This window comes from Streptomyces sp. NPDC021100 (assembly GCF_044333095.1).
Taxonomy (GTDB): domain Bacteria; phylum Actinomycetota; class Actinomycetes; order Streptomycetales; family Streptomycetaceae; genus Streptomyces.
The window spans coordinates 1-56,632 of record NZ_JBIRQH010000010.1; the positions used below are offsets into that span (position 1 = coordinate 1).

Here is a 56,632-nt window from a genome sequence, read left to right on the forward strand (position 1 = left end):
GGGGGGGGGGGCGGGGGGCCCTGGGCCCCGGGGCCCCCCCCCCGGGGGGGGGGGGGGGGGGCCCCCCGGGGGGGGCGGGGGCCGGGGGGGGGGGCCCGGGGGGGGGGGGCCCCCCCCCCCCCCGACCCGGGTATCGGCGCTCCTCCGGACGGGCGCACTCGGTCCTCCTCCGCGTCGTCGGTCCACGGCCCATGCCTCAGACCCTCGGACCGGAGCGGGCCCCAACTGGCCCGAGGAGCACGGCTTTCGCCCCAATTCGCGTCCGGAACACCAGCCGTGACCGCGGCGGGCCGGGGCCGACCTTACGCGCCACCGCGCTTTTCCGCACGTCACCCCGTGCCGGTGCGAGGTGTGGCCGCCCGGTCCTCCGGCCGGGACCGCCGAATTCCGTGGACCGTCGCGCCGCGATCGTGTTCCACTGCGCTCATGAGTTTGTCGGTGGATGTCTTCCTCGTCGGGGAGGACGGCAGGATACGCGTACTGGAGGTGCCGGACGGATGCTCCGACCTGGCCGGATTCGAACGATGGCGGACCACGGTGTGGGGTTCGCAGGCGGTCCGTTCGTCGGGAGCCCGGTTCTTTCCGGTCCTCGCCGACGGTGACCTGCGGGTCGACGCCGACCAGGTGCGGGCCTTCAGACGAGAGTGCGCCGTGCTGCGCGAAAACCTGGAGGAGATCGTCGCCGGTGTGGAGCCAGGGATGGCGGCCGACAGACTCCGGGGCCAACTCCCCGCCCGGTTGGCGAACATCGAGGACGCCGCCCGGCGGGCGGAAGAGGTGGGCGGCGGCGTTCTGGTCTGGTGACGCGCGCCCGCTGCCGCCGGCCCACGAGCCCCGGGCGCCTCGCCCCTACCTCTCCTCTCCCGCCGACGGCAGTTCGTCCGCCGTCGGGTACGACGGCTGGGCCCCCGGCTTCGTCACCGCCGCCGCGCCGACCCGTACGGCGAACCGGGCCGCGTCCGTCAGGGACGCACCGCTCGCCAGCCGGGCGGCCAGGGCGCCGGTGAAGGCGTCGCCGGCGCCCGTGGTGTCCACGGGCCGGACGGGGACGCCGGGGACGGTCACCGGCTCGGTGGCGTCGGCGTCCAAGGCCAGGGCGCCGGCGCCGCCCAGGGTGACGACGACGGAACGGGCGCCCCGGTCGCGCAGGGCGCGGGCCCAGGCGGCCGGGTCGTCGGTGTCGTCCGGCGCTCCGGAGAGGTGCCGGGCCTCGTGCTCGTTGACGACCAAGGGGTCGGCCGCCGCGAGCAGGTCGCGGCCGAGCTCCGGCGGTACGGGGGAGGGGTTGAGCACGACCCGCGTCCCGGTCTCCGCCGCGAGGACGGCGGCGGCCCGGACGGTCTCGGCGGGGATCTCCCACTGGAGCGAGACCACCGACGCGGCGGCGACGAGCGGCCGGGCCGCCGCCACGTCGTCCGGTGCGAGGCGGGAGTTGGCGCCGGGGGAGACGATGATGGTGTTGTCGCCGTCCGCACCGACGACGATCATCGCCGTGCCCGTCCTGGTCTCCGGGAGGACGCGCACGTGCGCGGTGTCGGCGCCGGCCGCCCGCTGCGCGTCCAGCAGCAGCTCGCCGTACGCGTCGTCACCGACCGCCGCCAGCAGGGCCGTCCGGGCGCCGAGGCGGGCGGCCGCCGCGGCCTGGTTGGCGCCCTTGCCGCCGGCCGACTCCACCAGGTCCGTGCCGAGCACGGTCTCGCCGGGGCCGGGACGGCGGTCCACCCTGACCGTCAGGTCGGCGTTGGCCGAACCGATCACCAGGACGTCGTACGCCCGGTCGTCACCGTTGCCGTTGCCTTCGCTGTCGTTCCTCATCACGTCTCCGGTTTCCGATCCTTCGTGTTCTCTCGCGCCGTCACGCTCCGGGCGCCGCCGCACGCGTCCATGATCACCCGCTTCCTCGGCGGGCCGGCCGCTGCCCCGGCCCCTTCCCGCCGCGCGCGACCTCAGCCGCCGAACTCCGCCGCGTTCTTCCGCGTCACCGGCACCACCGGCACCTTCACCAGGTCCGGCAGCCGCTCGCCCCGCGCCGCGCGCAGCGCCCGGTCCACCGCCTGCCGGCCCAGCAGCTCGGGCTGCTGGGCGATGGTCGCCGTCAGGACGCCGTCGCGCACCGCCGCGATCCCGTCCGGGGTGCCGTCGAACCCGACGACCTTCACCTTCCCGCCCGCCGAGGCGCCCAGCGCCTTGGCCGCGCCGAGCGCCATCTCGTCGTTGGCGGCGAAGACGCCGGTCACGTCCCGGTGCGCCTGGAGGAGGTTGGCCATCACGTCCATGCCCTTCGCGCGGTCGAAGTCGGCGGGCTGCCGGGCGACGACCTCGATGCCCGGGAACGCCCGGACGCCCTCCTCGAACCCCTTCCCGCGCTCGCGGGCGGCGGAGGTGCCGGGCTGCCCCTCCAGGACGACGACCCGGCCCCGGCCGCCCAGGGCCGCGGCCAGTGACCGCGCCGCCTGCCGGCCGCCCTCGACGTTGTCGGAGGCGATCGTGGTGGCCAGGCGGCCGCCGTTCACCCCGCGGTCGATGGAGACGACCGGGACGTCCGCCCGGTTGGCGACGCCCACGGCGGGCACGGCCGCGTCGGAGTCCACCGGGTTGATGATGGCGGCCTTGACGTTCTGGCTGGTGAACGTCTCGATCTGGTTGATCTGCTGGGTCGGGTCGTTCTGCGCGTCCGTGATGTTGATCTTCAGTCCGCGGGCCTTCGCTTCCGCCTGGGCGCCCTTCTTGATGCCGACGAAGAACGGGTTGTTCAAGGTCGACAGGGCCAGGCCGAGGTCGGTGTTCCCGCCCCGGTCGCAGCCGGTGGTCCCCAGCCCCAGGCCCAGGACCAGCAGGACGGCCGCCGACGCCGCGCCCCGCCGCCTCACCGGGCGCTCCGCCGGCGCAGCGTGTCCAGCAGTACGGCCACCGCGATGACCAGGCCCGTGGCCACCTGCTGCCAGAAGGCCGACACGCTCAGCAGGTTGAGGCCGTTCCGCAGCACCGCCAGGATCAGGGCGCCGATCAGCGTCCCGGACGCCTTGCCCGAACCGCCCGACAGGCTCGCACCGCCGATCACGACCGCGGCGATGGCGTCGAGCTCGTACCCCGTCGCCGCCTGCGGCTGCGCGGACGTCAGCCGGGCGGCCAGCACGATCCCGGAGACCGCGGCGAACAGCCCGGACAGCGCGTACACGACGAGCTTGCGCCGCTTGACGTCGATGCCCGACAGCCGCGCCGCCTCCTCGTTGCCGCCGATCGCGAACATCGCCCGGCCCGTGTACGTCCGCGCCAGCACCAGCGCCGCCAGCAGCCCCATCGCCCCCATCACCAGCACCGGGACCGGCAGCCAACCGGCGAGCGTGTCCCCGAGGTGGTTCACCGCCGACGGGAAGGCGATCGGCGAACCGCCCGATATGACCAGCGACAGCCCTCGGGTCACCGACAGCATCGCCAGCGTCGCGATGAACGCCGGCAGCCGCCCGTACGCCACCAGCGCGCCCGACACCAGGCCCGCCGCCACCCCGACGGCCAGGCCCAGCAGCAGCGCCACCGGCACGGGGAGCCCCTTCGACGTGGCCGCCCAGGCGGTCACCGTCGCGGACAGCGCCGCCACCGAGCCGACCGACAGGTCGATGCCCGCCGAGACGATCACGAACGTCACCCCGAAGGCGAGGATCGCCGTCACCGACGCCTGCACGCCCACGTTGAGCAGGTTGCGTCCGTGCAGGAAGTCCCGGGACAGCACCGCCATCACCGTCACCAGGGCGACCAGCCCGCCCAGCGGGCCGTTGCGCAGCACCGCCCTGGTGAACCACTCCGCCGGGGCCGCCCCCGGCGCCCGTACCGCCTCAGCCGACATCGGAGCCCTCCATCGCGCTCTCGTTCCCTGTTCCCACGCCGGTTTCCGGGCGGGTCTCCGTGCCCGTGCCGGGTCCCGTGCCGTCCGCGTGCCGGACGGCCAGCTCCATCACCGCGTCCTGCGCGGCCGGCCCCTGGTCGCCGCCCGGCACCTCGCCGGCCACCCGGCCCCGCGCCATCACCAGCACCCGGTCGCTCATCCCGAGCACCTCGGGCAGGTCGCTGGAGACCATCAGCACCCCGCAGCCCGCCGCCGTCAGCTCGTTGACGAGCCGGTAGATCTCCACCTTGGCGCCGACGTCGACGCCGCGCGTCGGCTCGTCCAGGATCAGCAGCCGCACGCCGGCCAGCAGCCACTTGCCGATGACGACCTTCTGCTGGTTGCCGCCCGACAGCGTCCGCGCCGGCTGCTCCAGCCCGCTCATCCGCACCTTGAGCCGGCCGGCCACGGCCGCCGCCTCCCGGCGCTGCGCCCGCCGGTCCACGAACCCCGCCCGGGTGTCCCGGTCCAGCCGGGCCAGCGTCAGGTTGTCGTGCAGCGGCGCGTCCAGCAGCAGGCCCTGTGCCTTGCGGTCCTCGGGGACGAGGCCGACGCCCGCCCGCATCGCGGCCCGTACGTCGCCCGGGCGCAGCACCCGGCCGTCCACCTCCACGGACCCGGCCGTGTACCGGTCGACGCCGAACACCGCCCGCGCCACCTCGGTGCGGCCCGCGCCCACCAGCCCGGCCAGGCCGACGACCTCCCCGGCGCGCACCTCGAGGTCCACGTCCTCGAAGCCGGGCGCTCCGTCCGCGCCCCGCCGGGTGAGTCCGCGGACGCGCAGCAGGGGCGCGCCGGGCGGGGTGCGGCGGCGCGGGTACTGCTCGGTGATGTCCCGGCCGACCATCAGCCGGATCAGCTCGTCCTCCGGCGTCGACGCCGGCACCTCCGCGACGCTCCGGCCGTCCCGGAGAACGGTCACCCGGTCGCCGAGTGCCGCGATCTCCTCCAGGTGGTGGGTGATGAACACGATGCCGACGCCGCTGTCGCGGAGTTCGCGGACGATGCCGAAGAGGGTCGCCACCTCCTCGGAGGTGAGGACCGCGGTCGGCTCGTCCATGATCAGCACCCGGGCGTCCAGGCTCAGCGCCTTGGCGATCTCCACCATCTGCAGCGCGGCGATGCCCAGGCCGGCGACCGGCGCGGTCGGCGGGACGCGCAGCCGCACCCGGTCGAGGAGGCGGGCGGCGCGCTCGTTCATCGTCCGCCGGTCCACCAGGCCGAGGCGGGTGCGCGGCTGCCGGCCCAGGAAGACGTTCTCGGCCACGGTCAGGCCGGGCACCAGGTTGAACTCCTGGTGGATGGTGGCGATCCCGAGCCGCTCGGCGTCCTGCGCCGAACGGATCGCCACCTCGTGGCCGTCGACGAGGACCCGGCCGGTGTCGGGGCGGTGGGCGCCGGCGAGCATCTTGATCAGCGTGCTCTTGCCGGCCCCGTTCTCCCCGAGCAGGACGTGCACCTCGCCGGCGAGCAGCCGCAGGTCCACGCCGTCCAGCGCCTTCACACCGGGGAATGCCTTGGTCACCCCCTCCACGCGGAGCAACTCCGTGCGTCCGGGCGGTGCTTCGCGGCCGTCCCGCGCGTCGTCATTGACGCCGGTCATACGCCTCTCCTCGTCGTTGGGTGGGGGTGTGTCGTGCTGTCGCCGGAGTGCTGCCTCCGGAGCACGCGCCGCCGGTCACGCCGGTTCGCCGCAGGAGCGGCGCACCACCAGCCGGGCCGGCAGCAGCACCGAGCCGGCCGGGCGGCCCTCGACGCGCTCCAGCAGGGTGTGCACCGCCGCCCGCCCCAACTCCCGCGTCGGCTGGGCGACGGCCGTCAGCGGCGGATCGGTGTGCGCGAACCAGGCCACGTCGTCGAACGACACCAGCGCCACGTCGTCCGGGATCCGCAGGCCGCGCGCCCGGATCTCGTCCAGCGCGCCCAGCGCCATCAGGTTGTCGGCGGCGAGCACGGCGTCCGGCGGTTCCGGCAGGTCGAGCAGGTCCCGCATGACGCGGCGGCCCCCGGCCGGCGTCATGTCCGGCGACCCGACGGCGCGCTCCGGCGGCAGCGCGACGCCGTGCGCGGCGAGAGCCGACCGGAAGCACTCCAGCCGCTCGTCCCCGACGGGCGTACCGGCCGGCGCGACGATCACGGCCGGGCGGTGGCGCCCCAACGCGGCGAGATGCGCGGCCAGTTCGGTGAGCGCGGCCCGCCCCTCGGCGCGGACGCAGGGCGCCGCCACGCCGGGCACCGACCGGTCCAGCAGGACGAGCGGGGTGTCGGAGGCGACGATCTCGCGCAGCACCTCCGAACCGGTGCCGGCGGAGCTGACCATCAGCCCGTCGATACGGCGGTCGAGGAGGGTGCGGAGCTGGTCGTCCTGCTGCTCCGGGCTCTCCCCGGCGTTGCCGATGATCAGGCTGTAGCCGAGCCGGCGGGCCTCCTGCTCGACGGCGTCGGCCAGCTCGGTGAAGAAGGGGTTCCGCAGATCGCTGATGACCAGCCCCAACGTCCTCGTCCGCGCCGTCCGCAGCGCCCGCGCCACCACATTGGGCCGGTACCCGAGCTCGGCGACGGCGGCGAGGACACGGTCCCGGGTCGCGGCCACGGGGGACCGGCCGTTGAGCACCCGCGACACGGTGGCGACGGAGACACCGGCCCGGTCGGCCACGTCCTTGATGGTCGCCATGGCGGGGCCTCCGTCGTGTAATCGATTTCGTGCGCGTTGACGGGGTCAGGTAATCGATTACACGACGGTGGCGTCAAGATACCTCGAGAGTGGCGCACGTCACATGACCTGCGAGGGGGGAGGGGTTGGAGTGATGCAAGTGACCTGTGGGAGCCGCAAAGGTCGGCACCGGCCGGGGAACGGACCCGAGAAATCCGAGGAGCCGGAGGAATCCGGGGGCCCGGACGACTCCGAGGACCCGGCGTCCGCGTCCGGCGGCGCCGACCGCGTGCCCGGCGGGAGCCGTACGGAGTCCGGGGAGGGCGGAGGGAGGACGGGCACGACGTACTACCGGAACTGCGCGGCGGCCCGCGCCGCCGGCGCCGCCCCCGTACACCGGGGCGAGCCCGGCTACGGTGCGCACCTCGACCGCGACGGCGACGGGATCGGGTGCGAGGGTCGCCACCGCTGACCGGGGCGGGCGCCGCTGATCCGGGGGGCGTGCGCCCCGCGTGCCCGCCTCCGCCCGGCCGCCGCCCGGTCGTCAGGGCGGCGGCGGGGGCGGCCGGCCCGGGACGTCGTCCCGCGCGCCGAGCGCGTCGCGCAGCATGGCGCGCGAGGTGATGCCCAGCTTCGGATAGATCCGGTACAGATGCGCGCCGACGGTGCGGTGCGAGAGGAAGAGGCGCTCGGCGATCTGCTTGTTGGGCAGGCCCGACGCGGCCAGGCGGGCGACCTCCCACTCCTGGGCGCTCAGTTCGGGGGCGTGCGCGGCGTCGGGTCTTCGCCTGCTCCAGCCCGCCGCGCGCAGCTCCTTCTCCGCCCGTTCGGCCCACGGCCGGGCGCCCAGGTCCTCGAAGGTCGCCAGGGCGGCGCGCAGAACCACCCTGGACTCCGCCGTGGCCCGGGCCCTGCGCAGCCGCTCGCCGTAGGCGAGCCGGACCCGGGCCCGGTCGAAGCGCCACCGGTCGCTCCCGGGAATGGCCAGCGCCAGGGCGAAGAGGCGGCGCGCCTCCTCGTCGTCCTCCGTGCACAGGGCGGCCGACGCCTCCACCAGCATGGCGTGCCGGGAGGACAACGCGGCGACGTCGGCGTCCCGCAGGGCGCGGACGTGGGCGGCGGCCTCCGCGCGCCGCCCGCTCCGGACGGCGGCCTCCACGAGGTGCGCGGCCACCCACAGCGCGTGGGGGACGTGCGATGCCAGCGTGCCGGCCGGGCTGACCGCCGCCGCGTGGTCGTAGGCGAGCGCGAAGTCCCCGCGGCCCAGGGACGCCACGGCCGCGGCGTGGTGAGCGTAGTGCGCGGCGCAGGGCGCGCCGTGGCGCGCGGCCCAGCCGATCACGGCCTCGGCCGTCGCGAGACTCTCGTCCGCCTGCCCGCGGGCGCCGAGGACGATGGCCGTGACGTACCGGAAGTACCAGGCGAAGGCGCGGTACCCGTGCTCCTCGCACGCCCGGAGCCCCTCCCGGGCGAGCTCCAGCGCCTCGTCCCAGCCGCCGGTGAGGTAGTCGTCCAGGCACAGGTGGATGAGCGCGGAGATGTATCGCCGGGCGGGGCCGCCGTCCCGCCCCTTCCGTACCACCTGCCACGCCGCTTCGCGGACCTCGCCGAGGCGGTCGAGGTAGAGGGCTCCCGTGCCCACGCGGGTGATCCGCACAGGGTCGGCCTCGCCGCCCAGGGAGTCCATCAGGACGTCGAGTTGCGCGTGCGCCGCCGCCCCGGTGCGCGCGGGATCGGAGAACGTCCGTCCCAGGACGGCCAGGATGGCCGGGGGTTCGGGGGTGAGGCGCTCCACGACCCGGTGGTAGGAGCGCCACAGGCCGGGCCGGGCACCGAAGAAGCAGATCACGGCCAGTACGTGCAGCGCGTCGACGAGCGCCTTGTCCTCCGCCCGGTACCCGTGCGCGGCGGCCGCGGACTCGACGGCGGAGTGCAGCAGACGGTGGGCCGTGGTCACGTCGCCGTCCCCGTTGAGGACGAGCAGGGCCGACGCCGTGGCGGAGTGCAGCGAGTCCTCGGCCTGCGGCGCGGCCCGGCGCGCGTCGTCCAGGAGCCGGCGGGCACTGGACAGGGCCCCGGTGGACTCGGCCCCCAGGTACGCCGCTTCCGCGAGGCGGCGCCCGCGGTGCGGTCCTTCGGGAGTGAGGGCCGCCGACCGGATCAGCGTCCGCATCGCCCCGGCGGCGTCCCCCCGGCGAAGGGCGAGACCCGCGGCCTGCTCCAGCAGCGCGGCGACCTCCTCGTCCGGCTCCAGGGTGGCCTCGCCCAGGTGCCACGCGCGGCGCTCGGGCCGGTCGGTCAGCACCCGGGCCAGCGCCGCGTGCACCGCGCGCCGTTCACCGCTGGGGGCCTGCCCCACCACGGCCGAGCGGATGAGGGGATGGCGGAACGTCAGCTTCCGGGTGCCCTCCTCGATGTGCACCAGCCGGGCGCGCTCGACCGGAGCGAGGTCCTCCAGGCCGTACCCGCGCCCGTCCCGGTCCGCTGCCGCCCGCAGGACGCCCAGGTCGCCGGTACCCTCCAGGGCCGCGATCAGGAGCACATGCCGGGTGGCGGCGGGCAGTTCGGCGACACGCGAACCGAACAGCGTCTCCAGCCGGCTGCTCAGGGGCAGGACGGCGGGGGAGTCCTCGGCGTCGGGCCGCAGGGCGGCCGGCAGCTCCAGCAGAGCCAACGGGTTGCCGCCCGCCTCGGCCAGCAGGCGGCGGCGCGCGCCGCGGGCGAGCCCGGGGAACCTGCTGCCGAGCAGCCGGGTCGCCGACTCCTCGTCGAGGGGCGGGAGTTCGTACGGGACCAGGGCGGCGCTGTACCCGCCGGGGCACGGCTCGCCGGAGCGCGCCGCCGCGACGAAGCTCATGCCCAGTCCGGTCACCCGGCGGGCGACGAAGGCGAGCACCCGGGCGCTGGCGCGGTCGACCCAGTGCAGGTCGTCGACGACGATCAGCAGCGGATCCCCGCCGGCGGCCGTCTGGAGGAGCCGCAGGACGGCGTTGGAGACGAGGAGCGGCTCCGGCGGCCGTCCGCCGTCGAAACCGAGCGCCGTGCGCAGGGCGTCGCGTAACGTGGCGTCGAGGACGTCGAGACCGCCGAGCAACGGGAAGAGGACCTGGTTCAGGCACGAGTAGCCGCAGCCGGCCTCGAACTCCACGCCGGCGGCCTTGAGTACCCGGGCACCGTCCGCGAGCGCCACCCCGGCGAGCTCGTCCAGTACGGCACTCTTCCCGACGCCCGCCTCCCCGGACAGCAGCAGCGCACCCCCACCGGTCCCGACGCGCAGCCGCGCGCGGAGCAGGCGCAGATCGGCTTCCCGGCCGATCAGCGCGTCCGCGACGGCGCCGGATGCACCCCTGTCCGCCACCACCGTTCCCCTCCCCGAGACCGCCCCCGCCACGCGCCGCCGGAGCCGCCCTTCGGCGAGGAGAGACCCTCCGCGCCGCCGCGAACGCTCCTGGCCGCGCCCAGTATGCCGGACGCGCGGGGTGGCGACGGCGGGGAGGAGTCCGGTTCCGGCGGGCACGGCGCGGCGCCCCCACTCTCCCGGAGGTGAGTGGGGGCGCGGCCGTTCGGCGACCGGGCGCGGCTACCGCGGGTTACGCACCCGGCGGTGCGTCCGCCCGGGAACCTCCCGGGATCAGAACTGCCGGGACTGCTTCCACAGGACGTATCCGCCCCAGGCCGTCGCCACCAGGTACGCCCGGTAGGCGTCCATCACGATCCGCGGGCCCCAGGGAGAGGTCTGACTCTGGGACTCGCGCACCCAGTTGAAGTGCGCGCCGCTGTCCGAGACGGTCTGCATGTGCAGCACGCCCGTTCCCTGCTGCCGGATGGCGACCTGGCCGAAACCGTTGGCCGAGATGCCGATGGCCGGGTGCGAGTCGGTGAGGACGCCGCCGAGGATCTCCCGGCCGTACCAGTTGCCCGATCCGTAGGGCAGGCGGATGACGTTCACCTGGTTGTCCGTGCCCCGGTAGGCCAGCAGGATGTGGTTGTTGTTGGTGCTGTAGGCCAGCGCCGGGGAGGAGTCGCTGGTCGCGCCGAAGGTGCGGGTCGGAAGGTCCCACTGGCCGTTCTGGGAGTTGTAGTACATCCCCCAGATCTCGTTGCTGTTGTAACCGCGGAAGGCCAGGTAGGCGCCGTTGTTGGGGGTGGCGGTGACGGCCACGGCGAGGCCGTCGAGCGTGCGGGCGCCGTTCGGGACCTGCCTCCAGTCGCCGCCGAACCGCGCGTACCGCTGGCCGTTGCCGCCCACCGCGACCGAGAGGGTGTTGTAGAAGACGAATCCGTTCGTGCCGGTGTGGAACAGCAGGAATTGGGCCTGCCCGCCCACGTAGACGATCTGGGGGCTCGCGTTGGTCTGGCCGGGCAGGGTCAGCGGTTGGCTGTGGTTGAGCGACAGGTACATGTTGCCGTTGCCGGCGCCGTGCCACACCTGGAAGAGGTCCCCGTTGGCGGCCCGGGCCTCGCCCAGGATGCCGTTCGCCGTGATGGGGGTGTTGCCCTCGATCTCGTTGGCCCACCGGGTGCTCTCACCGGGCTCCAGGGCGGACGCGGGGGAGTTGGAGACCAGGAGGACGGCGAACGCGGTCGTCACCGTGACCGCGAACAGCCGCCATTTGGCCAGGATGGAATGCATGGGTTTCCTCGGGGAGAGTCGTCACGGGGGTGGACGGCAGGGGCGACCGGGGAATGAGGGGGGCCGAGGCCGGGCGGTCCGCCGTGGGTCGTGAGCGGGCCGCCGGCGACGATTCCCCGGTCGCACGGGTGTTCCTGCCGGCGGGTGCCACTGTTCCCGACCGGTGGCTGTGTGGCATCAGTCATTTGACTGTCGGACGCAGCGCGTCCGACGGGCGGTCACCGTCTCGGCGGCGGTCGGAGGCCGGGGCCCGGCCGCGGCGCGCACTCGCGCGCGGCGCGGCCGGGCGCTCCGGCCCTTCCCGGGACCGTTCCGGCCACGCGGGCGGATCACTTCCCCCCGTCCCCCCACCCCCCGCGCGACCCGGAGCCCGTCCGGACGGCGCGCCGGGCGAGCGTGCCCGAGCGCCGGGCGCGCCGCCGCCCCGCCCGCGCGCCGGAATCCGCCCCTGTGCTCCGCACACCCGGAAGCGCCGGCGCCGCCCGCGTCTGACCGGACGTCCGGCGGGTAGCGGATCCGTGCCCCCTCCCTGTGTGTAAGCACCTTCGCGGCAGGGACCGGGGGCCCGTGAACGGCACGACGAACGACGGCGCGCTCTCCGGCCCGGGCCGGCCCGGATGCCGGACCCCTCGACGGACGCCACCGTGGACGGACGCCCTGTCGACGGGCGCCCCTCGACGGAAGCACGCGGATCGCCAGGGCTGCACGGCGGCGGGCCGGGACAGCGCCGGACACCGGTGAGGCGGGGCTCCCGCCGGGGAAGAGGAGAACCATGATCCGCGCATCCGCACTGGCCACCGTCGTTCTCACGGCGGTGTCCGCCGTCGGCGCCGGCCCCCGGCACGACGGGGTCACCGTCGACGACACCTTCCGTACACGATCGGGCGCCGCCGCCGTCACCTACGTGCCCGACGCCGTGCCCGAGGGCGCGCGGGTCCGGGTGGAAGAGCGTCCGGGGCACGGCGGGGGCACCCGGTTCGTCCTGCGCCTCCAGGGACTCCCCGCCGGGCGGACGTTCGGGGCGCATGCCCACCGCCGGGCGTGCGGGCCGAAGCCCGACGACGCGGGACCGCACTACCAGAACGTCAAGGATCCGGTGCAGCCGTCCGTCGACCCCGCCTACGCCAACCCCCGCAACGAGGTCTGGCTCGATCTCACCACCGACGCCCACGGCGCCGCCCGCGCCGAGACGACGGTCTCCTGGCGCGTCCGCCCGGGCGAGGCCCGTTCGGTGGTCCTCCACGAACACGCCACCGACACCCGCGCCGGCCACGCCGGCACGGCGGGGGCGCGGCTGGCCTGCGTCACGGTGCCGTTCGGAGCGAAGGGCTGAGCTTCGTCGCCGACGGTTCCCGAGCGCCGAGCGCGGCGCGGTCCGGAGCCGGCCCGGCCGGACGGCGGAAATGCCGGACGGGCCCCGGACCGCGTGTCACGCCGCGTGCCGGCGACGCCGGCCGACGCGCTCCCCGGGGGCGCCGGACGAGCCGGGCGCCTCGGAGGGGAGATCCCGCACGACGCTGAGGTGACGTTTCGCGGGCGCGAGACGGGGCGTGCCCGCGTCGGGCGTACCCGCGTCGGGTGTTCGCGCCTCACCCAGCATCCGGTCCTCGTATCCCGACAGGACGAAGATGAGGCCGAGGAGCAGGGGAGGGATGAGCAGGGCGGTGAAAACCACGGGGGACTCCTTCCCGGAAGGCCGTCCCTGCCCGTGTTGCCTTCCTCGGCGAGCGGAAACCCCACACCGCCCGTCCCGCGCACACGCCGATTCCCCTGAATGAGGTAGCGCGGGACATAGGCGATGACCGGTATCGCCCGAATGGCTGAACCACTTCCGGTCAGCCACTCCGACGACGACACCCGGTTGCTCCACGGCCGCCGCCGCGCCGCCGCGCCGCCCGCCCGGATCAGCCGCGTATCCGGTGAGTAGGGACAACCCCCCTCCCCGCACACCGGCCGACCCGATGGCACCCCTCCCATCCGCCTCCCTAGGGTCGTTGCTCATCTCCCTCCCCCTCACCACCTGGAGCACCATGCGCGGCCTACCCCTGCTCGCCGCCGGCCTCGGCCTGACCGGACTCCTAGGCGGCGCCCCGCCCGCCGGCGCCGCCGCACCCGCCGCGGCGGCCCGGCCCGCCCCGGCCCCGCCCCCACTCACCTGGCACCCCTGCCCGGCCGAGCGGAAAGACCTGGTCGCCGCCGGAGCGGAGTGCGCTTCGCTGCCCGTTCCCCTCGACCACGCCGACCCGGGCGGCCGGACGATCCGGATCGCGCTCTCCCGGGTGAGGGCCAAGGACCCGGCGCACCGGCGGGGCATCCTGCTCTCCAACCCCGGCGGCCCCGGCGGAACGGGCCTGACCACCACCCTGGAGCTGCGGAAGACCCTCAAGGGCGTGGCCGACCGCTACGACCTGATCGGCTTCGACCCCCGGTTCCTCGGCGGCAGCACCCCCCTCCACTGCGCCCCGGCCGGTCCCGCCGCCCCGCCCCGGCCCGTCACCTCGCCCCGCGCCGACTTCGAGGACGGCGTGCGGCGCTCCCGGTCGACCGCCGAGCGCTGTGCCCGCCCCGCCGGCAACACCGCGCTGCTCCCGTACGCCACCACCCGCGACGTCGCCCGCGACATGGACGCGATCCGCGCCGCGCTCGGCGCGCCGAAACTCTCGTACTACGGGGTCTCCTACGGCGCCGACCTGGGCGCCGTCTACACCCAGCTGTTCCCGCGCCGGGTGGACCGCCTCGTCATCGACTCCTCCACCGACCCCGACGCCACCCAGTACGAGCTGTTCCGCCGCTCGGGCGCGCCGCTGGAACGCGGGCTCGACGCGTGGGCGGCCTGGACCGCCCGGCACGCGGACATCTACCGGCTCGGCCGCACCGGCCCCGAGGTGCGCGCCACCGTGGAGCGGCTGCTCGCCGGAGCCGAGCGGCGGCCCGTGCCCGTCGGCCGCGCCCGGCTCGGCGCGCCGCTGCTGCGGCTGGTCCTGCGGCAGTTCGTCCAGCACCAGGAGGACGACCCGGCCCTCGCCCGTACCGTCCGCACCCTCGTCGACGCGGCGGCCGGCCGGCCGGTCGAGCCCGGCGCGGAACTCGCCGGACTGCTCGCCTTCCTCGAAACGCCGGAAGCGCAGGACGGGTTGAACGGCGGCGCCCTCTTCATGTGCGGCGACGGCGGCTGGCCCGCGGGCGGCTGGCCCGCCGACCCGGAGGCGTACTGGCGGAACATCGTCCGCGGCCGGGCCGCCCAGCCGGTCTTCGGCCCGCTCGTCAACGACATGACGGCCCCCTGCGCGTTCTGGAAGACCCGCCCCCGGGAGCCCGCCACCCGGATCGCCAACGACGTGCCCGTCCTGATGCTCCAGGCCCGCCGGGACGGCAACGTCCCCTACGACGGCGCCCTCGCCCTGCACCGCAAGCTCGCCGGCTCACGTCTGGTGACGGCGGACATCCGGTCCCACGGCGTCTACGGCCGCGGCGCCGAGGGCCGAACGGCCGTCCCCTGCGCCGACCGGCTCGTCAACGCCTATCTGGACGGAGGGCGGCTCCCCGCGGCGGACGTCACCTGTCCCGTGCCCCCGCCTGCCCGGTGACGGGCCGGATCACGACGCCGACAGCGACCCCGCCACCTCGCCCAGCGCCTCCAGCACCGGACGGATCAGCGGATGCCGCTCCGCGCCCCGGCGGACGGCGGCGAAGACGCGGCGGGTGGGTGTGACGCCCTCGACGGGACGCACCACGACGTCTTTGAGGTTCATGCCCGACAGCGCCGAGCGCGGCACGAGAGCCACCCCCGCGCCCGCCCCGGCGAGCGCCGCGACCGCCCGGAAGTCGTCCGAGGAGTGCGCCAACCGGGGCTGGAATCCGGCCAGTTCACAGGCCAGGACCGTCATGTCGTGGCACGGGTTGCCGGGGTAGGGGGCGATCCAGTCGCTGTCGGCGAGCTCGTCGAGGCGCACGTGCGGCTCGCCGGCCAGCGGATGGGAGGTGTGCAGCACCGCGTCGAACGGCTCGGCGTAGAGCGGGACGCGGACCAGCCGCAGGTCGTCCTCGTGCGGCGCGCCCCGGTACTCGACGGCCAGGGCGACGTCCGCGACCCCGTCCATGACCAGCGGCAGGCTCTCGTCGCCCTCCGCGTCGCGGACCCGGAGCCGGATGCCGGGGTGGCGCCCGGCGAGGAGCGCGATCACCGGCGCCAGCACCTCCGCGATGCCGGTGGCGAAGGCCGCGACGGTGAGCTCGCCCGCGGTGCCGTCCGCGTAGGCGGCGAGCTCGGCCTCGGCCCGCTCCAGCTGGGCCACCACCCGGTGGGCGTGGCCGAGCAGGATCTCCCCGGCCGGGGTGAGCCGCACGCCCCGGCCGCTGCGGGTCAGCAGCACATGGCCGGTCTCCTGCTCCAGGGCGGCGAGCTGCTGGGAGACGGCGGACGGGGTGAGGTACAGCGCGGCGGCCGCGGCGGTCACCGTACGGTGGTCCGCCACGGCCCGCAGGACGCGCAGTCGCCGGGGGTCGATCACCCGGCCAATTTTGCCAGGGTCCGGCCGGACCCCGAGCCCGGCCGGGTCAGCCCTTGAGCGCCGCCCGCGCGTCGACGAACGCGGCGACGGCCCGCTCGACGTCGGCGGTCGAGTGCGCGGCCGAGAGCTGCACGCGGATCCGGGCGGCGCCCATCGGGACCACCGGGTACGAGAAGCCGATCACGTACACGCCGCGCTCCAGCAGCAGTTCGGCCATCCGGCCGGCCTGGGCCGCGTCGCCGATCATGACGGGGGCGATCGGGTGGTCGCCGGGCAGGATCTCGAAGCCCTCCTCGGTCATCCGGCGGCGGAACAGCGCCGTGTTGGCGTTCAGCCGCTCCCGCAGGTCGCCGGCGGACTCCAGCAGGTCGAGGACCTTGAGGGAGGCGGCGGCGATGACCGGGGCGAGGGAGTTCGAGAACAGGTACGGGCGCGAGCGCTGCCGCAGCAGGGCCACGATCTCGGCGCGGGCCGCGACGTAGCCGCCGGACGCGCCGCCGAGGGCCTTGCCGAGGGTGCCGGTGATGATGTCCACCCGGTCCATGACGCCGTGCAGCTCGGGCGTGCCGCGGCCGCCGGGGCCGACGAAGCCGACGGCGTGCGAGTCGTCCACCATGACCATGGCGTCGTAGCGGTCGGCCAGGTCGCAGATCTCGCGGAGCGGGGCGACGTAGCCGTCCATGGAGAACACGCCGTCGGTGACGATCAGACGGCGGCGGGCGTCCTGCGTGTCCTGGAGCTGCTTCTCCAGGTCGGCCAGGTCGCGGTTGGCGTAGCGGTGGCGGCGGGCCTTGGAGAGGCGGATGCCGTCGATGATGCTGGCGTGGTTGAGGGCGTCGGAGATGACGGCGTCCTCGGGGCCGAGCAGCGTCTCGAAGACACCGCCGTTGGCGTCGAAGCAGGAGGAGTAGAGGATCGTGTCCTCCTGGCCGAGGAACGCCGACAGCCGCGCCTCCAGCTCCTTGTGGACGTCCTGCGTGCCGCAGATGAACCGCACCGACGCCATGCCGTAGCCCCAGCGGTCGAGGGCGTCCTTGGCGGCGGCGACGACCTCGGGGTGGTCGGCGAGGCCGAGGTAGTTGTTGGCGCAGAAGTTGAGGACGTCGCCCGGGGCGCCGCCGGCGGTGACGCTGACGGAGGCGCTCTGCGGCGTGCCGATCACGCGCTCCGGCTTGAAGAGGCCGGCTTCGCGGATCTCTTCGAGCGTGGCGCGGAGGTCGTCGCGGACGGAGTCGAACATCGGGGACAGGCTCCTTGAGGGGGTCGGGGCGAGGCGGGGGTGCCGGAGGGGTCAGGCGGTCCAGTCGAGGATGATCTTGCCACTGCGCGCGGTGGCGGCCTCGTCGAAGGCCGCGTCGAAGTCCCGGTACCCGTACCGGCCGGTGATCACCGGGCTGAGGTCGAGGCCGGCCTCCAGCAGCACGGTCATCGCGTACCACGTCTCGAACATCTCACGGCCGTAGATGCCCTTGATGGTGATCATCGACGTGACGAGCTTCGCCCAGTCGACGGGGAACTCCTGCGCGGGCAGGCCCAGCATGGCGATCCGGCCGCCGTGCGTCATGTTGGCGATCATGTCCTGGAGCGCCTCGGGCCGGCCGGACATCTCCAGGCCGACGTCGAAGCCCTCGCGCAGGCCCAGCGTGCGCTGCGCGTCGGCGATCGAGGATTCGGCCACGTTGCAGGCCAAGGTGGCACCCGCCTTGCGGGCCAGGTCCAGGCGCGGCTCGCTGACGTCGGTGATCACCACGTTGCGGGCGCCGGCGTGCTTCGCCACGGCCGCGGCCATGATGCCGATCGGGCCCGCGCCCGTGATCAGGACGTCCTCGCCGACCAGCGGGAAGGACAGCGCGGTGTGCACGGCGTTGCCGAACGGGTCGAAGATCGCGGCGACGTCCAGGTCGACCTCGGTCCGGTGCACCCAGACGTTGGAGGCCGGCAGCGCGACGTACTCGGCGAAGGCGCCGTCCCGGCCGACGCCGAGGCCGACCGTGCTCCGGCACAGGTGGCGGCGGCCGGCCAGGCAGTTGCGGCACTTGCCGCAGACCAGGTGGCCCTCGCCGCTCACCCGGTCGCCGACCGCGATGTCCCGGACGTCCGCGCCGACCTCGGCCACCTCGCCGACGAACTCGTGCCCGAGCACCAGCGGCGTCTTGACGGCTCCCTGGGCCCACCCGTCCCAGGAGCGGATGTGCAGGTCCGTCCCGCAGATGCCGGTGCGCAGCACCCGGATCAGCACGTCACCGGCGCCGATCTCCGGCTCGGGGACGTCCATGAGCCACAGACCCGGCTCGGCCTTGTGCTTGACGAGTGCCTTCATGGACGGTGGCTCCTAGGGGGTGGGGGGGTCGGCATCGGGCCGGCGGTGACCGCGGTGGTTCCGTGCGCACCGATGGGTTCGCGCGCACCAATGTGCCGAGTGATGCCCCCGGCGTCCATCGAGGTTTTCTTAAGCGGGTCAACAGCAGAACTTCACACCCCTTCGGGGAGGGCGGGACCCCGCCGTACCGTGGACGCCCGAGTCCCTCCCGCCAGGCGTGCGGCCCCGGCGGGAGGAGCGCGAGCCGAGCCCGGTCAGGTCGCAACGCGCCGTCGAACTCGTCCCCGCCGGTCCAGCCGCCGCCGGCGTAGGGCTGCCGGCGGTGCCACACACCGCCGGTGCGGGCGACGCCGAACAGCTCCAGCCGGCCGTCCGCGTTGCGAGCCGCCGTACCCCACCGGCGCCGAGGCGGGCCGCCCCCGCCCGTTCCGCTTCCGGAAGGCTCCGCTCACCTGACGGTCGCCCGGACGTCACCCGCGAGCGCTTCGCTGTGCCGCGACGCACCCCACGCCCCACACCGCTCGCCCACCCCACCCGTTCAGGAGACCCCGTGCAGCTCCCCGGCCCCACCCGTGCCGCGACCACCCTCGCCGCCGCCCTGCTGACCGCCGCCGCCCTGGCGCACCCGGCGGGCGCCGCCGGTGCGGCCGCGTCCGACCCCGCCGTGCCGGGGCTGAAGGTGCTCACCTACAACACCTTCCTCATGAGCACGAACCTGTACCCGAATTGGGGACAGCGGCACCGGGCCGAGGCGATCCCCGCCGCGGGCTTCTTCCAGGGGCAGGACGTCGTCGTCCTCCAGGAGGCGTTCGACAACGACGCCTCCGACGCGCTCAAGGCCCGCGCCGCCGACCGGTACCCGTACCAGACGCCCGTCGTCGGCCGTTCCAAGGACGGCTGGGACGCCACCGGCGGGGCCTACTCGGCCCTCACCCCCGAGGACGGTGGGGTGACCGTGCTCAGCAAGTGGCCCATCGTCCGCAAGGAACAGGTCGTCTTCAAGGACGCCTGCGGCTCCGACAAGTGGTCCAACAAGGGCTTCGCGTACGTCGTCCTGAACGTCGGCGGCGCCCGGGTGCACGTCGTCGGCACCCACACGCAGTCCACGGACGGCGGCTGTGCGGCGGGGGAGGCCGCGGCGGACCGCGCCCGGCAGTTCCGGCAGATCGACGCGTTCCTCGACGCCCGGCGCATCCCGGCGAGCGAGCAGGTCATCGTCGCCGGAGACCTCAACGTCGACTCCCGGAGCGCCGAGTTCGCCTCCCTGCTCGCCGACGCGGACCTCGACCCGGCGGAGGCGCGCACCGGCCACCCGTACTCCTTCGACACGAAGGAGAACTCCATCGCCGCCTACCGGTACCCGAACGACGCCCGGGAGGACCTGGACCACGTCCTGCACCGCAAGGGCCACGTCCGGCCCGCCGGGTGGACGAACACGGTGGTCCAGGAGCGGTCCGCGCCCTGGACCGTGTCGAGCTGGGGCAAGGAGTACACCTACACCGACCTCTCCGACCACTACCCGGTCGTCGCCGGCGGGCGCTGACCTCTGCACGCGGGCGGACAGGCGCTGTTGACGGCGGAGCGGCGGCTCTGTGAGGGTTGCGGATCACATGCGGGCGGCGAGCGGCCCCGGTGATCCGGCCCGGCGCGGGAGGTGCCATGAACAGTGCCGAGAGCAGTCCCGTGAACACTGCCGTGAGCAGGCAGGACGGCCCCCGGCGGCCCTACGACGTCGTCCTCTTCGGAGCGACCGGCTTCGTCGGCGAACTGACCGCCGCGTACCTCCTGGCCCACGCGCCGCAGGGCTGCCGGCTGGCCCTCGCCGGGCGGAACCGGGCCAAGCTGGAACGGCTGCGGGAGCGGCTGGCCGACGGGGCCGGTCCCGCGCCCGCCCTGCTCACCGCGGCCGCCGACGACCCGGCCGCGCTGCGCGGCCTCGCCGAGTCCGCCCACGTCGTCGCCACCACCGTGGGCCCGTACGTCCACCACGGCGAGGCGCTGGTCGCCGCGTGCGCGGCGGCCGGCACCGACTACCTGGACCTCACCGGCGAGGCGGAGTTCGTCGACTCCGTGTACGTGCGGCACGACGCGCGGGCCCGCGAGACCGGCGCGCGGATCGTGCACAGCTGCGGCTTCGACTCGGTCCCGTACGACCTCGGCGTGTACTACACCGTCCGGCACCTGCCCGAGGACGTGCCGCTGCGCGTCGACGGCTTCGTCCGGGCCCGGGGCGCGTTCTCCGGCGGCACGCTGGCCTCCGCCCTGACGGTCGCGGGACGCGGCCGTCAGACGCTGGCCGCCGCGCGGGAACGGCGGCGGTACGAGCCACGGCCCGCCGCCGGCCGCCGGGTCAGAGTGCCGCTGGGCGGGCCGCGGTTCAGCCCGGAGACGGGCGCCTGGGCGCTGCCCCTGCCGACCATCGACCCCCAGGTCGTACGGCGCTCGGCCGCCGCGCTGGAGCGGTACGGGCCCGACTTCCGCTACCGGCACTACGCGGCGGTGCGCACGCTGCCGGTGGCGCTGGCCGCCCCGGTGGGAGCCGCCGGCCTCGTCGTCGCCGCCCAACTCCCGGCGCTGCGCCGCTGGTTGGCGGACCGCTACCCCGCCGGGCGGGGGCCGGACGCCGAGCGGCGGGCCCGGAGCTGGTTCCGGGTCCGGTTCGTCGGCGAGGGCGGCGGGCGGCGGGTGCTGACCGAGGTCGCGGGCGGGGACCCGGGGTACGGGGAGACCGCCGTGATGTTCGGCGAGGCGGCCCTGTGCCTCGCGCACGACCGACTCCCCGCCACCGCGGGGCAGGTGACGACCGCCGTGGCGATGGGCGACGCCCTGACGGAGCGGCTCACCGCGGCGGGGATCCGCTTCCGCGTCGCGGCGGCCGACTGAACCGCCACGGCCGGGGCCCGGTACGGCTGCCCGCCACGGCCGGGGCCCGGCACGACTGCCGGCGGCGCCCGCGTACGTGACCCGGCCCGCGCGCCGTCGCCCTCTCCCGGCCGGCGGCGGTGCCCGGCCCCGCACCCGTCCGGCACCCGGCGGAGACGTCCGTCCCCCGGCGACGCCCGGCCGGCGGGAGACGGCCGCGCCGCCGCCGCGTCCCGGCCCTGTCCCCGCCGCACCCGCGAACACCCACGCGACCGAAGGAGAAGACGGCATGCGTATGCGCTCGACCATGGTGGTGGCCGGCCTGCTGGCCGCGCTGACGACCGGAGGGACGGGGGCGGCCACGGCCGCGCCCGGCACGCTCGTCGGCACGGCCTCGCCGTCCTGCGGGCAGCGGGCCCGTGTGGAGGTGTTCCACGAGGGCGGCGTCCCACTGCTGGACTGGCGGGAGAACCTCGAGTTCGACGGCCGGGGGACCCTCTGGGTCTCGCACCTGACCAAGCACCGTGTCGAGGGGTACGCCCCCGACGGCACCTCGCGCGGCGGCTTCCGGCTGGCCGGGCCGGGCGGCATCCGGCGCGGCCCGGACGGCATGATGTACGTCGACTACGGGGTGAACCCGCTGACTCCGCGCGGCGGCGTCGTCCGCTTCGACCCGGCCGCCGCCGAGCCGAGACCGCAGCGGGTCGTGGACGGGATCTCCGGCATCAACGGCCTCGCCGTCGACTCCGCCGGCAACCTCTACCTCAGCCGCGAACTGTCCACCGGAATCCTCAAGATACGTCCGGACGGCACCCGCGACGAGGCGTGGACCAAGGCCGCGTCCCTTTTCGGCGGCAACGGCCTGGACATCGTCGGGGACCAGCTCTACGTCAGCGTCCTCACCGACCCGACGTCCAGGATCGTACGCGTCCCGCTCGACGACCCCGGGCGCTACACCACGGTCGCCCGGCTCACCCCCCATCCCCTGCACGACAAGGTCCTGGACGATCTGACGCACTTCCGCGGAGACCTGGTGGTGGCCGGCTTCCGCAGCGGTGAGCTGATCCGCGTCGACCCGGCCACCGGCCGGTCCTGCGTCCTGGCGACCGGTCTGCGCATGCCCACCAGCGTCCGCGCCGCCCAGGGCTTCGGCGGCCTCGACCCCGAGCACCACCTCTTCGTCGTCGAGGCGTCCGGCCGCATCGTCAAGGTGACCGTGGACTGACGCGGACCGACGCGCGTGGGCCGGACGCCCGGGGTACGGGCCGGGGGCCGGCCGGGACACCGGGCGGCCCCCGTCGCCGTCAGGCCCCGGCCACCAGCTCCTCCAGCCTGCCCACCACCTCCGCCGGGGCAGGCATCGACCGGATCTCCTCGCGGACCTCGGCCGCGGCCGCCCGCAGCCCCTCGTCCGCCAGCACCGACTCCAGCAGCTCCGGCCCGATCTCCTCCGGCCGTACGGCCCGGCCCACCCCGCGGCCGGCGACCAGGTCGGCGGTGGCCGGCCGGCCCAGGCCCTTGAAGACCGGCATGATCTGCGGCAGACCGTGCGCCATCGCGCCCAGCGCGGTGCCCGGCCCCGCGTGGTGGACGACCGCCGAACAGCGGGCCAGCAGCGCGCTGTACGGCACCCAGTCGAAGGCGTGCACATTGTCCGGGAGCTCGCCGAACGGCTCCAGGTCGACGCGCGGCAGGACCACCACGAACTCGGCGTCCGTCTTGGGCGCCGTCGCCAGGATCCGCTCCATGACCCGCGCCGCCTCCCCGGGCACCGGCCCGCTGCCCAGCGAGACGGCGATCCGGGGCGTCTCCGGCACCCGGTTGAGGAGGTCGAACAGCGGCTTCGGCAGCGGACCGCTCCCGTTGTAGGGCACGTACCGCAGCGGCCACGCGCCCGGCTCGGTGGGCACCACGCTCGGCGGGGTGATGTCGACGACCGCCCGGGCCTCGGGCAGGTCCACCCCGTGCTCCTCGAACAGGTCGGCGTGCAGCTCGCGCATCAGCTCGGCGGACGGGTTGAGGAAGCCGAAGCCGTGCTGCACCGCGGGCACCCCCAGCTTGGCCGCCGCCACCATCCCGGGCGTCAGCAGCGGGGAGTGCACCACGACGTCCGGCCGCCACTCCTCGGCCGTCCGGATCACCGCCGCGACCATCTCCGGCTGGAGCCGCAGCGCCGCCGCGACCGCGCCGCCGATCACCTCCAGATAGTCGGCGCCGTCCACCTCCTGGAGCAGCTTGCCGGCCACCTCGGGGTGGCGCTGGGCGAGCAGGCCCACCATCTTCTCCAGGGACAGGCCGGGCGCGACGTCCACGGTGCGCGCGCCCGCCTCGCCCAGGGCCAGCCCTGGGCCGCAGGAGGCGACCAGGACCTCGTGACCGGCCGTCTGGAGCGCCCAGTTCAGGGCCACCAGGGGATAGGTGTGGCCGGTGCCGGGGGTGGTCGTGATCAGTACGCGCATTGCCGTGGGTTCTCCGTTCGCGAGGGGGTGTCGGGGCGGATGGGACGGGTGGCGCCGCTCAGCGCAGCGCCGCGGCCGGATGTTCGGGGCGCAGCCCGATCGCCATCGCCCGGGCCGGGCCGCCCTGGAGCGGGGGCAGCCGCCGCAGGACGCGCAGCACCCGGGGGGTGGTGGACTTGCCCTGGCCGTTGATCCATGGCTCCAGGAAGCCGGTCTGCAGGGCCCGTTGGATGCGCTGGGTGACCACCGTGGGCGGCATGCGGCGGCGCTGGACCCGTTCCAGGTGCGCGGTCTCCAGCGTCCCGTCGCGCAGCGGCCGCGCCAGGATGTTCGCGGCGGCGACGGCGTCCTGGACGGCGAGGTTGATGCCGACGCCCATGATGGGCGACATGGTGTGCGCCGCGTCCCCGATGCACAGCAGCCCCGGCCGCCACCACCGGTGCAGCCGGTCGATCTGTACGTCGAGCACTTTGACGTCGTCCCAGGTGCGGACCTCGTGCACCCGGTCGGCGAGGAACGGCTTGAGCGTGGCCAGCGACTCCCGGAAGGCCTCCAGGCCCTCGGCGCGGAGCTGCTCGTAGCCGCCCTTGCGGACGGCGAGGGCGGCCTGCCAGTGGCCCTGCCGCTCGATGCGGACCAGCAGCTTGCCGTCGGCGGAGAGCCGGCCGACCATGCCGCCCGGGTCCTCGTCGCGCTTGGACAGCCGGAACCACAGGATGTCCATGCCCGAGCCGAACGCCCGGTGCCGCAGCCCGGACGCGGCGCGGACCGCCGAGCGGCGGCCGTCGGCGGCGACCGTGAGGTCCGCGTGGAGCTCGTGCTCCCGCCCCTCGGCGTCGCGGTAGCGGACGCCGGTGACATGGTTCCCGGACCGGAGGATCCCGGTGACCTCGCTCTCGCGCAGCAGCCGGAAGTTGGGGAACCGGTCGGCCTCCTCCACGAGGAAGTCGAGGAAGTCCCACTGCGGCAGAAAGGTGATGTACGGGAACTCGCCCGGCAGCCTGCGGAAGTCGGCCAGCGTGAAGGGCCCGTCGTCGGTGACGACCTGGAGGCGGTGGATCCGGTGGTGGGGGAGCTTGCGGAAGCGTTCCCCCAGGCCGAGTTCGCCCATGAGGCGGTGGGTGGAGGCGTGCACCGTGTCGCCCCGGAAGTCACGCAGGAAGTCGGCGTGCTTCTCCAGTACCACGGTCTCCACGCCGGCCCTGGCGAGCAGCATGCCGAGCATCATTCCGGCGGGTCCCGCACCGGCGATGGCACACGTCGTACGACTCATCCCCTGCCCTTCCTCGGTCGGTTGTGTCATGCCGTCGCGCCCGGGCCGCCGGGTGACGGCCGGCTCACCATGTGACGGGCAGCGCCTCCGGCGCCCGTGCGATCAGCCCCGGTTTCCACGGGACCTCCTCCGGCGGCACGGCCAGCCGGAGGGTGGGGAACCGGCTGGTGATCCCCTCCAGCGCCACCTTGAGCTCGGCCCGGGCCAGGCTCGCGCCGAGGCAGTAGTGCTGCCCGTGGCCGAATCCCAGGTGCGGGTTGTGCTCCCGGTCGAAGCGGATGGTGTCCGGGTCCTCGAAGACCCGCTCGTCCCGGTCGCCGGCGGCCCGCTGGAAGATCACGGTGTCGCCCTTGCGGATCGGCACCCCGCCGATCTCCACGTCCTCGGCGGCGCGGCGCGGGAAACTGCCCACCGAGCGCAGCGGGATGACGCGCAGCATCTCCTCGATCGCGGGGTCCAGCAGCGACCGGTCCGCGCAGAGCCGCTCGTAGAGCTCGTGCTGGGCGAGCAGCAGGAAGGAGACGTTGGAGATCATGCTGAGGGACGTCTCGTGGCCGGCCATGAGGATGCCGATGCCCGTCCGCACCGCCTCGACCTCGGACAGCCGGCCGTCGTCCAGCGCTTCTATGAGCACGGATATGAGGTCGTCGGAGCGGTTGTCCCGGCGCTGCTTGATCAGCCGGCGCAGGAACGCCTCCAGGCCGTCGCGGGCCTCGTCGATCTCCTCCTTGGTGTGCGCGGAGGTGGCCACGAAGACGTCGGAGAACCTGCGGAACTGCGCCCGGTCCTCGTACGGGACGCCGAAGAGCTCGACGATCATCCGGACGGGGAGCGGGATCGCCAGCCGCTGGACGAGGTCGCCGGGCGGGCCGGCCGCCTCCATGGCGTCCAACTCGCTGGTGACGAGGTCGCGCATGCGGTCGGCGAGCTGCGACACGATGCGCGGCCGGAAGGCGTGTGCGACGACCTTGCGGATCCTGCCGTGGTCCGGCGGGTCCATGCTGAGCAGGTTGCCCGGGCGCAGCGGCAGCGGCGTCACCCGCGCGGTGTCGGGGGCCGTCGCCGCGAACGAGCTGAAGCGGGTGTCGGCGAGGAACTGTTTGATCTCGTGATAGCCCGTGACGAGCCAGGCGTCACCGCCGTAGGGCAACCGCACCCTGGCGACCGGCTCGTTGCGGCACAGTTCCAGGTAGCGGGGGTGCAGGTCGAGACGGACCACCGGGCCGAAGGGGTAGGCCGGTGGCCCGGACGTGTCTGTGGCAGACATGGGTGCCACCTTCTGCGAGTCGTCCGGCGCACGGAGGATCCGTCGCACGGTGATGGAGAACCGGGCGGCCCTCGCTCGGCCGCTGGCGGCCCGCGAGGTCCGACGTCGCCCTGTGGAGGTTCCGGCGACCGGTGTCGAGAGGACGGAAGAGAGCTGAGCTGAAAGCCGAGAGCACTGAAGAAGACCGGACGGGACGGTGAACGGCACTCTCGAGGGCGGAACCGGTCGTGACGGCGGTGGCGCCTGGCGCCCGCCGGCCCGATCCGGCGTGGGAATCCTCCCACAACGGCCCCCGGGGGAAGGCGTGTTCGACACCGCTCACGGGCCCGGCCCGCCGGCCTCTGTGACGCACGGGGCCGGACGGACGCGAGGGGCCGGCGGAGACCGGTGGGGAGCGGGGCCGCGCCGGGGGCTTCGGTGCCGGACATGCCGAACGCCCGCGCGACCGGACGGCGTCGGGGCCGTACGGTCACGCGGGCGCGTGGTGTCCCGGGACGGGCGCCGGGCGGCGCCCTCGGCGGGCGGAGAGGAGCGGCGCCCGGCCGGTGGGCGGGGTGAGAGGTGTCCGCCGGTGGCCCGGTCAGGCCCTCGGCCGGGACCGCCCGCCGGCCGGCTCGGCCTGCCCCGCCTCCCCGGCCTGCGCCTCCCGCTCCACCTGCTCGGCGAAGCGGGTCCACACGTCGGCGCACTCGCGGGCCAGTTGGGTGATCCCGTCCGCGCAGTGCGGCGGGATGGTGGCGGCGAGCTTCGCCCACACGGTGGCGTCCAGGTCGTGCACGGCGAAACCGCGCAGCAGGAAACGGCCGGACTGGGAGAGCCGCAGCGCCGGGTCCTTGCGGAGCCGGTCCAGCCGCTCCCGCGCGTCCCGCAGGGACGGCACCTCGGCGATACGGGTCTCCGGACGCGGCTCGGACCGCGGCTCCCGGGCGCGCTCGGCGGCGGCACCGGAGCCCTGCGGCACCGGGTCCATGCCGAGGAGCAGGCGCTTCTTCACGTCGTGCGCGGTGCCGAGCGAGATCCCGGCGAGCCGGGCGATCTCGCGCAGACTCGCCTCGGGGCGCTGCCGGATCACCTCGACGGCGCGCAGCCGTCCGCTGGCGACGCTCGCCACGTCCGCGCGGCGCCGCTTGCCGTCCAGACCGATCCGGGTGTTCAAGTGGGCAACGTCGACGCTTGAACGCCGTACCCGGGAGACGGTCCGGGGCGACAGGGCGGTGACGGACGCGACGTACCGGTCCGAGAGCGCCGGGCTCTCCCGGAGGATCCGGGCGGCGGCGGCCAGCCGGTCGTCGTGGGAGAGCGGTTTGCCGTGGGTGATGTTCAGACTCACCGCGGTGGCGAACACGTTCCGCTCCGGCATGTCCAACAGGTAGGCGCTGATGGTGCGGTCGCCCCGGACGCGGGCGGCGGCGAGCCGGTGCATCCCGTCGATCACCCGCCCGGTGGGCCGGTGCACGACGATCGGCGGAAGCTCGTCCTCGAGCGCGACGAGCGTGTCGATGTACGCCCGGTCCAGGCCGTTGGTGCGTGGTGAGTCCGCGGACAGTAAGGAGTCGACCGGTACGTCGGCGCGCGTCGTCGCGCTCAGGACCGGTGTCAGAAAAGGCATGGAGCCGCCATCGTCACTCATCAGATCCCCCGCGTTCCCCCGCATGACTGATGGTGCTGCGCCTTTACGCTAACCATGCGCTTCCGATCCAGGCAAGAGGTTAACGGAGGGTATAACCGGACGCTGTGCGGAAGATCGAACTCCCTTACGTCACGGCAGACTTGGAAGAGGAACCGGTATAAGGGGATCCGGTCTCCTGCCGCGGTTTTCCGCCGGTGAACGCGCGGGGACGAAGGTACGCTTGCGGCGCACCGCCGGCCGGAAGCGGAAGCACCCCACCGGACCCGCACGGCGTCCCGCCACTCCGACGGCCGGCACCCGGCCGTCGCCCGCGGACCCCAACCCTCCACCGGGGGCCGCCCGTTCAGGGTCCCGCACACGCATGGACGGCGCCGCCGACGCCGCGTACCGTCAGGGCGTCGATCCCGAGCCAGGCGCGGAACGACGGGGCGGTGCGCGGCCCGTTCGGCGATCGGCGGCCTCATGGCCCCGGCCCGGCGTGCGCCCAGCCGCGCGGCCACCGGGCGGACGGCCCGTGCCGGGCCCCGAGCCACCTTCCTCCACCCTCCGGTCCCTCGAACATTCGGCACCCACCTGTTCAGCGAACGAACCCACCTGTTCAGCGAACGAAAGGTCAGCACCGTGCGGGAGTACTACGACGTCGTGATCATGGGTGGCGGGCCGGCCGGCTCCACCCTCGGTGCCCTGCTCGCCCAGCGCAGCGACCTGCGGACGGCCATCTTCGACAAGGAAGTGTTCCCCCGCGAGCACATCGGCGAGTCGTTCGCCCACCCCGTGGTCCCCGCGCTCCAGGAGAGCGGCGCCCTCGCCAAGGTCCTCGCCAGCCCGTGCTGGGTGAAGAAGTACGGCGGCGTCTACGCCTGGGACCCGGACCGGCCGAGCGTCGCCCTCTTCGACCGGGCCCTGTTCGAGCAGGACGGCGTGCTGCGCTGGACGATGCACGTCAACCGGGCCGAGTTCGACCACATCCTGCTGGACCACGCCGCCGACGTGGGCGTCGACGTCTTCCAGGGCACCGCCGTCACCGCCTATGAACCCGACGCGAACGGCGGGGTGGTCCGCCTCGCCGACGGGACGTCGGTCCGCGCCGGGTACTTCGTCGACGCCTCGGGACGCCAGAGCAGCGTCTCCGCCGCCCGCAACAAGCGCGGCTGGCTCTCGAACTTCAAGAACATCGCCATCTGGCAGCACTTCACCGGCGGCGGGCACACCCAGAACCTGCCCGCCGACTGGAACGTCTTCACCTCGGACAACTTCTCGCCCATCGGCTGTTTCGCCTTCCGGGACGGCTGGTGCTGGTACATACCGGTGCCGAAGGTCATCGACGGCCGGCGCGTCCTCACCCACTCCGTCGGCATCGTCACCAACCCGGCCGTCCTCAAGGAGCCGGGACGCGACTACACCGACCAGGCGACGTTCCTCGCCGCCGTGCGCGAGGTCCCGTACCTCAAGGACCTCATCACGGACGTGGTGCCGGTCGCGGATCACATGATCACTGCCACCAACTACTCCCGCGTGGCCGAGGAGTTCGGCGACTACGACGAGCGGCACCTGCTCGTCGGCGACGCGGCCTTCTTCGTCGACCCCCTCTTCTCCTCCGGCGTCGCGGTCGCCCTCACCCAGGCGCAGGCCGCCGCGCTGCTGCTGCTGAAGACCACCGACGGCAGCCTGGAGGAGGCCGACCGGCGGCAGCTCTGGCGGGACTACAACGACAAGTGGCACGGCACCGCCGAGACGTTCGCCCTGATGATCGACCAGTGGTACCACGCCATCGCCAAGAACAACCCGGACAGCGTCTACTGGAACACCCGCGGCACCGGCGCCGACCTCGGCATCCGCGAGCAGACCTTCGACGCCCTGCTCAACACGGCGTTCCAGCCCGCCCTGCTGGACGTCATGACGCACAACAGCCGCCGGGTCGAGGACCTGGACGCGGCGGGCCCCTACCTGTCCGCCACCGCCCTCGCCGAACCGGCCGGCCTCACCCCCGACGCCGTCCTCACGCTGGCCCCCACCACCGCCGTCCGCGACGGCGTCACCATGCTGGTGCCGGGCTTCAAGGCCACCAACCCGCCCGCCAACGTCCAGCTCCCGCCCGCCGTCCTGGCCGGCATGGCGGAGTACTGGAAGAACCCCCTGACCCACCCCACCGCGGTACCGGCGCCGCTGCGCGACACCGTCCCCTGCAAACGGATCCACTCCACCGAGGACCCGCACGGCCCGTCCATCGACGCGGACGCCCGCCGGGACGGCGTGGACGAACTGTGGGAGCTGCTGAGCGCCGGCCCGGTGAAGTACGGCGAGATCGCCGGGCGCCTCACACCCGCGCAGATCCGGCTGGTGAAGCGGATGTGCGTGGGCGGCTTCCTGCACATCGCCCCCGCCGCCTGACGGCGGGACGCCCGCACCGGCTCAACCGGCCCTGGCCCGCGCCACCGTGACCATCGGCAGCCGGTGCGGGCGCAGGACGAGGCGCGGGGCCGGGCGGACCCGGCGGCCGTCCGCCGGGCGCAGGTCCCAGTCCGCGACGACGGTCGCCAGCGCCAGGGCCGCCTCGGTGAGGGCGAAGACGTCGCCGATGCACTTGCGCGGCCCGCTGCCGAACGGCAGGAACGCCGTGCGCGGGGGAGTGGGGGCACCGGGCGCGGCGATCCAGCGGTCCGGGTCGAAGCGCTCGGGCTCGGGGAACAGGTCCGGCCGCCGGTGGAGGAGGTAGGCGCTGTAGACCACGGTCGTACCGACGGGGAGGGAGTGCCCGCCGAGGCTGGTGTCGCCGGTGGTGGTCCGGGTGAGCAGCCAGGCCGGCGGATACAGCCGCAGCGCCTCGTTGACCACCGCCGCGGTCAGCCGCAGGTCCGGCAGGTGGGCGAGGGTCGCGGCGGGCGCGGTGCCCAGCACCGCGTCCACCTCCGCGCGCAGCCGGCGGGCCACCTCGGGGTGGCCGCCCAGCAGGTGCAGGGCCCAGGCCAGGGCACTGCCGCTGGTCTCGGTGCCGGCGGCGAAGAAGGTGACGAACTGGTCGGTGACCTCGGATTCGGACAGCGCCCGGCCGTCCGGCCCGTCCCGGCCGGCGGCCAGCAGCAGGGACAGCAGATCGTCGGGGTCGTCCGTGCCGGTACGGCCGTCGGAGGCGCCGCGGTGGTCGGCGATGAGCCGGCCGATCGCCGCACGCATCCGGGAACGCGCCCGGTCGTAGCGGCGGTTGCCCGGCGCCGGCAGCCGGTCGGCCGTCGGGACGAGGGCGCGCCGCGGGATCCCCGCCACGACGGTGGTGAAGTCTTCCCGGAGCGGCGCGAGCCGCGCGTCGTCCGCCTCCGCGCCGAACATCGCCGAGACGGTGATCCGCGCGCTGAGCGCGAGCATCTCGTCGGCGGCGTCGACCGTCCCGCCGTCGTGCCACGCCCCGGTCGTCACCCGTGCCTGCCGGGACATCACCTCGGCGTACGCCGCCATCCGGGCGGAGTGGAACGCCGGCTGCAGCAGCCGCCGCTGCTCCCGGTGGTCGCGGTACGGGCAGCTCGCCAGCCCGTTCCCGGTCACCTCCCGGATCCGTTCGTAGAGGGGGCCGCCCTTGTCGAAGGTCCGGTCGTCCCGCAGCACCCGGCGGGTCAGCTCGGGATCGCAGACCACCACCGCCCGGACCGGACCGACCCGGACCTGGACCAGGTCGCCGCGGCCGGGCAGCGCGTCGAGGAAGGCGAGGGGGTCGCGGACGAGGGGCAGGGCGTGGCCGAGGAGCGGCAGCGCCCCCGGGGCGACACCGTAAGTGCAGCGAGCGTTCACGAGCGCTCCGAGGGTTCGTGCCGACGGGGTGGCGGCGGACCGGCGCGGTGACCCGACCGCCGGGGCGGCCGTCGGGCACGGGCTGAACCCCGCGTTCCGGGCCGCCGAGGTTCCCCGTGCCCGTGGCTGGGCACCACCATCCCCGGCGATCGGGGAGCACGGGGGTGAAAGGCGGGCGAAGGCCCGCGAAAAGCTCCCTGCCGCGCGCCCTGGCACGGACGGCGGCCGGCGCCGGCGCACAGGGAGCGGCGCGCGGCCGCCCCTCCGCGCCGTGCGAGCGGTGTGCTGTCGCTCCCGGTGCCCCGGTGCTACCGCGCCCAGTGCCCCGGCCGGTCCAGCCCCTCGGGCAGCCGGGTCCGCGCGTCGCCCTTGGCCGCGTTCACCTGGAGCTGGGTGAGGAAGAAGGCGCCCGTCAGATCCGCCCCCGCGAGGTTCGCGTCGCGCAGGTCGGCGCCGATCAGGTCGGCCGAGCGGAGGTCGGCCCCCGAGAGGTCGGCGGCGATCAGACAGGCGCCGCGCAGGTTCGCCGCCCGCAGGTCCGCGCCCCGGAGACCGGCCCCCATCAGATCGGCACCGCGCCGGTTCTTCCCCTTGCCCTTGCCGTCCCGGCCGCGCACCAGTTCGCTCGCGCGCAGCAGCAGGACGTTCACCTCCTGCCGGAGCGCGGGCACGTCCAGCCCGAGGAGCGCATCGGCGTCCGACCGCGTCAGCGCCTCGACCTTCCCGAGCACCAGGCGGACGTCACGGTGGACCGGCCGGGCCTTCGGCAGCGTCAGCGCCTCCGCCAGATACCGCAGCAACTCGTGCAGCTGTCGCATCACCGGGAACACGTCGAACATCGGCTTGGCCGTCTCCGGCGCCTCCCGCCAGCTGGTCCCGCCGAAGGTGACCTGCGAGACCTTCTGCCCGGCCCCGAAGCAGTCGTACACCGTGCACCCCGAGAAACCTTTCTCCCGCAGCGTGGTGTGCGTGCCGCAGCGGAAGTCCTCCCGCAGGTTCGGACACGGCTTCCCCGCCTCCTTGTTCATCGCGAAGTCGGCCGACGCCGCGAACGGCAGGGCCACGCAGCAGAGCGCGAAACAGCTGCCGCAGTCGGCCCGCAGGCCGAGGGAGTCGATGTCCGGGACGTCGCGTATGTCGGGCACGGTGCGCGCGGTTCCTCTGAGCGTGGCCGCGGCGGAGCGGGAACTCCGGCCGGGCGGGGGCGGGCGGGATTCCGGGCCGGACCGGCGGGCACGGCGCGGGATGACCCATTCAGTCTAGGACGCCCCGGCCCTGGTCAGCCGCGCCGCCGCCCCTCGTCCAGGAAGCGCCTGAGCTTCGGCAGCGGCCAGGTGTTGACGACGTCGTCCGCGGTGAGCCAGCCGCGCCGGGCCGTTCCCACCCCGAACCGCAGGTACGGCAGGTGCGTCACCGAGTGCGCGTCCGTGTTCACCACGAACTTCACGCCGTGCCGGCGCGCCCGCAGGATGTCCTCGTCGCAGAGGTCCAGCCGCTCAGGGTGGGAGTTGATCTCCAGGGCGGTGCCGGTGCGGGCACAGGCCCTGAAGACCTCGTCGAAGTCCGCGTCGATGCCCGGCCGCTTGCCGATCCGCCGGGTGGTGGGGTGGCCGATGACGGAGACGTGGGGGTTCTCGCAGGCCCGGACCAGCCGGCGGGTCAGTTCCTCGCGGGTCTGGTGGAAGTGGGAGTGCACGGACGCCACGCACAGGTCGAAGCCGGCGAGGAAGTCGTCCGGCCAGTCCAGGTCGCCGTCCGGGCCGATGTTCAGCTCGGTGCCGTGCAGGAGCCGCATCTTCCGGTGCCTGCCGTCGAGGGCCCGCACCCGTTCCCGCTGGGCCAGGACCTTCTCGTCCGTCATCCGCTGCATGTACAGGTTCGGGGCGTGGTCGGTGACGGCGTAGTACGCGTAACCGCGCGCCGCCGCCGCGGCCACCATCTCCTCCAGCGAGGACACCCCGTCCGTGAGGTCGGTGTGGGTGTGCAGGTCGCCGCGGACGTCGTCCTCGCCGATCAGGTCCGGGAGGTCGCCCCGCAGCGCGGCGGCGATCTCGCCGCGGTCCTCGCGGAGGGCCGGCGGGATCCAGGGCAGCCCGAGCCGGGCGTACACCTCCTCCTCCGTGCGCGAGGCGACCTTCCGGCCGGTCCTGACGCGGAAGAGGCCGTATTCGGAGAGCTTCAGCTCCTTGCGCACGGCGATCTCGCGGATCCGGATGTTGTGCGCCCTTGAACCGGTGAAGTACAGCAGGCCCGCGCCCCACGCGTCCGGCGGCAGGACGCGGAGGTCGACCTGAAGCCCGGTCGACGTGCGGATGGAGGTCTTCTTCCGGCCACCCGCGATGACCTCCGCCGTGTCCGGGAGGGCGCGGAACGCCTCCATGAACGGCTCCGGGTCGTCGGCCGCGACCAGGACGTCGATGTCGCCGATGGTCTCCCGCATCCGCCGCAGCGACCCCGCGTACGCGCAGTCCGCGCAGCCGGGGACGCGCGACAGCTCGGCGACGATCCTCTCCGCCGCCTCCAGGGCCGCCGAGAGCAGGATCCGCCCGCCGGCCTTCTGCATGAGCTCGATGCCGTGCAGGATGTTGTGCTCGGTCTTCTCGCCGAACCCCTTGAGGTCGCGCAGCCGTTCCGCGCGGACGGCGTCGAGCAGCTCCTCGACGGAGGAGACGCGGAGCTCCTCGTACAGGGCGAGCGCCTTCTTCGGGCCCAGGGTGGGGATGGTGAGCAGCTCCCGCACCCCGGCCGGGACGGACGCGCGGGTCTCCTCGAAGGCCGCGACCCGGCCGGTCCGCAGGTACTCCACGACCTTCTCGGCGATCGACTTCCCGACGTTGGGGATCTCGCGCAGCGCCTTGACGTCCATGGCCGAGACGTCGTCCGGGAACCCGCCGACCGCGCGGGCCGCCTTCTCGTAGGCGCGCGCCTTGAACGCGTCGCCCCCGGTGATGGCGACGAGGTCGGCGTACTCCTGGAGCAGCGCCTCGACCTCTTCGTTGGGCCGGGCCATGGGTTCAGCGTGCCACCGGGGTGCCGCCCGCACATCTCGGCGGCGCGGCCCGGCCGGGGCCCGTTGTCAGACCCCGGTGCGACACTGCGGACGTGAGATGGGCACTGGTAGGCGCCGCGGGCGCGGGGGACGAGAGCGTGCGGCTGTGCCCGGTCGACGTCGACGGACGGGCGGCCGGGCCCGCCGTCGTGGAGCGGAGCCTGGCCGACGCGGTCCGGGCCCGGCCCGGGGCGGCGCGGTGGATCTGGCGGTCGACGGCGGAGCTGTACGGGCGGGCGGCGGCGGCCGGGGTGCGCGTCGAGCGCTGTTACGACGTGGAGGCGGCGGAGGCGCTGCTCATGGGGTACGCGGAGGGGCAGTCCGGGCAGCCGCGGTCGCTGGCCGCCGCGTGGGCGCGGCTGCGCGGCCTGCCCGTCCCCGCCGACCCGCCCGCCCGCGCGCCCGACGGGCAGCCGTCGCTGTTCGAGCCGGGCCCGGTCCCGCTGCCGCCGGGCACCGATCCGCTGGACGCCCTCCTCGACGTCTACGCGGACCAGCAGGCCCGGGTGAAGGACACCGAGCACCCCGGGCGGACGCGGCTGCTGATCGCGGCGGAGTCGGCGGGCACCCTCGTCGCCGCCGAGATGTCCCGCGCGGGCGTGCCCTGGCGCGCCGACGTCCACCGGGCGCTGCTGACGGAGCTGCTGGGGGAGCGGTATCCCGGCGGGCAGGAGACCCGGCGGCTGGCCGAGCTCGCGGACGAGGTGTCGCGCGCGTTCGGCGGCGTCCGGGTCCGCCCCGACCTGCCCGCCGACATCGTCCGCGCCTTCGCCCGCGAGGGCGTCGCCCTCTCCTCGACCCGGGCCTGGGAGCTGCGCGGCGTCGACCACCCGGCCGTCGCCCCGCTGCTGGAGTACAAGAAGCTCTACCGGGTGCACACCGCGCACGGCTGGCAGTGGCTCCAGACATGGGTCCGCGACGGCCGGTTCCGCCCCGAGTACGTGCCGGGCGGCACGGTGACCGGCCGGTGGACGACCAACGGGGGCGGTGCCCTGCAGATCCCCAAGGTGATCCGGCGGGCCGTGGTCGCCGACCCCGGCTGGCGGCTGGTCGTCGCCGACGCCGACCAGATCGAGCCCCGGGTGCTGGCCGCCGTGGCCCGCGACCCCGGGCTGATGGAGGTCGCGGGAACCGGCCGGGACCTCTACGCCGACCTGGCCGAGCGGGCGTTCTCCGGCGACCGGGACCGGGCCAAGCTGGCCATGCTGGGCGCCATCTACGGGCAGACCTCGGGGGACGGGCTCAAACACCTGGCGGACCTGCGCCGGCGCTTCCCCCGGGCCGTGGCCCACGTCGACGACGCGGCCCGGGCGGGAGAGGACGGCCGGCTGGTGCGGACGTGGCTCGGGCGCACCTGCCCGCCCGCCTCGACCGCCGTGCCCGACGAGGCGGGCCTGCCGCAGGACGAGCCGGCCGGGTCCTCCGGCGCGGCGCGCGCCCGCGGCCGGTTCACGCGGAACTTCGTCGTCCAGGGCAGCGCGGCCGACTGGGCCCTGATCGTGCTCGCCCTGGTCCGGCAGTCCCTCGCCGGGCTCCGCGCCGAGCTGGTCTTCTTCCAGCACGACGAGCTGATCGTGCACTGCCCGGAGGAGGAGGCCGCCGGGGTGGCGGAGGTCATCCGGTGGGCCGGCGACGAGGCGGGGCGCCTCGCGTTCGGTGAGACGCCCACCCGCTTCCCGTTCACGGTCGCCGTGGCGGAGTGCTACGCGGACGCCAAGGACTGACGGGGGTGACGGGCGGGCGCCGGCCCGGGGGGCTGCGGCCCGGGCGCGGGCGGCTCACCGCCCCGGGCGGTTCTCCACCTCCCGGGCGGTTCCCGCCCTCCGAGGGGCGGTCAGCGCCCCCTGCGGCGGTATTCGCGCAGCAGCACGGCCAGCGCGCCCGGCAGCGGCGGGCGGACGGGGCGGCGTAGCACCGCCGGGCCCGCGGCCAGGGCGGCGCCGGCGGTGAGGGTCTCCAGGGCGATCACCGCCCGGGTGAAGGCGCGGTGCCCGGGCGGGGCGAACGCCACCAGCCGCCGGGCCGCGAGCAGGTCGCGGCGGGCCTGGAGGAGCTGGTCGCGCAGCAGGTCGCGGACGCCGGGCGCGTCCCGGCCGCGTTCCAGTGCGGCCCGGGTGACGCCGTACCGCGCCAGAGCCTCCTCGGAGAGGCCGAGCCGGCCGTCCCGCAGGTCCTCGGACAGGTCGTTGACGAAGTCGAGCCGTTGGCTGCCGTCGATGTAGGCGCGGCAGACCTCGCGGGAGGCGTCCGCGTCGGCCTCCGGCGCGAGCAGCAGCCCGGCGATCGTCATGAACGCGGGCAGCGCGTAGACGTCGACGTACTTCTGGTAGTCGGCCTCGGTGGCGAAGCCGGTGGTGTCCCGTTCCAGGGGTGCGCCGGCGAGGAAGTCCTCGACGTGGCCGCGCAGTCGGGGACGCGCGGCGACCGTGCGCAGCAGTGGCGCGAGGACGGGGTGGCCGTCCGCGGCCTCCTCCCCGGCCAGCCCGGCCCGGACCCGCGCCTCCCAGGCGGGCCAGGCGCCGGCCGCGCCGGGCCCCCGGTCGAGGAGGTTGTCGGTGTGGTGCATGAACGCCGTGGTGGCGATGGCGTGGGGGACGAGCGCGGGCGGCAGCAGCAGTCGTACGGCGAGGTAGGCGTGCCGGCGGTAGCCGGCGACCACGGCGCGCTGCCGGGTGTAGGCGGCGCGCAGCCGGGGGTCGTCGATGTCGGCGGCGGTCAGCGCCCGCTCCCATGAGCGGCCGCCGGGGGTCCACGCCTGCATGCCGGTCCGTCTCCCTGTGCGCGGTGATCACCCGGTTGGACGCGGTGATCGTCCGGCCGAGCCTACCGGCCCGGCCGGGGCCGCCTCACCGGTAGCAGGCGATCAGCCGGGCCAGGTGGCGGCCGGCCGTGTGCAGCGGTTCCTCGCTGCGCGACACCTGGGCGGCCAGCTCCGCGCCCTCCAGGGTGCTGATCACCGTGTGCGCGAGGTCGCGGGCGTCGTCGTCGGCGAAGCCCGCGGTGGTCAGCTTGGCGTGGACGAGCCCGCGCCAGCGGGCGAACGCCTCCGCCGCGGCCTGCTGGATGTCGGGGGCGCGGCCCGCCGTGCCCAGCGCGGTGGCGGTGACCGGGCAGCCGTCCGTCCAGTCGGACGCGCGCAGGATCTCCGCGAGCGTGGTGGTGCAGGCGACGAGCGCGTCGCCCGGGTCCTCCGCGCTGTCCAGCGCGCCGCGCAGGATGTCGGCGAACTCCTCGTCGCCGTGGCGGATCGCCGCGACCGCCAACTCCTGCTTGCCGCCCGGGAAGAAGTGGTAGAGGGAGCCGAGCGTGGCCTCCGCCTCCTGGGAGATCTGTTTGATCCCGGTGCCGTCGTAGCCCTGGCGCTGCATCAGCCGGGAGGCCGCGCGGACGATCCGTTCGCGGGTGTCGAGGACGGCGTCCGTCCCGGCGCCCTTCCCTGTGGTCGTCTTCATCCTCGCAGCTTACCTGGGTAGAGCGTTCGCCCTAATGAGTAGAGCGCTCTTTCTAGGGCTGTGCTACGGTGATCACCAAGTAGAGCGTTCATTCCAGAAGGGTCTTCTGTGAGCAGCCAGCCCGTGAGCAACGAGTCCGTGAGCAAGCAGCCCGTCACCGTCATCGGCCTCGGCCCGATGGGCAAGGCGATGGTCCATGCCTTCCTGAAGCAGGGCCACGCGGTCACCGTGTGGAACCGCACCGCGTCCAAGGCCGACGAACTCGTCACCGCGGGCGCCGTCCTCGCCTCGTCCGTCGAGCAGGCACTGTCCGTCAACGAGCTGGTCGTGCTGAGCATGACGGACTACGACGCCGTGTACGCGGTGCTGGAGCAGGCCCCGCACGCCGTCCGCGGCCGGGTGATCGTCAACCTCAGCTCGGACACCCCCGAGCGGGCCCGCGAGGCGGCCGAGTGGGCCGCCCGGCACGGCGCCGTGCACCTCACCGGCGGGGTGATGAGCCCGCCCTCCGGCATCGGCAATCCGGAGTCGTCCATCTTCTACAGCGGCCACCAGGCCGCCTTCGAGGCTCACCGGGAAACCCTCGCGGTCCTCGCGGGCACCGACTTCCGCGGCACGGACCCGGGCCTGGCGCAGCTGTACTACCAGATCCTCATGGACCTCTTCTGGACCGGCCTGATCAGCTACGTGCACGCCCAGACCGTGGCCGACGCGTACGGCATCCCGGCCGCCGAGTTCCTGCCCTACGCGCAGTCCACGGCGAACCAGCTCCCCGGTTTCTTCTCCTTCTACGCCCCGCGGCTCGACGCGGGCGACCACACCGGCGACGTCGACCGGGTGGCCATGGGCGTCGCGAGCCTCGACCACATCGTTCACACCGTCCGTGCCGCGGGCGTCGACTCCGCCCTGCCCGGCGTCGTCCTGGACGCCTTCCGCCGCGCCGCCGCGGCCGGACACGAGGACTCCAGCCTCACCAGCCTTGTCGAGGTCTTCAAGAAGGGGGCCGCGTAACAAGGGTGCCGGCTGGTAGCGCCGTCGGACCGGGCCCCCGTCCCGGTCCGCCGGCCGCCCCGCCCCTACGCGGTCCCCACGGTCAGGTGGTGCTCCACGCTCACCACGCCGTCCACACTGCCGCACAGCCGCACCAGCACCGGAACCAGACCCTCGTCCCGCACCGAACCGCTCAGCCGCACCTGCCCGTTGGTCACCTCGACGCCGATGCCGGACGGCGGCTCGTGCAGGGTCCGCACCAGCACGTCCTCGATGATCTCCTGCCGGATGGCGCGGTCGTCGCGCAGGAAGACCCGCAGCAGGTCGCTCCGGCTCACCAGGCCCACCAGCCGGCCCTCGGCGTTCACCACCGGCAGCCGCTTGACGTGCCGCTCCTCCATCGTCCTGGCCGCCTCCACGACGCTCCAGTCCGGCCGGGCGCACACCGCCGGACTGGTCATCAGGCCCTCGGCCGTCGTCGCCTCGTGCTTGGCGCGCACCGCCGCCGGGAGCGACGGATCCACCCGCCGGGCCGCCTTCGCCAGCAGGTCCGCCTCGGAGACCACCCCCACCGGGCGGTCGTCCGCGTCCACCACCGGAACCGCCGTGATGTCGTGCTCGTGCAGCACATGCACGATCTCCGTGAACAGGGTGCCGCGCTGCACCCGTACCACCGAGTGCGTCATCAGATCGCCGACGGTTCTGTGCTGCAACATGTCCCAGTCCCTTCCGGTGCGCACCCGGCGGCCGGGCGCGCGGCCAGGTCGACCACCGGGAATGCCCCCAGCCTCGCACACGCGCCGGAACGCCGGAGCGGCACCTCCCGCCGTCACACCGGCGGGTGAGCGCGGGGTCCGGCGGTGACCCGCCACCGGGCCGGTCGTGGGTGCGGGCGGGGAGGGGGCTTACCCCAGCCCCGCCCTCTCTCCCCCGGCTACCGCTGGGAGGTGCCCCCAGTTTCCCGGGGCTCCGCCCCAGGCCCCGAAACCGCGCTTCGCGCGGTTGGCCTCAAACGCCGGACGGGCTCTCTCGCGTCGCGTACATGAGGATGCTCTCCGCCTCGGCCCGCCGCGTCCGCGCGACCTCCTCCGACGCGTCGCCGTACTCCGCGAGCACCGCCCGCGCCCGGTCCGCGGCGGCCGCGTTCCGGCCCAGGTCGATCTCCAGCCAGGCGGCCGCCAGTTCGGCGCCCGCCCGCGAGTCGCGCAGCGCGGGGCCGGCCTCCGCGAAGACGGCCACCGCCCGCCCGAGGTGCGCGAGCCCCTCCTCGTACGCCTCCCGGGCGGCATCTCCGTCGTCCCCGTCCCCCGGCACGCCCTCGCAGCACCGGACGATCAGCTCGCCGGTCTGCCGGTGGGTGTCCGCGAGTTCACCGCGCAGCAGCTCCCGCGCCTCGTCGTCCCCGGCCGCCGCCAGCGCGGCCGCGCACGCGCGCTCGGCCTCGGTCATCAGCTCCCGGGCCCGGGCCGGGCCGTCGTCCTCCCCGCGCGCGGCGAGCCACGCGCGGGCGCGCAGCACCCGGACGTACGCCTCCGGCCGGTCCAGGTCGCGCCACAGCGCCTCGGCCCGCCGGTAGGCCCGCTCGGCCTCGTCGTCCCGGCCCGCGCGGCCCAGGCAGTCGGCGGCCATGTGGGCGAGGACGGCGTGGTCCCGCTGGTCCTCCCAGTGCTGCGCGACCGAGGCGGCGCGCAGGAACTGCCCGGCCGCCTCGCGGTGGTCGCCCAGCGCGGCCAGGCACTCGCCGAGCCACCAGCGCGCCTGGACCACCTGGCCCTCGCCGTGGCCCTCTTCGAGGTCCGGGAGCGCCGTCTCCAGGACGGACGCGGCCTCGTCCGCGCGGCCCAGCCGGTGCAGCGCCCCGCCGAGGGTGAGCCGGGCCCAGGCCCCGAGGGTCGCGCTCTCGCCCGCCTGGTCGGCCCGGTGCGCCGCCTCCAGGGCGTGCTCCACCGCGGGCTCGTGCCGGCCGGTGGCGGTGAGGGCCTCGGACAGCAGGACGTGCACCTGCGCCGCGTGCGCCTCCTGCATCGACCCGGCCTCCATCGACCCGGCGCCGTGCTCCAGGGCGGACCGCGCGGCCCCGACCGCCGTCTCCGGATCGCCGCAGGCCATCGCGGCCCGGGCCAGGCCGACGCGTGCCTCCGGCGCGTACCAGGCCAGGTCCGCCTCGTCCGTCAGCTCCACCGCGCGGCCGAACCATCCGGCCGCCCGGGCCGGATCGCCCGCCTCCAGGGCCAGTTCGCCGCGCAGTTGCAGGACGTCGGCCAGTCGGCCGGACACCATCCGGCCCGCCGCACGGTGCTCCTCACCGAAAGCGGCCGCCTCGTCGAGCGCGGCCTCCAGTGCGGACAGGGCGTCGCCGGCGTTCTCCGGGCCGTCGTCGAGCCCGTTGCGGAGGACGCGGCACCGGTAGAGCAGGGCCGTGGCCACCGACCGGGGCTCCGCCCGGCCCTCCGCGTGCAGCCCGCGCAGCACCGCGCACTCGGCGTCGGCCGCCGCCACGGCCTCCGCCGCGCGCCCGGCGAAGGACAGGGCCAGCGCCGCCCGCGCCCGGGCGAGGGCGGCCTGGGCGGGATGCCCGGCGGCCTCGTACAGCAGGGCGGCCGAGCGGAAGCCCTCGACGCACTTCTCCGGTTCCGCTACCCGCTCCATCGCCTCGTGGTCGGCGAGTTCGGCCCGGCCGAGCGGGTCGAGCTCGCCCTCGCGGCCGGGCGCGGCCCGCGCGAACGCCTCCCACGCGGCCCGGGCGCCGGGCGCCGGATCCTCCGTCAGCCGGCGGGCTGTGGCCAGCAGCTCCCGGACGTCGTCCGGAGACGCCGGGGCCGGCGGCGCGGCGGGCGCGGGCCGCGGGACGGTCAGCCGCTCGGCGCGTACGCCCAGCGGCAGCCGCTCGGCCAGCGGCGCGGCGTCCGTTCGCGCGCGGACGCGGTCGCCGACGACCGTACTGCCGTTGCGCCGGTCGAACCGGCCGGCCAGCTCCAGGGCCTCCGCCCGGGCATGGGCGTGCAGCTCCGCGGCCGTCCACTCGCGCCCGGCCGGGCCGGGCACCCGCCGCTCGCCGAGGCCCAGGTCCGTCAGCCGGCGGGCGAGCAGCGCGACGGGCGCGAGGAAGCCGAGCAGGGACAGCGGGTCCCCGGAGGGGGCGAAGTGGCCCGTGTGCTCGGCGAGGATCTCCAGGGCCCGTGCCTCGTTGCCGGTGAGCGCGCAGAACTCGATGTGGTCGCCGACGGTGGCCCGCATCGACTCCATGTCCCGGATCATCCGGTAGCCGCGCAGGTGGTGGGCGCGGGCCTCGTCGATCCGGCCCAGCCGTACCAGCGGGAGCAGCGAGGAGGCGAGGACCACGTGCGGCTCGTGCGCGCACGTGTGCTCGCCGGCCAGGACCGGGCGCCAGGTCTCCAGGGCCTCCTCCGGCCGTCCCAGCCGGTTCAGCCAGTCGCCCTGGGTGTGCAGTTCGCAGGCGTGGCAGTCGCTCATCCGGTCCCGGTCGGCGGCGAGCCAGGCGGCGAAGGCCCGTTCGGCCCGCGCGGTGTCACCGGTGTCCCGGGCGATGCGGAACTCGCTCTGCCGGACGGCCCGTTCGCTGTGGCCCGCGACCCGGTAGCGGTGCTCCATCTCCGCGTGCCACTTCTCCACCGACGCCAGCGGGATGTCCGGCTGGTCCAGCATCCCGCTGGCCACCCACTTGAACATCCAGTGCAGCCGGTGCTCGGCGTACTGGTCGAAGTCCGCCGGCCGCTCGTCCCACATGCGCAGCACGCGGGCGAACGGGACGAACATCTTCTCGGACTCGGAGCTGAAGTTGTAGGCGGACAGCACGTTGAACAGGGTGTCGAGCAGCAGCCCGGTGTCGCCGGTCTGCCCGGCCTCGTCCACCAGCCGCTCGGCGACGGCGTTGCGCGCCGGGCCCTCGGGCTCGTTCATGTTGTCCTGGAGCGCCTGGCGGAGGGCGGAAGCGGTGCGGTTCATCGGCCTTCCTCCGACGGCTGGGACGGTGCGGTGGGGTGGGCCGCCCATTCCAGGAGGCCCAGGAAGGCACGGTTCAGCAGCGCCGAGTCGGCCGGCCGCAGCGGGCGCTGGGCCATCAGCAGGGCCTGGCCGTAGAGGGCCTCCGCGGCGGTGCCCGCCAGATCGCGGTCGGCGAGCGCGCCGACGCGCCGGACCAGGGGGCTGAGGTGGTTGAGGACGAGCCGGGCGCGCGGGGCCTCGTCCCGCAGCGACCCCAGGATGGACGACCACAGGTCGTCGGCCTTCGACTCCTCCTCGGCGCGCGCCCGTTCGTGCCGGGCCGCGCGGTCGTCCAGATGCAGAGCGGGCACGGTGACCGGCAGGAAGGAGCGGAGCACCACATCGCACCCGAGCGTGTCCAGCCGCGCCCGCGCCGCCGCCAGGAAGTCGGCCAGCGCCAGCTCGTCGCCCGGCTCCACGTGGTCCAGATGCGCGGTGACCGTCTCCGCGTCCAGCTCGGCGACCGTGGTGCCCGGACGCACCCGGGGCAGCATCTCCACCAGCTCGCCGTCGAAGGTGTAGCCGCCGTTGACCACACCGACGCCCTGCGCCGCCGCGATCGGCGCGACCTGCCGGAACTCCTCGACGGTCCGGGTGAAGTGGACCGTCCGGTGCCGCTGCGCGAACTCCTCCAGCGACAGCTGCCCGTCACTGGTCTCGAACGGCAGCCACGGCAGCATCGTGCGCAGCATGTCCGCGTCGTGCCGCGCCAGCGACTTGACGCCGACGTGATGGACGGACAGGAACTGCCGCAGCCGCTCCTGGTCGCCCGCCGCCAGCTCGGCGAGCCAGTCGCGGATCCGCTCCCCGAGGGCCTCCCGGACCGCCGCCAGCCGGTCGTCGTCGTACAGGCTCTCGCGCGAGGCGGTGGGCCGCAGGCTGTCGGTGTCGACGACGCAGCGGACGAAGAACGCCCATTCGGGCAGGAGTTCGTCGGCCCGGTCGGTGAGCAGCATGCCCTTCAGGTGCACGCGGTGCCCGCCGCGCCGGCCCGGGCTGACCGCCTGCGGCAGCACGTACGCGACACCGCGCACCCCGGCCACCGGCACGTCGAGCTCGACGGCGTCCAGCGGTGAGAAGCCGAACAGCTCGTGGCAGTGCCGGGCGAGCGCCATCCGCCGGGCGGACGGGCTCGGGTACGTCCGCTCCCAGACGGGCGGCCGGTCGGTCACCGGGGTGTCGCCCACCCGCACGTCGTGGGGGAGGAGCGAACCGAAGTCCTTGGCGAGGGCGAGCACGCGCTCCTCGGCGAGCCAGTCCTCCGCGCCGCGGCGCGCGGCCAGGTACACCGTCGTGCCCGGCTCGGGGCGCGCGTCGTCGGCGAGCGTGCGGACGGTGTACGAACCGTCGTCGCGCGCCGTCCACTCGACGGGCGGCGCGCCGGGCGTCCGGGCGGAACGGCTGACGACCCGGATCTCCTCGGCGACGACGAAGCAGGCGAGCAGCCCGATGCCGAACTGGCCGAGGAATTCCGAGCGCGCCGACTCCAGCCCGTCGCGCTTGGAGCTGCGGCCTATGGTGGCCAGCAGGTCGTGGACGTCGGCCTCCGTCAGGCCGATGCCGCTGTCCTCCACCCGCAGCCGGCCCCCGTCGGCGTGCAGGCGCACCGTGGCGGGCGCCGTCGGCTCCTCCGCGCGGCGGGCCGTGATGGCGTCCACGGCGTTCTGCAGAAGTTCGCGGAGGTACACCTTGGGGCTGGAGTACAGGTGGTGGGACAGCAGGTCCACCAGGCCGCGCAGGTCGACCTGGAAAGTGTGCGGTATCTGGTCGTCAGTCATCGTCGCAGCAGCGTACTGGGTGGGTCGGACACCGGGCCGGGCATTATCCGGTGCGGCCCGGACGCAACGGTTCCGGATTCAGCGGTACTCGGCGAACCGGGGCCGCAGCCCCGCCCCCACGAGGAGCACGGCGCCGCCCAGCACGCCCGCCGGCACCGCGGGCCAGCCGGCCAGCCGGTCGCGGGCGGACGCCGTCCGTTCCGTGAGGACGTCCAAGTGGCGCGCGGACAGGGCTTCGAGCGAACCCGCGAACTCCCAGAAGTCGAACGGGATCCGCCCGCGCCCGAGTTCGGTGAGCGTCAGCACGGCCGCGTCCGTCCGCCCGGTGGCGTGCTCCTCCCGCATCCGGCGGTCGTCGTCGCGGAACCGCCCGTACCGGTCGAGCACGTCCCGGTGGGCGGCGCGCCCGGGGGCGTAGGAGTAACCGTCCGGCGCGAGGAGGGAGCCGAGGCGCGCGGTCAGGCCCTCGAACCTGCTCACGGCGGCGGATCCGGGGCGGGTGTCGTAGACGAACCAGCGGCCCTCGGTGGCCGCCGCCTCGGCGGCGACCGCCCGGGCCTCGGCCAGCCGGGCCCACGGGCGCAGACCGGCCCGCGCCGCGTCCCGGACGCCGTCCGCCGCCGACAGGAACGCCACCGTGCCCAGGGCGGTGACGACGGCGGCGGCGACCGTCGCGGCGCACAGCGCCGGGTTGAACACCCGCCGGTAGCGGCGGGCCAGCCGCCACTGGCACCAGCCGAGGACGGCCAGGGCGGCGGCGCCCGCCCCGGCCGTGGTCCATGCGGCGGCCACGGCCGCGCCGTGCGCGCGGTCCGCCAGCCCGTCCGCCCGCCGCGCGTACCCGGACGCCAGGGCGTCCGCCGCGGGCAGCAGTTCACGGTGCATCACCTCGCCCGCGTCGACGGAGAGGGTGACGGCACCGGAGGGCGGGCGGCCGGCGGGCCGGTCCGGCGCCGTCTCGTCGACGGCGGACGACCGCGCGGTCAGCTCGTCGTACCGGCCCAGGCCGTCCAGGAGCACCCGCACCCGGACGCCCTCGGCGGGGTCCCCGCCCAGCCGCCGCAGCAGGTCGCTGACCTCGGCGCGCCGCTGTCGGGCGGTGAGCAGGGCCAGGACGCGGTTGCCCACCTGGAAGTCGTCCGCCGACCGGCCCGCGGGCAGGACGGCGGGCCGGTCGGCGGAGTGCCCGGGCACCAGCGCGTTGGCGCGCTGCGCGTCGAGGTCGGCCAGGGCGAAGCGCAGCCCGGCCGCCGTCGCCGCCCGCTCGGTGACGGTCTCCCGTAGCCGGCCCGTGTCGGCCCGCACCGCGACGGCCCCGGCCACGGCCGCCGCGCACAGCGCCACCAGGGCGGCCGACATCAGCAGCGCCTGCGCCCCCAGCCGGCGCACCGGCGCGGCCGGACCACGCCGCCGTCGCGGCCCGGCCGTGGTTCCGCCGCGGACGACGGTCCGGGACGTCGTCCGCGGCGGAACCTCCCGCTCCGTCCCGGCCCCCGGCGCGACGGCCGGCGCCGGGGCGGCCGGGACCGGGGCGACCTGCTGGATCGTCATACGACGACGCTACGGACGGGCCGGGGCCGACGGGTGACGGGCGGGGGAACGGGTGGTGGCCGGGCGGTTGCGGCGCGCGGACATGGGTGAGATCAGCGGCGGGCGGCGCGTGCCGCGGGCGCCTCGGCGTGGATCAGCGACCTGACCATCCGGCAGGTCGCGTTCGACGGCGGGCGCACCCCGATCCGGTCGGCGACCCGGCGTATCCTGCGGTTGGTCGCCTGCTCGGGCCGGTACGCACCGCTGTGGAGCAGCGCTATGGCGAGGCGCATGGCCTTCAGCCGGCGGTTGTGGGACTCGTACCACTCACGGGGATGCCCGGCGGGCAGACGCTTCCTCGGCAGCGTCGCGAGGGTGCACGGGTCGGTGAGCGGTGCTGCTGCTGCGGCCATCGGCGTCCTCCTGACGAAGGGGTCGGGCGACCTCTTCACTACCCCTCCATTCTACTGCCGGGCACTGACAATCGCCCCAGCTCAGACGGGATTTGAAGGGGTGGGGCGGTACCCTGTGCGGCATGGAGATCTGGATCAACCCCGCCTGTTCGAAGTGCCGCTCGGCCGTCAAGCTGCTCGACGAGGAAGGCGCCGAGTACACCGTCCGCCGCTACCTGGACGACGTCCCCGACGAGAGCGAGATCCGGGCCGTGCTCGACCGGCTCGGGCTGGAGCCGTGGGACATCACGCGCACCGGGGAGGACGAGGCCAAGGAGCTCGGCCTGAAGGACTGGCCGCGTGACGCCGCCGCGCGCGACCGCTGGATCGGTGCCCTCGCCGGGCACCCCAAGCTGATCCAGCGGCCCATCATCACCGCGGACGACGGCACCGCCGTGGTGGGCCGCACCGACGAGGCGGTACGGGAGGCGCTGTCCCGGTCGGCCGGCTGACGGCCGGAGTCCGCCGCTCCGAAACTCGTCCCCCCGCTGTCCGGAAATCGCCGGTTCCCGGACGGCGAGGAGGGGCTTCAATAGGGGCCTTTCCCCGCGGGGTTCTCCAGGAGGCACGCGGGACTCCCACGAGGCACGAGGAGCGAGCATGCCGGTGCGCAAGGCGACGATCCAGGCACACGTGGGACGGGCGGTGGCCGAGGCGAACCCCTCCGACCGGCCGGTGGTGACGGTCTACGGAATCAGCGGGCCCAGCCCGATCGCCATGGCCTTCCTGTCGAGCGTGTGGATCTTCTTCGTGGACACCTACTTCGTCACCTTCACCCAGCAGGCCCTGCTGTTCCACCGCGCCGGGAAGCTCAGCAGCCGGCCCAAGGAACTCGTCCTGGCCCTGCCGCACGACCAGGCCCGGCACCTGATGAGCGACGTGCGGATGGGCTCCCTGTGGAGCTCGTTCCGCTTCCTGATGCCGGGCCGGGAGAAGCCGACGCGCATCAACGTCAACCGCCCCTGGCGACCGGAGCTCGACCAGCTCCTGCGGGTGCTGGCCGCGCAGCCGACGGGGTACTGACCACCGGTCAGCGGGGCGTCAGCGACGGGCGGGCGTTCAGGTCGGCGGGATCGCCCCCGCTCGCCCGCCGGTAGGCGTCCGTGATGCGGGCGTAGTGCTCCGCGCTCCGCCCGCCGTCGTCCGGAACCCCTCGCACCGCCTCGTTCATGGCCCGGTTGGCGCGGACGACGGCGGCCGTCGCCTCCCGCCGCTCCTCCGCGTAACGGGCCAGCGCGGCCGGCACGTCGCCGGCCCCCGCCAGCGCGTGGGCGAGCACCCGGGCGTCCACGACGGCCTGGGAGGCGCCGTTGGCCCCCACCGGGTACATCGGGTGCGCCGCGTCGCCGAGCAGGGTGACCCGGCCGCGCCCCCAGGACGGCAGCGGCTCCCGGTCGACCATCGGGTACTCCAGGATCCGCTCGGCGCCGGTCAGCAGGCCCGGGACGTCCAGGAAGCCGAGCGACCAGTGCGCGTAGTGGGGGAGCAGGCCGGCGAGCCGGCCCGGGCGGTTCCAGCCGGCCTCCTCGCCCAGCGGCCCGGGCGGCGCCTCCCGGACCAGGCAGACCCAGTTGATCCGGTCGCGGCCGATCGGATAGGCGATGAACTCGGCGTCCCCGTCCCGGACCAGGACCGCCGACCGCCCGGTGAGGAAGGGCTTCCCCTCCGTCACCCCGCGCCACATCCGGACCCCCGACCACAACAGCGGCCCGCCGTCCGGGTGCAGCAGCCCGCGGACGGCCGAGTGCAGCCCGTCCGCCCCGACCAGCACCCCGGCCTCCGCGGTCCGGTGCTTCCCGGTCGCCCGGTCGAGGAGCCGGGCCCGGACGGCCGACCCGGTGTCGGTGAAGCCGTCCAGGCGCGTCCCGGTGCGGACGGCGTCCGGGCCCAGCCGGTCGCGGACCGCGGTGAGCAGCATCAGCTGGAGCTCCCCGCGGTGCACCGAGTACTGCGGCCAGCGGTAGCCCTGGGCGACACCGCGCGGTTCGGAGAACAGGACGGTGCCGTCGCGGTCGCAGTACACGTTCTCGGCGGTCGGCACGCCGACGGCGGCCAGCGCGTCCCCGAGCCCCAGCTCGGTGAGTTCGCGGACGGCGTGCGGCAGGAGGTTGATGCCCACGCCGAGCGGGCGGACCTCCCGGACGCTCTCCACGACGGTCGCGTCGATCCCTGCGGCGTGCAGGGCGAGGGCGGTGGTCAGGCCGCCGATGCCGGCCCCGGCGACGAGCACGCTCATCGGCCGGCCTTCGACTCGGGCCGGTCGATGATCCGCAGCCAGGTCCCGTCGGGCTCGCGCCGGACGACCTGCACCCTGCCGCCCGTGTCGTCGGCGGACCGGGTCGACGTGAGGGCGAGGTCGGCCCCGTAACGGACCGTCGGCAGCGGCGGCTCGGGCACGAACGGCAGCTCCGCGTGGAGCAGGAGCTGTTCGCAGACGGCGCGGATCGCCTCCCGGCCGACCGTCGCGCTGCCGGGCGGGAAGGCCAGGACGGCGTCGGGCGCGTAGAGCGCGGCCATCCCTTCGGCGTCGCGGGCGTTGGCTCGCTCGACGAACAGGCGGGTCAAGTCCTCGGGGGTGGTGGCGCGTTCGCGGATATCGGTCATGGTGCTGCTCCTTCGGTGCGGTGTTGCTGCCTTGTGGTAACCAGCCTCCTCCGGGGCACACCAGAAGTCCAAGACATGGAAAGTCTGGCTGCTAGCATCGCTGGTTATGGAACTGCGTCAGCTCGAGTACTTCGTGACGGTGGTGGAGGAACGGAACTTCACCCGGGCCGCCGAGCGGGTACGGGTCGCCCAGCCCGGGGTCAGCGCGCAGATCCGCAAGCTGGAACGGGAGCTCGGGCAGGAGCTGCTGGACCGCTCGGGGCGGTCCGTGGCGCTCACCGAGGTCGGCGCGGCTTTCCTGCCGCACGCGCGCGCCGCCCTCGCCGCCGTCGAGCGGGCCCGGCTCGTCGTCGACGAGATGGCCGGACTCCTCCGGGGCCGCGTCGCCGTCGGCACCGTGACCTCGCACAACGCCGACCTGCCCGGACTGCTCGCCGGCTTCCACCAGGAGCACCCTGCGGTCGAGATCACCCTCGCCGAGGACACCACGGACCGGCTCGTCGACGGCCTCCGCGGCGGTCGCTTCGACGCGGCGATCATCAGCGTGGGGCGGGACGGCCCGGCCGGCATCTCCCTGCACGTACTGGAGGACCAGGCGATCGTCGCCGCGGTGGCCCCCGGCCATGAACTCGCCGTCCACCCGGTCGTCTCCCTCGACACCCTGCGCGACCGGCCCCTGATCAGCCTGCCGCGCGGCACGGGGCTCCGCGCCCGGCTCGACGAGGCGTGCGCCGCGGCCGGGTTCCGGCCGCGGATCGCTTTGGAGGCGGGTGATCCCGGCACGCTCGCCGAACTCGCCGCGCATGGGCTGGGGGCGGCGATCCTGCCGGGGGAGTTCGCGGCCTCCCGCGCGCCGGAGCTGGTGTCGGTGGCCATCGATCCGCCGGCGTTGCGGGGCCGGCTGGCTTTCGCCTGGCGCACGGACGGTCCGGTCAGTCCGGCGGGGCGGGCGCTCATCGCGCAGGCGCGGCGGGTGTTGGCGGGGCCGGGGCGATGAGGTTGCCCCGGCCCCGCCCTTTCACCATCTCCTGCGGGGGCAAGCCCCCGCACCCCCGCAGCACGCTGCGCGCGCTGTCCTCAAACGCCGGACGGGCTGAAGTCAGCCCGTCCGGCGTTTGAGGACGAGCGGCGAAGCCGCGAAAGGGGGGTCTGGGGCGCAGCCCCAGGAAACGGCGAAAGGGCGGGCCGGGGGCCTCCCCCTCACCACCCCGACCCCTCCGGCCATATCTCCACCACCCGCCGCGCCGCCTCCCCGAGGCCACTCGTGTCCAGCGCGACCGCGGTCTCCGCTATGCCCTCGTCCGGCCACTCCAGCACCAGCGTCAAAGGCCCGCCCTCCGGCACCGCCGACAGCAGGAACCGCACCGGCCGGTGGAACGCCCCGCCGGGATCCGTGCCGTACTCCCGCACAGTGAGGCCGGGACCGCCGTGCGCCGGCCGCAGCCCCACCCGCAGCGCCCCCGCGCCGGGCCGGGCGTACCAGGCATCGCCGTACACCTCGTCCGTCCGCCTGCGCCGCCAGAAGAGCTGCAGACACAGCGTGACCTCCTCGGGCCACACCTCCCAGCCCGTGAACACCACCCGTACCCGCGGCCCCTCGGCCACCCGCGCCACTCGGGGAAGCACCGTCGGCAGGTACCGGTCGGCCGGCGGCCCGTCGTCTCCATACCGTGGCCCCGGCGGCCCCAGGTCGACGAACTCCGGACGGTCCGGCTCGTGTTCGGCCGGCACCATCCGGCCGTCGAAGAAACCCATGGCTGTCCTCCCCGCACCCGCCCTCACGGATACTCACACGAACGATCGTGACAGAGGGGTCTGACAATCCCCCTCCGGTGCGCGGGCGGACAGCCGCGCTACCGCCGGAACGCGACGGCCGCCACGTGCTCGCGCGTCGTCCGGTCCAGCAGTACCACCGAGGCCGCCTCGGGCACCGGACTCCCGCCCGGCTCCCCGGCGCCCGGTGCGGCGAGCGCGTCCGACAGCCGTCGCAGCCCGCGCCGGTGCCGGTCGAAGACGCGGGGCCGGGCCCAGCGCCCGCGTGCCTCCTGGCCGGCGAGGGCGTCGGCCGCCGCCATGTCCAGGAGGACCAGGTGCAGTTCGCGGCCCCGGCGCCCCGCCTCCCGGGCGAGCAGCCGCCGCAGCCACGCCCGGCTGCCGCAGTCGTGCACCAGCAGCGGCCCGCCCGCCCGGACCGCGTTCCACAGCCGGTGGGCGTACACCAGGCGCGCCCACGGCCGGTACACCGCGTACGGCAGCCATGCCGGCATCACCGCCGCGCAGTCCTCGTGCGCGTCCCTCGGGTCGACGACCGACGCGGCCCCCGACCAGCGGCGGATCAGGGTGCTCTTGCCGCTGCCGGGCAGTCCCGACACGACCAGCACGGCGTCGGCGGGGTACACCAGCAGCGCGGGGGCCCGTTCCCGTCCCCGCAGATCCAGCAGGCCCCTCGGGCGCGGCGCCGGTTCCGGCCCTCCGGCCGACGCCTCCCGCACGGCGGTCGCGGCCGGCCTGCGTATGTCGTCCACTGCTCCCACGGTCCCTTCGCTCACGAGCCCTGACGCCCGGCGTCATCACCGCCGGAGCCTCGCACAAGACGCCGGGGGAGCGCGGACGGTTGCGCACCGCGCCCGCGCGGTCCGGTGCCCCGGCCCGGACGTGACCCGGGCCGCGAACGGGTCGTTGGCCGACCGTGACCGACGACATGCCCCGGGGCGGCCCCGGCGCCGCGTGGTGGGACCGGCTGTACGAGACCGACCGCCCCGAGTACCTCGACCGCGCCGACGCCGCGGGCCGGCGCCGCCGGGTGCTGCGCGGACTGGCCCGGCTGGAACGGCTCACCCTCGCCCACCGGACGTTCGGCGCCCTCGTCCTGGACGGGCTCCGGGACGTACCCCGGCCGTGCTTCCTCGAACTCGGCGCCGGGGACGGCGGACTCACCCGCTGGGTCCTCGACCGGCACCCGGCCGCCCGGGCCACCGTCAGCGACGTCGCCCCGGACCTCGTCGAGGCGCTGCGGGCGGGACCGCTCGGCCGCCACACGCGGGCCACCGTCACACGGCTCGACGCCACCGCGATCGACGTCCCCGACGGCTCCTACGACCTCGCCGTCTTCACCCAGTCCCTGCACCACCTGCCGCCCCGGGGCGCGGCGGACGTGCTGCGCGAGGGCACCCGCGTCGCCCGGCGGCTCCTGATCATCGACCTGTGGCGCCACCCCGCGTGCCTCGCGGCCGTCCCCGCGGCCTTCCTCTGCGGCGGCCCCGCCCAGGCGCACGACGCCGTCGTCAGCCTGCGCAAGGCGTACAGCCCCGCGGCGCTCCGGTACTTGGCCGGCGCCTGCGGCGCGCCCGTCGCCCTGCGCACGCGGTTCCTGCCACCCCTCTACCTGGCGGCCGTCGCCACCAGGCGGGCGTGAGGCAGGCGGCTACGGCCGCCCCGGCCCGTCCGCGGCTTCTCCCCCATGGCGGAAGACCTTGTCGAGCAGCGTGTGCAGCCGCTCCCGCTCCCGGGCGGTCAGCGGGGCGAGAAGCTCGTCCTGGGCGGCGAGTACGTCATCGGTGAGCCGGGCGAGTTCCGTGGCGCCGGCGGGGCACAGGTTGACGGAGAGGCGTCGGCGGTCGCGAGGGTCGCGGGTCCGTTCGACGTGGCCGAGGGCGGCCAGGTCGTCCACGATCTTCGTCATGTCACTGGGGTCGATCGCCAGGCGCTCGGCGAGCTCCCGTTGGGCGTGCGGGCCGAAGTCGGCGAGGGCGGCCAGCACGGCCATGTGCCACATCCGCAGATCGCGGTCGGCCAGCCGGGCGGCGACCCGGCCGCGGGCGTCCTTGCCGATCCGGGAGAGCAGATAGGGCGTCAGGGCGGTGAGGGTGGGAGGTGTCTCATTCACGTCACTATTGTAGGTAGCCACCCATCATGGGTCGGAACCCACTATTGGAGGAGTGTCATGGACGCCCTGCACCCCCGGCTGCTCGTCGGCCGGTTCGCCGAGACCTTCCGCTTCTACGCCGCCGTCCTGCCCGAACTCACCGGCGCCCGCCTGGTCCGGGGCACGGAGGAGGGGCCTTACGCCCACTGGGACCTGGCCGGCGAGGGTGCGCTGATGCTGCTCGACCGCCGGGCCATGGCCGACATCACCGGCCCGGCGGCGGAAGCGGGCCCCGCCGACCGGACGATGCTCGTCAGCCGCGTCCCGGACGTCGACGCCGGCTACGCCCTCTGCCTGCGGCACGGCGCCACGGCGGTCGCGGCCCCCGCCCAGCGGCCGGAGTGGGGGCCGACCCTGCGGACGGCCCACGTCCGCGACCCCGAGGGCAACCTCGTCGAGTTGCAGTCCTACGACGGATGAGGGCTGCCGGGGCCGCCGTCAGCCGCCGGACCTCCGGATCTCCACGCACTTCGTGCCGAGCGGCTTCAACTGACCTCTGACCTGCTCCCAGCCCTCGGCGCAGATCTTGGTGTGGTCCGGCACATCCCGGCCCCAGGCCACCGTGTACCGCAGCCCCTCGTGCCAGTGCTGCGACGCGCTCTTGTTGTCGACGCCGCCGCCGTACAGCCGGTAGTGGCCGAAGAACTTCGCGCCGCGGGCCGGGGTGACCGTCGCCCGCGCCACGTGGAGGCCGTTCCGCTCGACCTGCAGACAGGTCTGTCCGACGCAGTCGCCGCCGTCCGCCGAGGCCGGCGGCGCCACCGCGGCGCAGAGTGCCAGGGTGCCCACCGCGGCCACGGCCGTGCGTACGGCCCACCGCGTTCTCGCCATGACGCGCTTCATCCGTCCCGTTCCTTCCGTCGGCCGGCGCCTCACCGGCGCCCGCCCACGCTCGCCGTTCCGGGCGGGCCGGCGCAATCGAACTGCGCCGGGTTCACCCGCATGACGGGTGGTTCAGGGCGACGGGACGCGGGAGAGCAGGCAGCGCGTCGTGGTGCCGCCCGGGCCCGTGTGGGTACGGACGAGGTCGCTCAGGGTGTGGACGAGCAGCAGGCCCCGGCCGCCGGGGCGGTCGGGCGTGGGCGGGCGGCGGCCGGCCAGCGGATCGCTGATGTGCCCGCGGTCCTGCACCTCCCACACCAAGCGACCGCCCTCGGCCCAGATCCGCACCGTCCCCGTCCCGCCGCCGTGCACCACGCTGTTGGTGGTCAGCTCGGCGACGGCCAGCGCCAGGTCGTCCCGGCGCTCGGGTGCCAGCCCCAGCGCCACGGCCCGCTCCACCACGGCGCGCCGCGCGTCCGGCAGCAACGTGTCGTCGAAGTCGAAGGAGAGGACGGACCCGGCACGCGGCGGCGGCAGCGGCTGGTTGTAGGCGGCGATGATGTGGTCCGGCGCGTACGAGCCGCTGGGGCCGTTGCGGTCGCCGTCGATGATCACCGGGTGGGTCGCGTAGGCGTCGGCCACCGCCCGCGGATCCAGCCGCGCCGTGTCGTACGGACAGACGATGGTCACCCTGCGGCCCGCGAACGCGTGGTTGATCAGGGCCTCGTGCTGGACGCACGCCGGGTATTCCGTGGCGGAACGGCTCGCCCAGATCGGCTCGCCGATGATGCGGACGTGCCGGTCGGGGTGGGCGTCGGCGAAGGCCCGCAGCACCCGTGGAATGATCCGCCCCGGATTGCGGCCCGCCTCCTCCATGTCGACGAACCGGACCCCGGACCCGTCCGCGCCCAGCGCGTCCCGCAGCAGCTCCAGCCGGACGCGGGGCACGGCGATCGCCACCGGGTCGCCGACGGCCAGCCCCTCGCGGACGAACGCCGTGAGCGCGGCGACGTATTCTCCCCCGTCCCGGTAGAACAACGCCGGGTGGACGAACGGCCCGGCCACGGCCGTCGTGTCGTTCACAGCGTCACCTCGATCACTGGCGGGTCGGGACCGCACGTCCGTCGCGGGTCCGCTCACCGTCCCCGCGAGGGCGCACCGTGGGCCGGGAACGTCCCGCCCCGCAGGGAGCTCCGCCACCGTACTAGGAAGAGGTACCCACATGGCGCCTTCCCGTCCCCCGCAGGAGCTCACGCCTGTCCCCCTCGCTTGTACCACCCCACACTCCGTACTCCTGACGGGTCTCCACAGCCCATCGCAGACATTCTTCCCTCACCGGGCAGCGCGCACAGACCGATTTGGCCCCTTCGGTCTGCGCCAGCGCCGGAACTCCCGTGCCGATGGGAAAGAACAGGTCGGGGTCCTCTTCCGTACAGGCGGCGTACTGTCGCCAGTCCACGTCGGTACCTCCGTTCCGGGTCTTCCGGGATCGTCCCTCTCTCCACGCCTCGCCCGGAAGTCCGGAAATAACCCTGGAAGAAATCCTTCCGATCCGCTCTCGCGTGCACGACGGCGCCCCTCGCCGGCCGGAGGGCCGTGAGGGGCGACGTCGTGCGCGGTGGAGCCGGCCGCCGACGGGCGGGATCACTGCTGGGCGAGCATCTTCTTGCGCAGCTTGCCGAGGGTGCGGCTGAGCAGCCGGGAGACGTGCATCTGCGAGATGCCGAGCTCGGCGCCGATCTGCGACTGGGTCATCTCCTGCCCGAAGCGCAGCTCCAGCATCAGCCGCTCCCGCTCGTCCAGTTCCTTCAGCAGCGGCTTGAGGACGTGCAGCGACTCGACCTTCTCCAGGTTCTCGTCCACCGTGCCGATCCGCTCCGACCACGAGCGCGAGGAGTCGTGGCCGCGCGGCCCGGGCTCGGCGGGGGTGTCGATGGAGTGGGCGGAGTAGCCGTTGCTGGCGACCTGCGCCTCGATCACCTCGTCCTCGGACAGGTCCAGCACCTCGGCCAGCTCCTTGACCGTCGGGGAGCGGCCGAGCCGGCCGGAGAGCTCCTCCGTCGCCTTGACGAGCTCCACCCGGAGCTCCTGGAGCCGGCGGGGGACGTGGACGGCCCAACTGGTGTCACGGAAGAAGCGTTTGATCTCGCCGGTGATGTAGGGGATGGCGAGGGTGGTGAACTCGACCTCCCGGGTCAGATCGAACCGGTCGATCGCCTTGATCAGACCGATCGTGCCCACCTGGACGATGTCCTCCATCTGGTCGGCGCGGCCGCGGAAGCGGCCGGCGACGTAACGCACCAGGGAGAGGTTCATCTCGATGAGGGTGTTCCGGACGTACTGGTACTCGTGCGTACCCTCCTCCAGGACCGACAGCCGGTCCAGGAAGAGCTTGTTCAGGGCCCGGGCGTCGCGCGGGTCGATGCCTCCCGCGTCCTCCACCTGTGGCAGATCCACACCGAGAGGCCCACCCACCGCAGTGCTGCTCCGCTCGGCGTCGGCCGTCTGCGTCACGCTCGTGCTGGTCACGTGCGCCCTCCTTAACTGTGCTTGACAGTTCGGCTTCTGCCCCGGGTTCGCCGGGACATGCATGCAGGCAGGGCTATTTTCGGCCGGACTTCCGAAGGAATCCGGCCGGACAGCACCGGGGCCCGGCGGGGATCAGGTCCCGCCGGGCCCGGAGGAGACGGGGCCGTGATGGCTGTGTGGTCAGCGGGTCACCATCGGTACCAGCGGCTGCGGCCGCCACCG

General features: G+C 74.8%; 48 protein-coding genes and 1 pseudogene (1 of these 49 cut by a window edge). 15 read left to right on the forward strand and 34 right to left on the reverse strand.

What is annotated here, in order from left to right; genetic code table 11:
- Positions 1 to 426 precede the first annotated feature (426 nt).
- Positions 427 to 804, forward strand: a complete 378-nt coding sequence (locus ACH4PU_RS19225; protein WP_398273043.1) for a hypothetical protein — start codon at positions 427 to 429, stop codon at positions 802 to 804.
- Between the two features lie 45 nt (positions 805 to 849).
- Here the strand turns inward: ACH4PU_RS19225 and rbsK are convergent, their stop codons facing one another.
- The 4 genes and pseudogenes from rbsK to ACH4PU_RS19245 form a co-directional block, all read right to left on the reverse strand.
- Entirely contained in the window at positions 850 to 1,815 is a 966-nt protein-coding gene (gene rbsK, locus ACH4PU_RS19230; protein WP_398273045.1) for a ribokinase, read from the reverse strand.
- 131 nt (positions 1,816 to 1,946) lie between these two features.
- Positions 1,947 to 3,844: pseudogene (locus tag ACH4PU_RS19235) on the reverse strand (substrate-binding domain-containing protein).
- The gene (locus ACH4PU_RS19240; RefSeq protein WP_398273047.1) at positions 3,834 to 5,486 is read right to left on the reverse strand and encodes a sugar ABC transporter ATP-binding protein; all 1,653 of its coding nucleotides are present in this window, start codon (positions 5,484 to 5,486) and stop codon (positions 3,834 to 3,836) included. Before ACH4PU_RS19240 ends, ACH4PU_RS19235 begins: the two are co-directional and overlap by 11 nt.
- Positions 5,487 to 5,561: 75 nt before the next feature.
- Positions 5,562 to 6,557, reverse strand: coding sequence for a LacI family DNA-binding transcriptional regulator (locus tag ACH4PU_RS19245; RefSeq protein ID WP_398273049.1), 996 nt, complete (start codon positions 6,555 to 6,557; stop codon positions 5,562 to 5,564).
- A 133-nt stretch (positions 6,558 to 6,690) separates the two neighbouring features.
- On the opposite strand from ACH4PU_RS19245, the gene ACH4PU_RS19250 reads away from it, so the two are divergent.
- On the forward strand, positions 6,691 to 7,008 hold the full coding sequence (locus tag ACH4PU_RS19250) for an excalibur calcium-binding domain-containing protein (protein WP_398273051.1): 318 nt from the start codon (positions 6,691 to 6,693) through the stop codon (positions 7,006 to 7,008).
- Between the two features lie 72 nt (positions 7,009 to 7,080).
- On the opposite strand, the gene ACH4PU_RS19255 is transcribed toward ACH4PU_RS19250, so the two are convergent.
- Complete coding sequence (locus tag ACH4PU_RS19255) at positions 7,081 to 9,894, reverse strand: AAA family ATPase (RefSeq protein ID WP_398273053.1); 2,814 nt, start codon at positions 9,892 to 9,894, stop codon at positions 7,081 to 7,083.
- 273 nt (positions 9,895 to 10,167) lie between these two features.
- Positions 10,168 to 11,169, reverse strand: a complete 1,002-nt coding sequence (locus tag ACH4PU_RS19260; protein ID WP_398273055.1) for a hypothetical protein — start codon at positions 11,167 to 11,169, stop codon at positions 10,168 to 10,170.
- 772 nt (positions 11,170 to 11,941) lie between these two features.
- Between ACH4PU_RS19260 and ACH4PU_RS19265 the strand changes: the two genes are divergently transcribed.
- Positions 11,942 to 12,502, forward strand: coding sequence for a superoxide dismutase family protein (locus ACH4PU_RS19265; protein WP_398273057.1), 561 nt, complete (start codon positions 11,942 to 11,944; stop codon positions 12,500 to 12,502).
- A gap of 96 nt (positions 12,503 to 12,598) precedes the next feature.
- Here ACH4PU_RS19265 and ACH4PU_RS19270 read toward each other — a convergent pair whose 3' ends face one another.
- On the reverse strand, positions 12,599 to 12,844 hold the full coding sequence (locus tag ACH4PU_RS19270) for a hypothetical protein (RefSeq protein WP_398273059.1): 246 nt from the start codon (positions 12,842 to 12,844) through the stop codon (positions 12,599 to 12,601).
- Positions 12,845 to 13,199: 355 nt separating this feature from the next.
- Between ACH4PU_RS19270 and ACH4PU_RS19275 the strand changes: the two genes are divergently transcribed.
- Positions 13,200 to 14,756 carry an alpha/beta hydrolase gene (locus tag ACH4PU_RS19275; protein ID WP_398273477.1) on the forward strand — a complete coding sequence of 519 codons (1,557 nt, stop codon included), beginning with the start codon at positions 13,200 to 13,202 and terminating at the stop codon, positions 14,754 to 14,756.
- Positions 14,757 to 14,765: 9 nt separating this feature from the next.
- Here the strand turns inward: ACH4PU_RS19275 and ACH4PU_RS19280 are convergent, their stop codons facing one another.
- From ACH4PU_RS19280 to tdh, 3 genes are read right to left on the reverse strand one after another with little or no spacing between them, the layout of a single operon-like run.
- Positions 14,766 to 15,680, reverse strand: a complete 915-nt coding sequence (locus ACH4PU_RS19280) for a LysR substrate-binding domain-containing protein (RefSeq protein ID WP_398273061.1) — start codon at positions 15,678 to 15,680, stop codon at positions 14,766 to 14,768.
- A 46-nt stretch (positions 15,681 to 15,726) separates the two neighbouring features.
- Positions 15,727 to 16,920: a glycine C-acetyltransferase gene (locus tag ACH4PU_RS19285; protein WP_398273063.1), complete on the reverse strand. Its 1,194-nt coding sequence runs from the start codon at positions 16,918 to 16,920 to the stop codon at positions 15,727 to 15,729.
- Between the two features lie 51 nt (positions 16,921 to 16,971).
- The gene (tdh, locus tag ACH4PU_RS19290) at positions 16,972 to 18,000 is read right to left on the reverse strand and encodes an L-threonine 3-dehydrogenase (RefSeq protein WP_398273065.1); all 1,029 of its coding nucleotides are present in this window, start codon (positions 17,998 to 18,000) and stop codon (positions 16,972 to 16,974) included.
- Between the two features lie 550 nt (positions 18,001 to 18,550).
- Between tdh and sph the strand changes: the two genes are divergently transcribed.
- From sph to ACH4PU_RS19305, 3 genes are all read left to right on the forward strand, one after another.
- A complete protein-coding gene (gene sph / locus ACH4PU_RS19295; protein ID WP_398273067.1) occupies positions 18,551 to 19,543 on the forward strand; it encodes a sphingomyelin phosphodiesterase in 993 nt (330 codons plus the stop codon).
- A 152-nt stretch (positions 19,544 to 19,695) separates the two neighbouring features.
- Positions 19,696 to 20,883, forward strand: coding sequence for a saccharopine dehydrogenase family protein (locus tag ACH4PU_RS19300; RefSeq protein WP_398273480.1), 1,188 nt, complete (start codon positions 19,696 to 19,698; stop codon positions 20,881 to 20,883).
- A 268-nt stretch (positions 20,884 to 21,151) separates the two neighbouring features.
- Positions 21,152 to 22,087, forward strand: coding sequence for an SMP-30/gluconolactonase/LRE family protein (locus tag ACH4PU_RS19305; RefSeq protein WP_398273069.1), 936 nt, complete (start codon positions 21,152 to 21,154; stop codon positions 22,085 to 22,087).
- Positions 22,088 to 22,166: 79 nt separating this feature from the next.
- On the opposite strand, the gene ACH4PU_RS19310 is transcribed toward ACH4PU_RS19305, so the two are convergent.
- The 4 genes from ACH4PU_RS19310 to ACH4PU_RS19325 all read right to left on the reverse strand — a co-directional run bounded on the left by ACH4PU_RS19310 (position 22,167) and on the right by ACH4PU_RS19325 (position 27,470).
- The gene (locus ACH4PU_RS19310; protein WP_398273071.1) at positions 22,167 to 23,321 is read right to left on the reverse strand and encodes a nucleotide disphospho-sugar-binding domain-containing protein; all 1,155 of its coding nucleotides are present in this window, start codon (positions 23,319 to 23,321) and stop codon (positions 22,167 to 22,169) included.
- Between the two features lie 58 nt (positions 23,322 to 23,379).
- The gene (locus tag ACH4PU_RS19315) at positions 23,380 to 24,594 is read right to left on the reverse strand and encodes an FAD-dependent oxidoreductase (protein WP_398273073.1); all 1,215 of its coding nucleotides are present in this window, start codon (positions 24,592 to 24,594) and stop codon (positions 23,380 to 23,382) included.
- A 64-nt stretch (positions 24,595 to 24,658) separates the two neighbouring features.
- Entirely contained in the window at positions 24,659 to 25,861 is a 1,203-nt protein-coding gene (locus ACH4PU_RS19320; RefSeq protein ID WP_398273075.1) for a cytochrome P450, read from the reverse strand.
- Positions 25,862 to 26,441: 580 nt separating this feature from the next.
- Entirely contained in the window at positions 26,442 to 27,470 is a 1,029-nt protein-coding gene (locus ACH4PU_RS19325) for a hypothetical protein (protein ID WP_398273077.1), read from the reverse strand.
- Between the two features lie 642 nt (positions 27,471 to 28,112).
- Between ACH4PU_RS19325 and ACH4PU_RS19330 the strand changes: the two genes are divergently transcribed.
- On the forward strand, positions 28,113 to 29,882 hold the full coding sequence (locus ACH4PU_RS19330; RefSeq protein WP_398273079.1) for an NAD(P)/FAD-dependent oxidoreductase: 1,770 nt from the start codon (positions 28,113 to 28,115) through the stop codon (positions 29,880 to 29,882).
- 21 nt (positions 29,883 to 29,903) lie between these two features.
- On the opposite strand, the gene ACH4PU_RS19335 is transcribed toward ACH4PU_RS19330, so the two are convergent.
- The 3 genes from ACH4PU_RS19335 to polX form a co-directional block, all read right to left on the reverse strand.
- Entirely contained in the window at positions 29,904 to 31,274 is a 1,371-nt protein-coding gene (locus tag ACH4PU_RS19335; protein WP_398273081.1) for a cytochrome P450, read from the reverse strand.
- Between the two features lie 308 nt (positions 31,275 to 31,582).
- Positions 31,583 to 32,419 (reverse strand): pentapeptide repeat-containing protein, encoded by an 837-nt coding sequence (locus tag ACH4PU_RS19340; protein ID WP_398273084.1) that lies wholly within the window; start codon positions 32,417 to 32,419, stop codon positions 31,583 to 31,585.
- A 134-nt stretch (positions 32,420 to 32,553) separates the two neighbouring features.
- Positions 32,554 to 34,284, reverse strand: a complete 1,731-nt coding sequence (polX, locus tag ACH4PU_RS19345; RefSeq protein WP_398273087.1) for a DNA polymerase/3'-5' exonuclease PolX — start codon at positions 34,282 to 34,284, stop codon at positions 32,554 to 32,556.
- A gap of 92 nt (positions 34,285 to 34,376) precedes the next feature.
- Here polX and ACH4PU_RS19350 point away from each other — a divergent pair, with 92 nt between their 5' ends.
- Positions 34,377 to 36,047, forward strand: a complete 1,671-nt coding sequence (locus ACH4PU_RS19350; protein WP_398273089.1) for a bifunctional 3'-5' exonuclease/DNA polymerase — start codon at positions 34,377 to 34,379, stop codon at positions 36,045 to 36,047.
- A 110-nt stretch (positions 36,048 to 36,157) separates the two neighbouring features.
- Here ACH4PU_RS19350 and ACH4PU_RS19355 read toward each other — a convergent pair whose 3' ends face one another.
- On the reverse strand, positions 36,158 to 37,084 hold the full coding sequence (locus ACH4PU_RS19355; RefSeq protein ID WP_398273091.1) for a phytoene/squalene synthase family protein: 927 nt from the start codon (positions 37,082 to 37,084) through the stop codon (positions 36,158 to 36,160).
- Between the two features lie 85 nt (positions 37,085 to 37,169).
- Positions 37,170 to 37,775, reverse strand: a complete 606-nt coding sequence (locus tag ACH4PU_RS19360) for a TetR/AcrR family transcriptional regulator (protein ID WP_398273094.1) — start codon at positions 37,773 to 37,775, stop codon at positions 37,170 to 37,172.
- 123 nt (positions 37,776 to 37,898) lie between these two features.
- Here ACH4PU_RS19360 and ACH4PU_RS19365 point away from each other — a divergent pair, with 123 nt between their 5' ends.
- Complete coding sequence (locus tag ACH4PU_RS19365) at positions 37,899 to 38,786, forward strand: NAD(P)-dependent oxidoreductase (RefSeq protein ID WP_398273096.1); 888 nt, start codon at positions 37,899 to 37,901, stop codon at positions 38,784 to 38,786.
- 65 nt (positions 38,787 to 38,851) lie between these two features.
- On the opposite strand, the gene ACH4PU_RS19370 is transcribed toward ACH4PU_RS19365, so the two are convergent.
- The 5 genes from ACH4PU_RS19370 to ACH4PU_RS19390 form a co-directional block, all read right to left on the reverse strand.
- Entirely contained in the window at positions 38,852 to 39,478 is a 627-nt protein-coding gene (locus tag ACH4PU_RS19370) for a CBS domain-containing protein (protein ID WP_398273483.1), read from the reverse strand.
- Between the two features lie 295 nt (positions 39,479 to 39,773).
- On the reverse strand, positions 39,774 to 42,731 hold the full coding sequence (locus ACH4PU_RS19375) for a tetratricopeptide repeat protein (protein WP_398273098.1): 2,958 nt from the start codon (positions 42,729 to 42,731) through the stop codon (positions 39,774 to 39,776).
- Entirely contained in the window at positions 42,728 to 44,548 is a 1,821-nt protein-coding gene (locus ACH4PU_RS19380) for an HSP90 family protein (RefSeq protein WP_398273100.1), read from the reverse strand. The genes ACH4PU_RS19375 and ACH4PU_RS19380 overlap by 4 nt, the downstream gene beginning before the upstream one ends.
- A gap of 78 nt (positions 44,549 to 44,626) precedes the next feature.
- Positions 44,627 to 46,099: a hypothetical protein gene (locus ACH4PU_RS19385; RefSeq protein WP_398273102.1), complete on the reverse strand. Its 1,473-nt coding sequence runs from the start codon at positions 46,097 to 46,099 to the stop codon at positions 44,627 to 44,629.
- A 92-nt stretch (positions 46,100 to 46,191) separates the two neighbouring features.
- Positions 46,192 to 46,491 carry a hypothetical protein gene (locus ACH4PU_RS19390; RefSeq protein ID WP_398273104.1) on the reverse strand — a complete coding sequence of 100 codons (300 nt, stop codon included), beginning with the start codon at positions 46,489 to 46,491 and terminating at the stop codon, positions 46,192 to 46,194.
- Positions 46,492 to 46,613: 122 nt separating this feature from the next.
- Here ACH4PU_RS19390 and ACH4PU_RS19395 point away from each other — a divergent pair, with 122 nt between their 5' ends.
- Positions 46,614 to 46,982 carry an arsenate reductase family protein gene (locus ACH4PU_RS19395; protein ID WP_398273106.1) on the forward strand — a complete coding sequence of 123 codons (369 nt, stop codon included), beginning with the start codon at positions 46,614 to 46,616 and terminating at the stop codon, positions 46,980 to 46,982.
- Positions 46,983 to 47,130: 148 nt separating this feature from the next.
- Positions 47,131 to 47,553: a hypothetical protein gene (locus ACH4PU_RS19400; protein WP_398273108.1), complete on the forward strand. Its 423-nt coding sequence runs from the start codon at positions 47,131 to 47,133 to the stop codon at positions 47,551 to 47,553.
- Between the two features lie 7 nt (positions 47,554 to 47,560).
- On the opposite strand, the gene ACH4PU_RS19405 is transcribed toward ACH4PU_RS19400, so the two are convergent.
- Together ACH4PU_RS19405 and ACH4PU_RS19410 are read right to left on the reverse strand one after the other, a co-directional pair.
- Positions 47,561 to 48,766: a flavin-dependent oxidoreductase gene (locus tag ACH4PU_RS19405; protein WP_398273110.1), complete on the reverse strand. Its 1,206-nt coding sequence runs from the start codon at positions 48,764 to 48,766 to the stop codon at positions 47,561 to 47,563.
- Positions 48,763 to 49,134, reverse strand: coding sequence for a YybH family protein (locus ACH4PU_RS19410; protein WP_398273112.1), 372 nt, complete (start codon positions 49,132 to 49,134; stop codon positions 48,763 to 48,765). The genes ACH4PU_RS19405 and ACH4PU_RS19410 overlap by 4 nt, the downstream gene beginning before the upstream one ends.
- A gap of 106 nt (positions 49,135 to 49,240) precedes the next feature.
- Here ACH4PU_RS19410 and ACH4PU_RS19415 point away from each other — a divergent pair, with 106 nt between their 5' ends.
- Entirely contained in the window at positions 49,241 to 50,131 is an 891-nt protein-coding gene (locus ACH4PU_RS19415; RefSeq protein WP_398273114.1) for a LysR family transcriptional regulator, read from the forward strand.
- 203 nt (positions 50,132 to 50,334) lie between these two features.
- Here ACH4PU_RS19415 and ACH4PU_RS19420 read toward each other — a convergent pair whose 3' ends face one another.
- Complete coding sequence (locus ACH4PU_RS19420) at positions 50,335 to 50,889, reverse strand: hypothetical protein (protein ID WP_398273116.1); 555 nt, start codon at positions 50,887 to 50,889, stop codon at positions 50,335 to 50,337.
- 98 nt (positions 50,890 to 50,987) lie between these two features.
- On the reverse strand, positions 50,988 to 51,659 hold the full coding sequence (locus ACH4PU_RS19425) for an AAA family ATPase (RefSeq protein ID WP_398273118.1): 672 nt from the start codon (positions 51,657 to 51,659) through the stop codon (positions 50,988 to 50,990).
- Positions 51,660 to 51,823: 164 nt separating this feature from the next.
- Between ACH4PU_RS19425 and ACH4PU_RS19430 the strand changes: the two genes are divergently transcribed.
- Positions 51,824 to 52,549, forward strand: a complete 726-nt coding sequence (locus ACH4PU_RS19430) for a class I SAM-dependent methyltransferase (protein WP_398273120.1) — start codon at positions 51,824 to 51,826, stop codon at positions 52,547 to 52,549.
- A gap of 9 nt (positions 52,550 to 52,558) precedes the next feature.
- Here the strand turns inward: ACH4PU_RS19430 and ACH4PU_RS19435 are convergent, their stop codons facing one another.
- On the reverse strand, positions 52,559 to 53,020 hold the full coding sequence (locus ACH4PU_RS19435; protein WP_398273122.1) for a MarR family winged helix-turn-helix transcriptional regulator: 462 nt from the start codon (positions 53,018 to 53,020) through the stop codon (positions 52,559 to 52,561).
- Between the two features lie 57 nt (positions 53,021 to 53,077).
- Here ACH4PU_RS19435 and ACH4PU_RS19440 point away from each other — a divergent pair, with 57 nt between their 5' ends.
- Entirely contained in the window at positions 53,078 to 53,479 is a 402-nt protein-coding gene (locus ACH4PU_RS19440) for a VOC family protein (protein ID WP_398273124.1), read from the forward strand.
- 18 nt (positions 53,480 to 53,497) lie between these two features.
- On the opposite strand, the gene ACH4PU_RS19445 is transcribed toward ACH4PU_RS19440, so the two are convergent.
- The 5 genes from ACH4PU_RS19445 to ACH4PU_RS19465 all read right to left on the reverse strand — a co-directional run.
- Positions 53,498 to 53,902: a hypothetical protein gene (locus ACH4PU_RS19445; protein ID WP_398273126.1), complete on the reverse strand. Its 405-nt coding sequence runs from the start codon at positions 53,900 to 53,902 to the stop codon at positions 53,498 to 53,500.
- 111 nt (positions 53,903 to 54,013) lie between these two features.
- Complete coding sequence (locus ACH4PU_RS19450) at positions 54,014 to 54,964, reverse strand: anti-sigma factor RsbA family regulatory protein (RefSeq protein WP_398273128.1); 951 nt, start codon at positions 54,962 to 54,964, stop codon at positions 54,014 to 54,016.
- 121 nt (positions 54,965 to 55,085) lie between these two features.
- Complete coding sequence (locus tag ACH4PU_RS19455; RefSeq protein WP_398273130.1) at positions 55,086 to 55,340, reverse strand: WhiB family transcriptional regulator; 255 nt, start codon at positions 55,338 to 55,340, stop codon at positions 55,086 to 55,088.
- 185 nt (positions 55,341 to 55,525) lie between these two features.
- On the reverse strand, positions 55,526 to 56,410 hold the full coding sequence (locus ACH4PU_RS19460) for an RNA polymerase sigma factor SigF (RefSeq protein ID WP_398273133.1): 885 nt from the start codon (positions 56,408 to 56,410) through the stop codon (positions 55,526 to 55,528).
- Positions 56,411 to 56,598: 188 nt separating this feature from the next.
- A protein-coding gene (locus ACH4PU_RS19465; protein ID WP_004947742.1) for a hypothetical protein crosses the window boundary here: on the reverse strand, positions 56,599 to 56,632 show its end. The gene runs 137 nt beyond the window's last position; the window shows 34 of its 171 coding nt (coding positions 138-171); its start codon lies off the right edge, out of view; it ends in the stop codon at positions 56,599 to 56,601.

Bases quoted from the DNA above. Each gene is read 5' to 3' on its own strand.
- ACH4PU_RS19225 (WP_398273043.1), top strand. From the start codon at position 427: ATGAGTTTGTCGGTGGATGTCTTCCTCGTCGGGGAGGACGGCAGGATA.
- rbsK (WP_398273045.1), bottom strand. From the start codon at position 1,815: ATGAGGAACGACAGCGAAGGCAACGGCAACGGTGACGACCGGGCGTAC.
- ACH4PU_RS19240 (WP_398273047.1), bottom strand. From the start codon at position 5,486: ATGACCGGCGTCAATGACGACGCGCGGGACGGCCGCGAAGCACCGCCC.
- ACH4PU_RS19245 (WP_398273049.1), bottom strand. From the start codon at position 6,557: ATGGCGACCATCAAGGACGTGGCCGACCGGGCCGGTGTCTCCGTCGCC.
- ACH4PU_RS19250 (WP_398273051.1), top strand. From the start codon at position 6,691: ATGCAAGTGACCTGTGGGAGCCGCAAAGGTCGGCACCGGCCGGGGAAC.
- ACH4PU_RS19260 (WP_398273055.1), bottom strand. From the start codon at position 11,169: ATGCATTCCATCCTGGCCAAATGGCGGCTGTTCGCGGTCACGGTGACG.
- ACH4PU_RS19265 (WP_398273057.1), top strand. From the start codon at position 11,942: ATGATCCGCGCATCCGCACTGGCCACCGTCGTTCTCACGGCGGTGTCC.
- ACH4PU_RS19275 (WP_398273477.1), top strand. From the start codon at position 13,200: ATGCGCGGCCTACCCCTGCTCGCCGCCGGCCTCGGCCTGACCGGACTC.
- ACH4PU_RS19285 (WP_398273063.1), bottom strand. From the start codon at position 16,920: ATGTTCGACTCCGTCCGCGACGACCTCCGCGCCACGCTCGAAGAGATC.
- tdh (WP_398273065.1), bottom strand. From the start codon at position 18,000: ATGAAGGCACTCGTCAAGCACAAGGCCGAGCCGGGTCTGTGGCTCATG.
- ACH4PU_RS19305 (WP_398273069.1), top strand. From the start codon at position 21,152: ATGCGTATGCGCTCGACCATGGTGGTGGCCGGCCTGCTGGCCGCGCTG.
- ACH4PU_RS19310 (WP_398273071.1), bottom strand. From the start codon at position 23,321: ATGCGCGTACTGATCACGACCACCCCCGGCACCGGCCACACCTATCCC.
- ACH4PU_RS19315 (WP_398273073.1), bottom strand. From the start codon at position 24,594: ATGAGTCGTACGACGTGTGCCATCGCCGGTGCGGGACCCGCCGGAATG.
- ACH4PU_RS19320 (WP_398273075.1), bottom strand. From the start codon at position 25,861: ATGTCTGCCACAGACACGTCCGGGCCACCGGCCTACCCCTTCGGCCCG.
- ACH4PU_RS19325 (WP_398273077.1), bottom strand. From the start codon at position 27,470: ATGCCTTTTCTGACACCGGTCCTGAGCGCGACGACGCGCGCCGACGTA.
- polX (WP_398273087.1), bottom strand. From the start codon at position 34,284: ATGGCCCGGCCCAACGAAGAGGTCGAGGCGCTGCTCCAGGAGTACGCC.
- ACH4PU_RS19355 (WP_398273091.1), bottom strand. From the start codon at position 37,084: ATGCAGGCGTGGACCCCCGGCGGCCGCTCATGGGAGCGGGCGCTGACC.
- ACH4PU_RS19360 (WP_398273094.1), bottom strand. From the start codon at position 37,775: ATGAAGACGACCACAGGGAAGGGCGCCGGGACGGACGCCGTCCTCGAC.
- ACH4PU_RS19375 (WP_398273098.1), bottom strand. From the start codon at position 42,731: ATGAACCGCACCGCTTCCGCCCTCCGCCAGGCGCTCCAGGACAACATG.
- ACH4PU_RS19380 (WP_398273100.1), bottom strand. From the start codon at position 44,548: ATGACTGACGACCAGATACCGCACACTTTCCAGGTCGACCTGCGCGGC.
- ACH4PU_RS19385 (WP_398273102.1), bottom strand. From the start codon at position 46,099: ATGACGATCCAGCAGGTCGCCCCGGTCCCGGCCGCCCCGGCGCCGGCC.
- ACH4PU_RS19390 (WP_398273104.1), bottom strand. From the start codon at position 46,491: ATGGCCGCAGCAGCAGCACCGCTCACCGACCCGTGCACCCTCGCGACG.
- ACH4PU_RS19395 (WP_398273106.1), top strand. From the start codon at position 46,614: ATGGAGATCTGGATCAACCCCGCCTGTTCGAAGTGCCGCTCGGCCGTC.
- ACH4PU_RS19400 (WP_398273108.1), top strand. From the start codon at position 47,131: ATGCCGGTGCGCAAGGCGACGATCCAGGCACACGTGGGACGGGCGGTG.
- ACH4PU_RS19405 (WP_398273110.1), bottom strand. From the start codon at position 48,766: ATGAGCGTGCTCGTCGCCGGGGCCGGCATCGGCGGCCTGACCACCGCC.
- ACH4PU_RS19410 (WP_398273112.1), bottom strand. From the start codon at position 49,134: ATGACCGATATCCGCGAACGCGCCACCACCCCCGAGGACTTGACCCGC.
- ACH4PU_RS19415 (WP_398273114.1), top strand. From the start codon at position 49,241: ATGGAACTGCGTCAGCTCGAGTACTTCGTGACGGTGGTGGAGGAACGG.
- ACH4PU_RS19420 (WP_398273116.1), bottom strand. From the start codon at position 50,889: ATGGGTTTCTTCGACGGCCGGATGGTGCCGGCCGAACACGAGCCGGAC.
- ACH4PU_RS19440 (WP_398273124.1), top strand. From the start codon at position 53,078: ATGGACGCCCTGCACCCCCGGCTGCTCGTCGGCCGGTTCGCCGAGACC.
- ACH4PU_RS19445 (WP_398273126.1), bottom strand. From the start codon at position 53,902: ATGAAGCGCGTCATGGCGAGAACGCGGTGGGCCGTACGCACGGCCGTG.